A 53,165-nucleotide genomic window follows, 5' to 3' on the forward strand; every position below is an offset into this window, starting at 1 on the left:
GGCTCATTTCGGCCCTTCCCGTCATAGACCGCGGGCAAGGCTCTGTGTCCCTGCGCCAGCACTAAAATGAAGGACCCTCAAATCAAGCCTTCGTAACTGGCACGCTGCGCTTGATCTGCACCAGCAGAAGCACCAGGCTGACACCCAGCAGAATATGACCAATCCCGGCCATGCCAGAAATGGCCGCACTCATACCCGAGGAAAGTGCTGTTCCCAGCATCTGGGTCACACCCCGTACCACGAACATCACCGCCGTAAGGTTCAGGCCTATCTGATAGGCAACCAGTATCCGGCCGGTTTTGGCTCCGGTGAAGGCAAAGTTTTTTTCCAGCAACAGCAGCAGCAAGAAAAATACCATACCCAGCAGGAAGTAGTGGGTATGCACCACCCCCAGGGTGGTTCTGCCGGTAAAGCCATTGAACTTGGTGAACTCCCGATAAAATACGCCGCCAACCATGGCAAGAATGGCGTACACCAAAGCCATATTCATATAGCGCTTCATGTTTGCTCTTCTTTATCTACATTCCTTTTTCATGGCAAAGTACCCAATGAGAACCGTCCATACATAGGCGCAGGTTTTGGGGATCATCAGCATCCCAATCATGGGGATGGTATCGGCCCACAGTACTACCGGGATGTAGAAGCCAAAGCTCAGCACAATGGTCAGCCACATCCAGCGGAACGCCCGATCTTGACGCTCTTTTGCGCTGCGATAGAACAACACGATCACCAGGAGACTCAGCAGGGCAAACGGAAGATTGCGGTAGATCCCCCAGGAGAGAGGTGCTTCTGTACTGAGCCACTGGTTCTGCGGCATCATGCAAAGAGCGATCCGTATACCGGCCAGACCATACATGGCGGCAGTCAGACCGCTTTGCCCCTTGATCTGATACCGCTGCCGCCACACATAGTAGAGAAGCACATAAAAAATGGTCATGGTAACCGACGTGATCCACTTGCCCAGCCCCAGGGGGACGGTGTAGTTCTCCAGCCCGGTGGTACACAATGCCAGGGCCCTGGGAATCAGATGAAAGGAGTTGCCTGCGCCCAGCACCACGGCCATCCATCCAAACAGCCGGAACTGGCGCTCCCCCTTGCTGCCCCGAATCATCAGGACACCGATGGTAATGACGGAAATCAAATAGACTGCGTCGAACAAGGTCTCTACAATTGCTTGCATCCTTTACTCTCCTTTATGCTCCGTTTTATTTTGAACCCTGGCGTCGGCCAACACCGCTTTGCCAAAGTTACGGCCAAACAATAATCCAGCCAGCAAAAGGGATGCACCCAGGCCGGTATAAAAGACGGCGATAAACCGTTCCGGCGCCAATCCGCTCACGCGCAGACCAATCCCTCCGGACATCATGACCGCCATGATAGCGAAGGCTTTCCCATCAAAAAATTTAAGGAAAAAATGCCGTTCTTCCACATAGGAATGGATCCTGGCCGTATGCTTTTTTACCAGCTTTCCAAAGACAAATATCTGAAACACAGCAAAAACCAGGACTGACAGGATAAAATTCAGCACGGACCGATAAGGGCTTGTTTGAAAAAAGGCGGAGATTGTGCTAAAGCAACAAAATAGCGATGGAGGCAAGATACACAAAGGCTAGGAAGGAAGCATCCGACTTGTCATATCTGGTGGCGATTCTGCGAAACCACTTGATTTTCTGGAAAAAACACTCCACCAGATGGCGTTCTTTATACAGATGCCAGTCAACCGGCCAGGGATCGGAAACGTTGCTTTGCGGCGGGATCACATAGCTGGCCCCGTGCGCTGAGATATATTCCCGAATCGTCCGGGCACCATAGGCCCGGTCTGCCAGCACGGCACTCCCGCCGATTCTGACCTTTTTCAGCAGTTCAACAGCGTGAACCGAATCGTGGTCATTTCCAGCGGAGAGAAGGAACTCCACCGGGTTTCCCAGACCGTCTACGACAGCGTGGAGCTTTGTGTTCCACCCGCCTTTGGTACGGCCAACCGCCTTATCCGCCGTTTTTTTCCCCGCCATTTGCGCTTTCATGCACCTTTACGCAAGTGGAGTCCATGCTCAGGTTCTCCATATCCGCGTCCGCAGACAGTGTGTGGAATACCGCTTCCAGAGTGCCCTCATTCCGCCATTTGGCGAATCTTGCGTATATAGACTGCCAAGGACCATAGGTCGCCGGCAGCTCACGCCACTGCGCACCGCTCCGGACGATCCAGAGCATTCCGTTGAGCATGATCCCGTTATCCTTCCGGGGACGACCCCGCTTTCCCGTTTCTTCCGGTGGCAGCAGCGGCTTGATTCGTTCCCATTGTTCTTTTGTTAATTCATATCGTTTCATGCTCATAGCTTCGCATAACTTGGTTTCTTGTGCAACTTTTATTTTTCAAACAAGGCCTAATCTGCGTACATCCACTCCGTGCGACCATTTACCTTCCCAACATAAAAAGACCGCCGCGGCTATGCCGCGGCGGTCTTTTCATATTCTCATTGCCATCCAACGCCCAAGTCGGGACGCACGCTCAGGTCGATGATATCCTTGGCGTCGTAGAACTGGAGATAGCGGTCCCGGGACCAGCGCAGGGTGGTCCCATCGGGATGGAGCCGGTCACAAATCACGGCGGAGATGTCATTCTTGATATAGGAGAAGGAGTTGACACCCACACTGGCAAAGACCCGGAAGCCCATGCTCTGGAGATACTGAAACATGGGGCCGGTCTTATGCCAGTCGTCTCCGTCGGGCCGGGCGCCGTGTGGATAGAAGAGGATGTTGGTGGGTCCCACCAGGCTCCCTACCTCCTCCAGCCACCGCTCGGTGTCCGTCTTGACCGACTCCAGGGTCCGTGTCTCGCTGCCCAGGTTGATGTGGCCCCAGGTATGGGAGCCGAAGGTCCAGCCGGTCTCCTTGAGCCGCTCGATCACCGGCTTTACCGCGTCGATCTCACTCTGGCGGTAGGCCTCAAACTCCGGACGTCTGGGGTCGTCAGCGGCAATGTCCCGATCATTCTGGGTCCGGTAGCCCAGAATGCCCTGGTAGCCGGTGAGGGAATAGATGGCCTTGGCGCCGTTGAGGGAGAAGTCAGGGTGCTCCAGGACGAAGTTGTCCAGAATGGGGGTGGCGTCCAGGTCCTGGGTGAGGAAGGTCTCCTTGGTATTGGGATCGGTACACTGGGCCCAGATCTGGCCGTCCTCCCCCAGCACCAGCTTGGAGGTGAAGCCCTCTGCCAGCATATAATCGTAATAGTTCACGTCGTCGAAGGAGATGATCAGAGGCTTTTTCCCCTCCGGGAGCATGAGGGTGTTGCGGACCATGTGGGTCCCGCTATCATCGGTGACCTCGCTCCACACATCCTCCATGGCCACCAGGATATAGCCCTTGTCATAGAGGTTCTGGAGGATCTCCTTGTACTCGTCCACCGTCACCATCCAGTCGTCCAGGCCCTTCTGCCGGTCGGCGGGGACAGCGCTGGAGAAGGCGTACTGGGGATAGGCGATGATGGGGTGGAAAAAGAGGTGCTCCACCGGCTGCTCCGGTCCCCACGCCTGGGTGAGCTGGCCGGCCGACCAGTAGTTCCGCACGGCGTCATAGGGGTCGGCCGCCGGCGTAGGGGTGGGCTCCGGGGCGGCGGTCTCCGTCTGGACCGGCTCGCTGTGGTCGGGCTGCCACCCGGACGATTCCTGCTTGGGGCCGCAGGCAGCCAGGGAAAGGGTCAGGCCCAGGGCCAGCAGCAGAGCCCCGGGACGCAAAAGGTGCTTCATGTCTTGTCTCCTCCATCGTGTTCATTGGTATCTGCATCATACGACAAAACACCGGAAAAAGCACTACAAAGAGGTAACGAATCCGTTACGTTCTCTCTCCCTCTCCCCAGGGTACCCGCCGAACCAGCAGAATGGACGCCGCGCCGGTGACGGCGCCGGTCAGGATACTGGCCAGCAGGAGCGGCGCCAGGTACACCGCGATGGCCGGCGAGGCCAGCACACCCATGGCGGCCAGGATCTGGCCGGTGTTGTGGGCGGCGGCGCCGGCGATGCACACGCCGAAGAGGGAGAGCCCTCTGACGTGGAGCAGAAGCCACATGACCCCGAAGGCCAGCACGCCGCCGGTGAGGGAGAAGGCCAGGGCGGAGAGATTGCCGCCCACGATGGCCCCCAGCAGACACCGCGCCATCAGGATGCCGAAGGCCTCCCGGGCGGAGAGCCGGCACAGGGCATATGCCGTGACCAGATTTGCAAGGCCCAGGCGCAGGCCGGGGAGGGGGATGAGGATGCTCAGGGGCACCAGACCCTCGCACACGGAGATGGCGAGGGCCATGGCGGTGAGCACCGCGCAGCGGGTCAGGCGGCGGACAGAGTGCGTCATTCCATACCGCCCCCTCTCAGCCCGTCACGGCGTCGGCTTCCGCCGTGCCGCCGGTGACGGTGATGACCAGGCGATTGGGCAGGCACACGATCTGCCCGCCGGAACGGGAGACCCATCCGGTGTGGACACAGTCCTGGCTGGGGCAGTCGCTGTGGGCGACCCGGATCTGCCCCCGCTCCGCCTCCACGGTGATGGGGTATCTGGCACCCGGCACCTCGATGGTGACCGGCTCATCCTGGTCGCTGAGGGGCAGCTCCGCCACCAGCTCATTGTTTAAGACGATCCGGGCCGTGAGAAAGTTGCCGGCCTTTGGCCGAAAGGCAAATAAAATGGCTCCGGCGGCCACCAGCACCGCCAGCACCACCAGACCGTCCAGTACCGTGGGCCGGACGCGGTCAGCGGCGGACGATCTCATAGGTGTAGCCCGCCCCCTCTCCCAGGGTCTCCAGGCCCTCCTCCAGGCCCTCGGTGATATAGACATGGTTCTCCTCCGTCACCAGGATGAGGTCCATCTCCGCTACGGTGCCCTCCCCGCTCTCCCAGCGTGCCAGAGCCTCCTCAGCCCCCAGAACATAGAGCGCTGTGGACCAGGCATCCGCCAGGGCCGGGTCCTGGGCCACCACTGTCACCGAAAGGAGCCCAGACTGGGCCGGATAACCGGTTGCGGGGTCGATGATATGATGGTAGATCTGGCCGTCGGCCTCAAAATACCGCTCATATCCTCCGGAGGTGGAACAGGTCCACCCCGCCGGCAGGGACATGAGGCACAGATAGTCCTCCCCCTCTCCCTGGGGGTCCCGGACATACACCCGGAAGGGACTGCCATCCGGCTTGGTGCCCAGCGCGGTAATGTTGCCTCCCAGAGCGATGATGGCGGACTCCACCCCGTGTCCGGTAAGGGCCTCCACCACATAATCTGCGGCGGCGCCCTTGGCGATGGCCCCCAGATCCACCGCCTGACCCGCCGCTGGCAGGGCGGCGGTGTCTCCCTCCACCACGGGCAGGTCCCGGGTCAGGGGCAGGAGGGCGTCCAGCTCCCCCTGCTCCGGCACCCGATGGACCGCCGTGGTCTCGCTCTCGGTGGCGCCGAAGCCCCAGGCGTCCATGACCGGCGCCAGCACCGGGTCGAAGGCCATGCCGCTCTCACCGGCGGCGGCGTTTGCCTTCTCCAGCAGCTCGGCGGTATCCGGGTCCACCTCCACTGCACTCCCTCCGGCGGCGGCGTTAAGTCGGGCCACATCGCTGTCCGGCCGGGTCCGGGACCATAGGGCGTCCAGCCGGTTGACCTCCTGCTGAGCGGCCACCAGCGCTTCGGTAGGGTCACGGTCATACGCAGTGATGGACATGGTGGTGTCCATGGCAAAAAAAGATTGGATCACAGGCTCCTGGGTGGAGGCACAGCCCGTGAGGAGTGCCGCGGCGCACAGGAGAGGAACAATACGCTTCATAGTCCGCCTCACTGATTCAGAAAAGATAGGTCGATTGTATCATATCCCGCCCTTCCTGGCAACATAAGCAGGGATCGTCGTTTTTTCTTGTTGCAAAACGGCGGGATTTCTGGTAGAATATCATCCGTTAGACTGGCCATCTTCTGGACCAGTCGTTTTGAGCATCAAACAAGGAGATGGATCCATGGACAAAGAAAAACGCGCGGCGGAGAAGCGCGCGGCCCGTAGCCACAAGGAGGACGTGATCCTGAACCGGGTACTGATCTGGTTTGGAGCCGCCGTCGTGGTGGAGCTCGTTCTGCTTCTGCTCAACCGCTATTATATCAATATCACCACCGCGCCTGGTGAGATCGAATTTGCCGGTGCTCTGCTGAAAGCCTGGCCCGCCATCATCGGTGTCACCGCTGTCGGCACCGTTGTCTGCCTGCTCTGGGCCATCTTCTCGGCCAAGAACGGTAAGCGCGCCACTCTCCCCGGCATTCTGTTCGGTGTTTTTCTCACTGCTCTGGTGATCTCGGTGATCACCTATCGCTTCTATGGTACCGGCGTGCAGTTCCTCTGCGGAGCCGTTCCCGCCGCCGCCGTACTGGCTCTGGTGTATTACCTTTACCAGCATGAGTTTTTTGTCATCACCGTTCTCTCTGCCCTGGGCCTGCTGGGTCTGTGGCTCTTCCGCCGGGCCGGCGGGGCACATCAGCCCCTGCTGTATGCCTATTTGGTTGTGCTGGCGGTGATCCTGGTGGCTGCGGTCCTTCTTTGCCGCTCCATGTCTGCTCATGGTGGTTCCCTGACCCTGGGCGGAAAGAAGCTCCAGGTTTTTGCCCACAACGCCTCCTACGGCATGGTCTACCTCACCTGCGCTGTCGTAGCCGTGGCCGTGGTTGCCGCCCTGGTCCTGGGCACCAGCGCCGCCTACTACCTGATCTTTGCCCTGGTGGCCTGGCTCTTCATTATGGCTGTTTACTACACCGTAAAGCTGATGTGATTCTGAGTGGTACTCCTTAGGAGTACCACTCTTTTTTTGTTATGGAAAAAGGAGCGCCCTCCGCAGGAGGGCGCTCCTTTTATGACACCGGGATCTGAGTCAGATCCTCTTCCTTCTCAATGGGGCCAAAATACTGGGTCCGGTAATTGGCAAAGAGGGTATCGAAGTCGTGATCTCCTCCGGCGTGGAGGTATTTGAGATAGGCGTGGGTATCCGGCAGGTGCTGGCTGGTAGGGGTGGTCTGCCGGACGATCAGCATGGCTACGTTGGAACAGTGGTCGGAGATGCGTTCCAGATTGATGGTGAGCTCCAGGAATTGTGTGCCCAGCTCGATGGTGCAGGCACCGGTCTTGAGGCGCTCTACGTGTCGGTTCTTCAGGACTTCTTCCATGAGGTCCACCACCTCTTCCAGAGGCTCCACATGGAGTGCCAGCTCGTGGTCCCGCTTTTCATAGCACTCCAGCGTGATGTCCAGGGTGGCCTCCACCGCGGTAGTAAGGGCATCTACCTCTTTCCGGGCCACATCGGAGAAGGCGATCTCCCTCTGGTGCAAGGTGGTGGCGATCTCAGAGACGTTGACGGCATAATCGCCGATGCGCTCAAAGTTGGTCAGGGTATGGAGCAGCTCGGACACCAGGGCGCTTTCCGGATCGGTGAGGGCCCGGTCAGTTAGCTTGACCAGATAGCTGTCCAGGGTATTTTCCAGCTTGTCGATGGTGGCCTCGTTCTCGTTGAGGCGCTCCAGTTTTTTCTCCTCGTAGTCGGTCAGGAGTTCCACGGCCAGACGCAGATCTTCCCGGGCCTTTTCTCCCATGGAGATCACCGCAGACCTGGCCTGCTCCAGAGCCACAGAGGGTGAGGAGAGGAAGCGCTCGTCCAGGAGGTTGAACTCCGGAGCGCCGGTATCGCCGGGCACCAGCCGCTCCACGATCTTCACCAGCACCTTGTGGAAGGGCAGCAGCAGCAGCGTGCAGCCGATGTTAAAGCCCAGATGCAGGTTGGCGATGGAGCCCATATCCATTACGTTATCCCAGAAGGGGAACGCGAAAAAGGCGTTGCCGATATAGAGGACAGCCAGGAAGAAAGCAGTTCCGATGACATTGAACAGCAGATGGATCATAGCCGTCCGCTTGGCGTTCCGGCTGGCGCCGATGGAGGAGAGGATGGCGGTGACGCAGGTGCCGATATTCTGACCCATGATGAGGGGAATGGCGGTGTTGAAATAGACCAGCCCCGTAGAACTCACCGCCTGGAGAATGCCCATGGAGGCCGAAGAGCTCTGGAGAAGGGCGGTGACGGCAGCGCCCACCAGGATGCCCAGTAGAGGATTGGAGAAGGCTGAGAAGAGCGCCTGGAACTCTGGCAGCTCCTGGAGCCCGGAGACGGCTCCCTCCATGGTCTTCATGCCGATGAAGAGGAGACCCAGGCCCAGGATGATCTGGCCGATGATGCGCTTCTTCCCGCCACGGATGAACATATAGAACACCACGCCGATGGCCGCCAGGAGGGGTCCAAGGACGGAGGGGTTCAGCATGGCCAGAAAGAGGTTGTCCGAGGAGAGGTCGCCCAGCCGGAGGAGCTGAGCGGTCACTGTGGTACCGATATTGGCGCCCATGATGATGCCCACGGTCTGCTCCAGACGCATGATGCCGGCGTTGACAAAGCCCACGCACATCACCGTGGTGGCCGCTGAACTCTGAATGAGTCCCGTTACCAGGGCGCCCAGCAGTACGCCCTTGACCACGTTGCTGGTCAGCCGCTCCAGGATGCTTTCCAACCGTCCGCTGGAGAGCTTCTCCAGACCGTCTGTCATGGTGGACATGCCGAAAAGGAAGGTCGCAATGGCTCCGACCAGGGTAATAATATCGGTTATATTCACCTGTAAGCCTCCATATCCCGGGCCCTCACCCGTGGATTAACATCATTGCGGCACAGCGTCTTTGCTGTGCCTGTCATATAAATTATACCGGTCTTTTTCCCTATCGTAAATGGCAGGTAAAGTGTTTTACACAAGTTTTACGTTTCGGCTAAATCCGACCGTCCGATTTCGTAAAATCGGTCAAAACGCCGGGGCGCCCGGGGCTTGCCTTTTCCCGGGAAACAGGGTACGATAGCATAGGGGGAGCGATTCTCCCACATACACCGCCCGTCGGACAGGAGGAAGAAACATGGCCCATCTGGAACAGTTACAGAAGTGGATCGACGAGAGCGACAACATCGTATTTTTTGGCGGTGCCGGAGTGAGCACCGAGTCAGGCATCCCCGATTTCCGTAGTGTGGACGGCCTCTATCACCAGCAGTTCGCCTATCCCCCAGAGGTCATGCTGAGCCACACCTTCTACGAGCAGCACCCCGAGGAATTCTTCGACTTCTACCGTAAGAAGCTTCTGGTCTCCGGCGCCCAGCCCAATGCCGCCCATCGGAAGCTGGCCGAACTGGAACAGGCGGGCAAGCTCCGGGCCGTCATCACCCAGAACATCGACGGTCTCCACCAGCTGGCGGGTAGTAAAGAGGTTCTGGAGCTCCATGGCTCCACCCTGCGCAACTACTGTGACCACTGCGGGAAGTTCTGGGAAACCTCTGTGGTGGCTCAGAGCGCCGGTGTCCCCCACTGTGACTGCGGCGGCACCATTAAGCCCGATGTGGTCCTCTATGAGGAGGCCCTGGACGGAAACGTCATGTACCGGGCGGTGGATTACATCCGCAAGGCAGACGTTCTCATCATCGGCGGCACCTCCCTGGTGGTCTACCCCGCCGCCGGCCTCATCGACTACTATGAGGGCAGCAAGCTGATCCTCATCAACAAGAGCCCCACCGCCATGGACGCCCGGGCTGACCTGATCCTCTCCGGCCCCATCGGCGAGATCCTGGGCGCTATCCAGGTGCGCTGAACGATAATGACTCGCAAAACGGGTAAGGCGTCCCGGACCTGAGTCCGGGACGCCTTACCCGTTTGTCAAAGAAAGAGAGGAGGAAAAGTGAGGTGTGAGAGAATATATATGAACACATTTCTGTGTTGCTGTTTGTCTGCCCCACAGCAAAAGAGGCAGTGATTTGTGCTGGGGTCTTGCTGTGCTTATAAGATACCACAGCCGCAGGGGAAAAGGTTGGCAGAACTTTAAACAACTTTTTAAGATTATGTGAACTGTCCTATCCATCCTCATAGAGACAGCGGTTCAGCTCCGCTCATTCAGTCTATCTGCATAAAAATACTGGATATACGGTTTGTCTTTTTCACACAAAAGCGTATAATACTTCTTATACAAAGACAATTGGGAGGGACCTCCATTGCGAGCCTGCCGCACCTGCAAAAAACTGGCCAACACCTTTCAAGCCCGTCTGATCTCCGCCCTCCCCACCATTGTTTTTTACATCATCCAATTTTTAGTTGTCTTCTTTGTTTTTGGAAGCCAGTTCGCCATGGTGGTCACAGGCTCCACTACCCTGTTCCAGCTCCGTCATAAGCAGCGCAACGATACCAGAGCGTATATCACGCTCTTTTTTGTCCCCCTTGTACTCTGCCTCCTGGCTTTTCTCGCCACCCGCAACGTGGTCCTGTGTATCCTGCCGAACTTCGGCGTCCTCTTCTTCCTGGTCATCTGGAAGAGCAGCCAGTTTGAGCCCAAAGGCCATCTGGGCTTTGCCATGACCTTTGTCTTCCTGGAGCTGCGCCCGCCGGAGCCGGAGGAGCTGTGGCTCCAGCTGAGTGCAGTGGCCTTCTGCCAGGTACTGCTTCTGCTGGCACTGGCGCTGTGTGCCCGTCGGTACCGTCCCGCCGATCCAAGTCTCCAAATTCCCGCCGGACTCCACCGGCTCTCCGAGCTTATGGAGCAGATGGCCTGTGAGGGGAGCAGCGAAGCCGTAGACCAGGAGTTCTATGACACCGCCCAAAAGCTCCACCATCTGGGCTACGCCCGGCGGCGGCTCCTCCGCACCCCCGATCCCCAACGAAATCGCTATCACTTTCTAGCCCTTCTTTACCAGCGCACCGCCTATCTGGTCGCTGACGAGAGCTGGAAGGACAGCGCAACCCCCACGGTCTTTTCCCAGACCCTCCACTCACTGGCCCAGGCGGTGGACGCCTGTGAGCGAGCCCACACCGCAGAGGAACGGGCCGCTCTGCTGGCACAGCTCACCGGTCAGCTGGAACACCCCGATCTGCCCCAGGGTCGTCTGCGTATTTTCTACCGGAATGTGCTCCACATCGTCTGCCTTTTCTGTCAGGAGCCCACCGTTTCCTCCGCCGACTTTCCCTGGAAATGCATCCCATGGCGGGCGGTACTGCTGGATTTCCGGCAGCGGTGTTCCGTGGACCGCTTCGAGTTCCGCTTTGCCCTTCAGCTGGGCCTGGTCATGACCATCAGCTCCACGGTGAGCTACCTCTGGAACTTTGAGCACACCTACTGGTTCCCACTCCACGCCTTTCTGTTGCTCCAGCCCAGCTATGAGGACAGCGCCCACCGTATGGTCACCCGTCCCATCGGCACCGCCATCGGCTGCGTCCTCGTTCACCTGGTCTACCCCTACCTCCCGGGCATGGCAGGCGTCTTCCTTTTCTCCCTGGTGATGATCTCCGTCATGTATTGCTGCACGCCTGGCACCTGGGTGCAGCCCATCTTCTCCACCTCCTATTACAATAGATTTACGGTTAGGCCTTGTTTGAAAAATAAAAGTTGCACAAGAAACCAAGTTATGCGAAACTATGAGCATGAAACGATATGAATTAACAAAAGAACAATGGGAACGAATCAAGCCGCTGCTGCCACCGGAAGAAACGGGAAAGCGGGGTCATCCCCGGAAGGATAACCGGATCATGCTCAACGGAATGCTCTGGATCGTCCGGAGCGGTGCGCAGTGGCGTGAGCTGCCGGAGACCTATGGTCCTTGGCAGTCTATATACGCAAGATTCGCCAAATGGCGGAATGAGGGCACTCTGGAAGCGGTATTCCACACACTGTCTGCGGACGCGGATATGAGAACCTGAGCATGGACTCCACTTGCGTAAAGGTGCATGAAAGCGCAAATGGCGGGGAAAAAAACGGCGGATAAGGCGGTTGGCCGTACCAAAGGCGGGTGGAACACAAAGCTCCACGCTGTCGTAGACGGTCTAGGAAACCCGGTGGAGTTCCTTCTCTCCGCTGGAAATGACCACGATTCGGTTCACGCTGTTGAACTGCTGAAAAAGGTCAGAATCGGCGGGAGTGCCGTGCTGGCAGACCGGGCCTATGGTGCCCGGACGATTCGGGAATATATCTCAGCGCACGGGGCCAGCTATGTAATCCCGCCGCAAAGCAACGTTTCCGATCCCTGGCCGGTTGACTGGCATCTGTATAAAGAACGCCATCTGGTGGAGTGTTTTTTCCAGAAAATCAAGTGGTTTCGCAGAATCGCCACCAGATATGACAAGTCGGATGCTTCCTTCCTAGCCTTTGTGTATCTTGCCTCCATCGCTATTTTGTTGCTTTAGCACAATCTCCGCCTTTTTTCAAACAAGCCCTAAGGACACGGCAGCCAGCCGTGTCTTTTTCCGCATCGTTGCCAAAGCTGTTAGAATGAGAGCGTCTTGGCCTGATGTACACCTCCAAGGACCATTGCGTCCGTAGCGAAGTCTGTCAGCCAGCCTCTCATTCGCAGCGTTCGATTTATGCAGGTTGAGCCACCTCCTTGGTGCGCCCGTGTCATCAAATAGATTGGATCGGCAATGGTGGAATGGCTGGTCGCCAAAAGAAATCCATGATGAGGAGCGATCAATATGAACAATGTGGCAGGGATCGATGTTTCCAAAGGAAAGAGCATGGTATCTGTCCTCCGTCCTTTTGGAGAAGTGGTGGCAAAACCATTTTCTGTTGGTCACACCGGCAGTGAACTCAAGGAGCTGGCAGGTTACCTGAAAAGTCTGGACGGTGAGACACGGGTAGTCATGGAGCACACCGGACGGTACTATGAGCCGGTAGCCCGTTTTCTTCATGAGGAGGGCGTCTTTGTCAGCGCAGTCAATCCGAAGCTTATCAAAGACTACGGGAACAACACCCTGCGAAAAGTGAAAACAGACAGGGCAGATGCCCGGAAGATCGCCCGCTACGGGCTTGACAACTGGGCAGAATTGCGCCAACATACACCCATGGATACGATTCGAATGCAACTGAAAACGCTGAACCGGCAGCAGAGTCTATACGCTAAGACTAAGACGATGATGAAAAACAACCTCATCGCCCTTCTTGACCAGACCTATCCCGGCGTCAACGCCCTATTTGATAGCCCTGTCCGTGAGGACGGCAGCCAGAAGTGGGTGGACTTTGCCACGGCCTTTTGGCATATGGACTGTGTGCGAAACATGAGCCTCACTGCCTTTGCCGAGCATTACCGCAAGTGGTGTAAACGGCATGGCTACAACTTCAGCCAGAGCAAAGCCGTTGAGGTCCACACCGGAGCACAGGACCTGATTGCCATGCTCCCCAAGGACGCCCTGACCAAAACCATGGTTCGGCAGGCCATTGATGCGCTGAACGCCGTCTCTGCCTCTCTGGAACGGCTCAAAGCCGAAATGCAGGCTCTGGCAGTGCAGCTCCCGGAATATCCCGTCGTCATGGCCATGCACGGCGTAGGCGATTCTCTCGGCCCTCAACTCATAGCTGAACTTGGGGATGTGACCCGGTTTACCCACCGAAACGCCATTACCGCGTTCGCGGGCGTTGACCCTGGCGCTGACCAGTCCGGCACTCACGAGGCCAAAAGTACAAGGGTTTCCAAAAGCGGGCCACCGGAACTGCGCCGCGCCTTGTTTCTGGTCATGGACTGCCTGCTGAAAACACAGCCCCAGGATGACCCGGTGTACCGTTTCATGGACAAGAAACGAGCCGAGGGCAAACCCTATCTGGTTTACATGACAGCCGGCGCCAACAAGTTTCTGCGCATCTATTATGGCAGAGTAAAAGAATATCTGGAATCTCTGGAGGAAAATTAAGGAAGTATCCTTCCTTGTAGCAGAACCATATTGCCCATACGCTAAAAGCATCTTATGACAGAAAGAGAGCGATTAAGATGTTTTTAGACAATTTATCCACCTCCGTCCTCAAATTATGTGATACTCAAAAGCTCAGCTATGAAGCTGCCTCGGAACGATGTGACCTCAGTTCCAGGTACTTTGGCGACATTGCCAGAGGCAAGACTGCGCCCACGATCCTGACGCTGGAAAAACTCTGCGTTGGCTTTGAACTGACACCAAATGACCTGTTGATTCCCTCAGAGCTCTGGAGAGAGATGGCCTTCCGCGAACCGATGCCAGTTACACACATCCGCTGCTTTCGATACCTCTCTGGCGTGACGGGTTTTCCTGTTTGCCCGCAATGTAGAAGGACTATGGAACGGGAATACCAGTCCTATTGTGACCGCTGTGGGCAGTGCCTTGACTGGAACAACTTCTCTAAAGCAACGATTGCAACGGTGTACAAAGGGAACATAATAAAAAACTTAATAATGGACTGCCAATCTTACACAAAGTACCGCCCAAACGAGACTACGGGCGGTATTTTTGTATCTTGGCGGAGAAAGGAGGAACTTCCCACGGGGGCTTGACTGAAAAGTTGATAAGGTAGAATAAGGGACCTGTTGACAAAAGTCCCAAACACCCCATTCCCATGGTATAATTAAAATAAGGGAGGGATGGAGCATGATGGGACGGCAAAGCGGTCAGAAGAGTATGGTGATTCTGGATATAGCAGAATTAATTCCACGCGATCACTTACTTCGGAAAATCAATCAGATGGTTTCATTTGACTTTATCTACGATCTTGTAGCGCCATATTACCCTGCAAATGGCCGCCCATCTGTTGACCCTGTTAGTATGTTTAAAATGCTGCTGGTGGGATACCTTTATGGCATCAAGTCAGAACGCCGGCTTGTCCAGGAAATTCAGCTAAACATTGCTTATCGTTGGTTTTGTGGCTTTGAGCTTGGAGAAAAGATACCGNAGCCGAGAATATAATTTCTCAGCCCATATTTCGTCTTTGTCAACAGGTCCTTTATTGTACCTTATCAATCGCGAAAATTAAGCAAAACAGTATTGAAAATAGCTTTGGCATTATATATCCATCCATTGGTGGTTCTACCTGGGATCGTTCACCTGTAGTCACACCAACATATTTATTTTCCGACTACATCTTGGCATCCTATATTAAAAGTGCAACCAACCAAGGCGTTACAACAAAGGTTGATATAAAGNTTTTCTGGAAATTGTCCGATGCTGCATGGAACAGAAATTGATAGACGGCAAAGAGATGGCCTCCGATGGCAGCTACATCCCAGCCGAAGTTTCAAGGAACAGCTGGATGGATATAGAAGTTGAAGTCGAGCAGAGCATGTTGAGCTATCTTGATAATCTGGACCAGGAGCTTGCATCACAGCCGGNTAAGTGATTAATAATCACCCGCCTATCATCTCACCGTCAGAAATGAGATAATAGTTCAAAACTTGAAAAACTCACGGTGAGTTTTTCAGGACAATTAGCAAGGCGGTGATACAATGGCAGACGTACTGGCGGTGCGTAACGAGTATCGGGTAGAAAATTGGTCAGCGCTGATCCAGGAGTGTAATGCAAGCGGACTCAGCAATCGTGAATTCTGTCGGCAACACGGAATTTCAGAAAAGAGTTTCTACTACTGGCTGCGAAAACTGCGGCACCAGGCGGCGGAAGCGGCAGAGACCCATCTCATAAAGTTGGATTCAACTCCAACGGTCGAAGATATGCTTCATATCCGGTATCATGGAGCAGAACTCCGGCTTCCCTCTGGAGTGGATATGGATGTGGTGGCAGCCTTACTGCGCTCGATTCAATCGCTATGATCGACCTGAGCAAAGTCCAAAACTACTACGTGGCATGCGGATACACGGATCTTCGCCGCGGGATAGACGGACTGGCGGCTATCGTAAGTCAGCAGTACGGCGGTTGTCTGAGTGAAGAAAGCCTGTTTCTGTTCTTCGGGCGCCGGACAGACCGAATCAAAGCACTCTACTGGTCCGGAGATGGATATAGACAATCGCATTGGTATCTTTCTTATTCAGCGCATAGCTGCTTTTTCTGTTGAACATACTCTGTCCTCCGTTTCGTTTTGGGTGGGTGGTGAACCGAACCCAAAACGGCGGAGAACGACAGCCGACAGAAAAGTTGTATAAACGACAAAAAGCGCCCGACAGGTCAAAGACCAATCGGGCGCACGGTGGTGCAAAACCACAGGATGCTACACAGTATAGTACATACTCAATGCCGGACTTACCCGGAGGGGGAGCTGCGCTTTTTTAGCTGGTGCAGCTCATGGGTATTGTGTAGAAAACAAAAAATAAGCACGGCGGCATCCTCCTATGTGCCGCCGTGCCTTTACATGATGTTAGGGTCGTCGTTCATTTTAGATAGACGAAAGGAAACGGCGGCTCTGATTTTGATATGCTCCCTTTAAAGTAGACAGCGGAAAAACAAAACTGTCGAAACGGAGGGAGCAATTATCATGAGTTTAAAAGGCAAAATACCGCCGGAGGTAAAGATTCAGGCTGTGGAGGACTACCTAGCGATCCGTAAGGGTTCCACACAGATCCGGGAAGAGTTAGGCATACGATTGAGCACTTTCCAGGCATGGCTGCGGAAATATCAGACGGAGGAGCCTGCGGGCTGCATCCGAAAAAGGGTTTTACCAGTTACCCGTCGTCGCTCAAGCTGGCGGCCGTGGAGGACTATTTAAGCGGAGAAGGGTCGCTGGACGCCATGTGCCGCAAATACGGGATATCCTCCCATGCGGTTTTGCAGCAATGGATTACGTTGTATAATCAAGGCCATAGGGACTTCAAAACGCGCAGAGCGCAGGAGGAAAGCGGTATGGCCGAAAAGAAGAAATTATCGTACGAAGAAAAATTGCAGGCAGTGTTATATTGCATCGGGCACCGGTTGGATTACCGGCAGGCCAGCGAGCAGTACAAAATCACCTACCAGCAGATCTATAACTGGGTCAAAAAATATCAGGAGCAGGGAGAAACCGGGTTGCTTGACCGCCGGGGGAAACGCCGCCCTCCTGCCGAATACAGCGAGGAGGAAAAAGCTGCGGCAAAGCTGCGGAAGCTGGAAGCGGAAAACAGAAGGCTTCAAATGGAGAACGATTTCTTAAAAAAATTGAACGAACTCGAGGGGAGGCGGTAAACAGGCTCACACGCCGCAGAAAGGTCTATGAGGCGATCCATACGCTTCATCAGGAAAAAGGATATGAGATCGCATCGTTATGCACGTTATCCGGGATTCCCCGCTGTTCTTACTACAAATGGATTCACCGGAAGGAAAGCACCTCAGAAAAAGAAAATACCCGCTTGCTGGAAGAGATCATCCGTTTGTACAGCGAAGTAAAAGGCATCTACGGTTATTTACGGGCATCTGCAATATGCCACGAAAAAACAATCCGCCGCAGCCATTGAGCAGGACATTGTGGCGCCCATGCTACAAAACCTATCGGCGGTTTCTCCATGAAAAGGAAAGAGGTCTACCAGCATTTCGCTGGCAGACCTCATGGCGGAGATGGAGAGATTCGAACTCTCGCGCCGGTTGTGAGCCGACCTACCGCATTTCGAGTGCGGACCCTTCAACCGCTTGGGTACATCTCCAAATTTATGTTATATCCCTGGTCCCGACCCGCCGACCAATTCAGCCGGTGGAAATCGGGAAGAACAACAGGATAGAACAAGCAACATTATTCAATTTGAACTCGGCTGGAACCCGCATGGTTCCATGGGTTTCAGCCGTTTGGCACTCCGCATAGGAAACCTGATTTCGAGTCAGCCCCGTTATGACCACTTCGATACCGCTGCATATGAAATGGTACGCACACAGCGCACTTTATAAAAGATACCCTATTTTTTTCGCTTTGTCAATGCCACGTCTTGAAGTCCCGGAGGCTTTCCGTTATAATATGGACCAATAGATCATCCGCCGGGTACTGCAGATCCCGGCGTCAGAACACATTGGGAAACGAGGCTTTGACATGCATACGCTCCGCATCCTGGCATCCACCTCCAAGGGACAGTGGGTCAGTTACCAGCAGGCCCTTCGGGGCGCTGGTGCCCTTCCCGTGGGCGGCTACTGTCCGGCGCCGGATCTTACCTGTGATGGGCTCCTGCTGGCCGGCGGCGACGATATGGACCCCTCCTTCTTCAACCAGCCCAATCTGGGTTCCAAAGACATCGATCTGGACCGGGACCGGGCCGAGCTGGCCCTAGCCAAGGCCTATGCCGATGCTGGAAAGCCTATCTTGGGCATCTGCCGCGGCCATCAGGTCCTGAACGTAGCCTTCGGCGGCACCCTCATCCAGGACCTGGGCCCTGTGGGCAATCTCTTCCATCGTCACTCTCCAGGCTGCCACTGGGATAAGATCCACCCCATCCGCACCCTGCCCGGCTCCATTTTGGACAGTCTCTATGGCCCTACCCTGGTCACCAACAGTTCCCACCACCAGGCGGTGGACCGCCTTGGTGAGGGCTTCAAGGCCACTGCCTGGAGCGAATCCGGCGTCATAGAGGCTATGGAACACACATCGCTCCCCATCCTGGCCGTTCAGTTTCACCCGGAGCGCATGTCCTATGCGCTCCGGCGGCCGGACACCGCTGACGGCGCCAAGCTCTTTGAATGGTTCCTGACCCGCTGCCGGGAACAGGCAAACTGACCTAACCGATTTTGACGCGTTCACATGAGGACGGAGGAACAAAAAGTAAGATGGAAGAACTGAAAAAACGCATTCTCAAAGACGCCGAGGTGGGAAACGGCGACATCATCCGCGTGGATATGTTCCTCAACCACTGCATGGACGTGGAACTTCTGGACCGGGTAGGCAAGGCCCTGGCCAAGCGCTTCAAGGGTGATCGGATCACCAAGGTCCTCACTGTGGAGTCCTCCGGCATCGCTGTGGCCTGCTTTACCGCCCTTTACCTGGGTGTGCCCGCGATTTACGCCAAGAAATTCCAGACCGGCTACATCGATCCCGAGGTGTACACCGCCGAGGTCCACTCCTTCTCCATGGAGAAATCCTACACCATCCGGGTATCCAAGCGTTATCTGGACGAGGACGACCGGGTACTGCTGGTGGACGATATTCTGGCCAGCGGTCAGGCCACTCTGGGCCTGCTGGAGATCGTCTCCAAGGCTGGGGCTGAAGTGGCCGGCGTGGGCGTGGCCATCGAAAAGGCCACCAAGGACGGCGGCTCTGTGCTCCGCCGCATGGGCATCCGTGTAGAGTCCCTGGAGGTAGTCTCCCATGTGGAGGACGGACGCATCATCCTAGCCGGGGAGGACTGAACCCCATGGACCTGGATGAGCTGAAAGACTATACCAATCAGAAAAACGCCTACATGATCCACAGCGGCATCACCGTACTCACCGTAGCGCCGGACCGGGTCACCGCTCAGGCCGTCATCGGTCCCAACAGTCTGAACGCCGGCGGCGGGCTCCACGGCGGTGTCTACTTCACCCTGGCTGACGCTGCCTCTGGTGTTCTGTGCCGGGCCGATGGCCGGAAATACGTTACCGAGTGCGCCGATATCCGCTTCCTCAAGGGAGTGAGTGAGGGCGTCATCACCGCCAACGCCGTGTTGATCCGCCGGGGCCGTCGGAGCTGCGTGGTCCAGGTGAACATCACCGATGAGGGCGGCTCCCTGCTGGCCCTGTTTACGGCCAACTTTGCCTGTATTGGCGACGATTACCACAAGTGAAGCAAACAGCCCGTCGATCCTCTGGACCGACGGGCTGTTTTTTACAAAAGAACCGGCAGACTCATTTCTCCTCCGGCACATATTCCAGAATATCCCCTGGCTGACAGTCCAGGGCCTGACAGATGGCCTCTAGGGTGGTGAAGCGCACCGCCTTGGCGTGGTTGTTCTTCAAAATGGAGAGGTTAGCCAGGGTGATGTCCACCTTCTGAGCCAGCTCCCCCAGGCTCATCTTCCGCTTGGCCATCATCACATCCAGATTCACCACAATGGGCATGTGTCCCCCTCCTCAAATGGTCAGATCGTTCTCCGCCTTCAGCTCCGCCGCCTGGCGGAAGAGGGCGGACATGACCAGACACAGCAGCCCGCCCATGAAAAAGACGGGCACAAAGAGAGCGTTGTAGGTCAGGAGGGGCAGAATGGATGCGTAATACCAGAACCCCCACAGCAGCCGGACCAGTGCGGCGGCCGAGATGAGAAAACAGCACACCGCCGCCCGGCGGAGACTGATTCCGTTGCCATTCTGGAAGGGAACCCCCGCCAGAATGGTGTCCAGCACCCGGCGGGCCTGCCACAGGATCACCGCTGTACAGACGCCGCAGAAAAGCATAAAGATGGTGAGCACAACATCATAGGCCCCAGAGGTCCACACCCACTTCCAGCCCAGGAGGAAAGCGATCAAAACACGGGCCGGCACCTCCCAGCTCCGTTCATAGGGCGTCAGCTCCAGCAGAGGCTGGAAACCCTTCATCATGGCCAGTCCCGGCACCAGCATCAAGGCAATGAGGTTGCACACAAGGGTAATGGTGACCAGAACCTTCAGCACCTTAGCCAGCTTCTGCACACTTGTCGCGGGCATGGACAGCCCTCCCTTCGTGGACAGGATACCATCGGTGCTGTTATCTGTCAATGATGCTTATTGAAAAACGATAAAACTCATTGCTGTACTTTTCCAAATTCTGTGCGTCTGCGCCATAGCGCCGGCACCTTGGCCTTGCATTTTTCGTAAAAAACACATATAATAAAGTTTAGCTTTACCCCCTTTCCAGCAGAACAGGAGGCGGGCACTGTGAAAGAGCTGCTTATCGTGGTAGATTACCAAAAGGATTTCGTGGATGGCGCCCTGGGATTTGCCGGGGCGGAGGCGCTGGACGGCCCCATCGCCCAGCGGATCGCTCAGGTCCGCGCCAGCGGCGGCGACGTCATCTTCACCATGGACACCCACGGCGCCGACTACGCCGATACCATGGAGGGGAAAAAGCTGCCGGTGGCCCACTGCCTGAAGGACACCCCCGGCTGGCAGTTCTACGGACAGGTGGGGGCCTCCCTCCTGCCCGGCGACCCGGTCTTTGAGAAGGAGACCTTCCCCTCTCTGGACCTGGCCGACTGGCTCCGGGAGCGGGACTATGATACGGTGGAGCTGTGCGGACTGGTCTCCCACATCTGTGTACTCTCCAACGCCGTCATGGTAAAGGCGGCCCTTCCCAACGCCGCCATCACCGTAGACGCCCGGCTCACCGCCTCCTATGACCCCGACCTCCATCAGAAGGCCCTGGACGTGCTGGAGGGCATCCACATCACGGTAACTGACCGATAACACCGCCCCGGCTGGACCGGCAGGCGAAAGGACGGACGGAACATGAAGCATACCGACAATTACACTCTTTTGTGCGATTTTTATGAGCTCACCATGGGCAACGGCTATTTCCAGACCGGCATCGACAAGCAGATCTGCTACTTTGATGTCTTTTTCCGGGATGTGCCCGACGGCGGCGGTTTCGCCATCGCCGCCGGCCTGGAGCAGATCATCGACTATATTCAGGACCTGCACTTCACCCCTGAGGACATCGACTTCCTGCGGGGCAAGGGGGTTTTCTCTGAGGAATTCCTCCAGTACCTGCTGAACTTACGCTTCACCGGCGACATCTGGGCCGTGCCCGAGGGCACTCCCATCTTCCCCGGCGAGCCCATCCTCACCGTCCGGGCCCCCGCTATCGAGGCCCAGTTCATCGAGACCTATGTCCTCCTCATCCTCAACCACCAGTCCCTCATCGCCACCAAGTCCAACCGCATCGTCCGGGCGGCCCAGGGCCGGCCGGTGAGCGAGTTCGGTTCCCGCCGGGCCCAGGGTCCCGACGCCGCCGTGCTGGGCGCCCGGGCCTCCTACATTGCCGGCTGCGCCGGTACTGCCTGCACCCTGGCCGACCGGGTGTACGGCTCCCCCGCCGGCGGCACCATGGCCCACTCCTGGGTGCAGATGTTCCCCGACGAGTACACCGCCTTCAAAACCTACTGCGAGCTCTATCCCCACTCCGCCACCCTGCTGGTGGACACCTACAACGTCCTCAAGTCCGGCGTCCCCAACGCCATCCGGGCATTCAAAGAGATCCTCCTGCCCCAGGGCATCACCAACTGCGCCATTCGTCTGGACTCCGGCGACCTCACCTACCTCTCCAAAAAGGCCCGGAAAATGCTGGACGATGCTGGCCTCCCCCAGTGCAAGATCGTGGCCTCCAACTCTTTGGACGAATACATTATTCGGGATCTCCTCCAGCAGGGCGCCTGCATCGACTCCTTCGGCGTGGGCGAGCGGCTCATCACCTCCAAGTCGGAGCCGGTGTTCGGCGGCGTCTACAAACTCTCCGCCGTGGAGCGGCCTGACGGCTCCATCCTGCCCAAGATCAAGATCAGCGAGAACCCGGCCAAGATCACCAACCCCCACTTCAAAAAGGTTTACCGCCTCTTTGAAAACGACACGGGAAAGGCCATCGCCGACCTCATCTGTGTCCACGACGAGGTCATCGACCCCAGTCAGCCCCTGGAGCTCTTTGACCCGGAGGCCACCTGGAAACGCAAGACCATTACCAACTTTACCGTCCGGGAACTGCTGGTCCCCATCTTCCAGAGCGGTAAGCTGGTGTATGAAAAGCCCTCCATCGAGGAGATGCGCACCTGGTGCGCCGGGCAGATCGACACTCTGTGGGACGAGGTCAAGCGTTTTGAGAACCCCCACAACTACTACGTGGACCTCTCCCAGAAGCTCTGGGACATCAAGCAGCAGCTCCTCAAGCAGCGGGGCTGAGCATGCTCATACAATTAAGGTGGGGCGGCGCCAACAGCGCCGCCCCACCTTTTTCTGTTTGATTAGCCCACGCTTTGGCTCCGGTCACCCAGAGCATCCAGGATGGGCAGCAGCGCCGCCCCATGCTCGGTGACGTCATACTCCACCCGCACCGGCACCTCCAGGTACTCCCGACGAACCACCAGCCCGTCTCGCTCCAACTCCCGGAGGGCGGAGGCCAGCACGGTATTGGATACCCCGTCCAGGGACCGCTTCAGCCGGTTGTAGCGCAGGGCGCCGTTGTTGGAAAGGGCGCAGAGGATCTGCATCTTCCACTTCCCGCCGATGAGGGCCATGGCCCGGTTGAGGGGACAGGTCTCCATACAGGGACAGTTCTCATGGTTCTGTTCCATGGTAAGCTTCTCCTGACCTGGTCAGTCTATTCTGCGTTCTTGCTCTTTTCTCCCGGTGTGGTATGATATACATACCAAGTGAGCAAAACATCTCACCGGTTACAGACACCATGATACCAGCTTTCCCCCAAAATGCAAGCAGGAAAGGAGCCTTCCCATGCCCGCCTATTTTCAGGGCCTGGCCATCGGTCTGGCCTACGTGGCCCCCATCGGGATGCAGAACCTCTTCGTCATCAACACCGCCCTCACCCAGCCCCGGCGCCGCGCTCTCCTCACTGCCCTCATCGTCATCTTTTTCGACATCACCCTGGCCCTCTTCTGCTTCTTCGGCATCGGCACGGTGGTGGAGCGCTTCACCCTGCTCCAGCTTCTCCTGCTGCTGTGCGGCGGCATCATCGTCACCCGCATCGGCGTGGGCCTCATCCAGGAGGAGCCCACCCTGGACCAGTCCGTGGAGGTGGACCTGCCCCTGAAGGACGTGGCGGTGAAGGCCTGCGTGGTCACCTGGTTCAACCCCCAGGCCATCCTGGACGGTACCATGATCTTCGGCGGCTTCCGGGCCGGCGGCGTGGCTCCGGGCGAGAGCCTCCAGCTCATCCTGGGCTCTTCCAGCGCCTCCTTCCTGTGGTTTTTCGGCATCACCCTGATCATTTCCCTCTTCCGCACCCATATCGGTACCAAGCTGCTGAAGATCATCAATGTGGTCTGCGGCGTGGTCCTCATCTACTACGGCATGGGCCTCTTTCTGGACGGTGTGGGCCGGGTGCAGCAGATGCTCTCGGCGCTGTTCTGAACCCCCTTGACGGATGTCTTTCCCTGTGATATTGTGAAATCAGAAAAAGTGGTCTTTCCTGTCACGTTTTCCGCCCCTGCATCGATATAGAGGTAGAAGCAGCCGCACACGGGAAAGGAGCGACCTATGTTCTGGTATGCTATACAGTCCCGCTTGAACATGACCCTTCAGCCCTGGGAGGGAATGGGCCGTGAGGAAAAGGCCGCCCTCAGGCGGGCGGAGGAGGCAGAGCGGGCCTTCCGGGCCTCCAAGGGCTATGAGCCCGATACCTTCTGGTACCGACTGAAAAAGAAACTGCGGAAGTGAAAACTCACTTCCGCAGTTTTTTATTTCTCGTAGACCAGCTTATCCACCGTCCAGTCGGCCAGAATGGGAATCATCTTTTTGGCCGCCGCCCGGGCGCTCTCCAGGTCCTGCTCCCGATAGTTGCCGCACTCGGCCTCGGTGGCCCCGGGGATGGGTCCCTCATATCCGGCGATGAAGTCCATGGTCTCCCGGACCAGGTCGATGGCCGCCGCCGGGTCCATGTCCCGCACCAGGAAGTAAAAGCCGGTGCGGCAGCCCATGGGGCCGGCGTAGATCACCTTGTCCGACTGGGGACCGCTGCGGACATAGGTGGCAAAGAGGTGCTCAAAGCTGTGGATGGCACCGTAGCCCAGGTAGGTGCCACAGTTGGGCCGCACCATGCGGATATCGTAGGTCACCACATCACCGTCCACGCGGGAGGTGTACATGCCTTCGGTGAGCTTCCGGTGGTCCACCTGGAAGCTGGCGATTTGTTTGAGTTCCATTGTGCTCACGCTCCTTCTTGTCCCTTAGCATACCACATCTCACGGCCGTTGACAAACCCCCTTCTTCCCCCCATAATGGGGACAGAGAAAGGAGGGGGACGCCTGTGTACCTCCTGGAAAACAACTGCACTGACCCAGCCTGGAACCTGGCCCTGGACGAATACCTGCTCACCCGCTTCCCCGGGGAGGTCCTCACCCTCTGGCGGAACGGCCCCTCGGTCATCATCGGCAAGAACCAGAACGCCCTGGAGGAGATCGACCTGGATTTTGTCCGCGCCCACCAGATTCCGGTGGTCCGGCGGCTCACCGGCGGCGGGGCGGTTTTCCACGACCTGGGGAACATCAACTACACCCTGGTCCAACCCTGCGGGGCAGGGGATTTCAATAACTATTCCAAATTCACCAGGCCCATCGTGGACTTTCTGGCCACTCTAGGGGTGCGGGCGGAGCTCTCCGGCCGGAACGACCTGCTTGTGGACGGCCAAAAATTCTCCGGCAACGCCCAGGCCGTTCGGGACGGTCGCATCCTCCACCACGGCACCCTCCTCTTCTCCGCCGATCTGTCCCGGCTCGCCGGCGCGCTCCGGCCCCGGGACATCAAGCTGGAGAGCAAGGGGGTCAAGTCGGTGTCCAGCCGGGTGACCAACCTGGCCGCCCACCTCCCTACTCCCATGGCAGTGGAGGAGTTTCTGGACCGGCTCCGGGCCTATTTTCTCAAAACGGTGCCCGACCTGACACCTTACACCCTGACAGAGGCCGACCGGGCTGCTGTGGACACTCTGCGGGAAGAGAAGTACGGCACCTGGGAGTGGAACTTCGGCTCTGCCCCCAGGTACACCTGGAGTCGGGCCATGAAATTCCCCTTCGGCCTGGTGGACGCCCGGCTGGATGTGGACCGTGGCGTTATCCGTTCCGCCGCCCTCTATGGGGACTATTTCGGGCAGCTGGACAGCGCCGGTCTGGCCCAACATCTGGTGGGACTCCCCCACCGGCGGGAGGCCCTCCTCCCCGTCCTCCAAGACCTCCCCCTGGGGGACTACATCACCGGCATCACGACAGAAGAACTCCTCCAACTGCTCTGTCCATAAAAAATGGCTCCGCGCCTAAGGCGCGGAGCCATTTTCAGTTCAAGAGAGCAGAATGCGGTCGTTGTCCAGGGCCTTGCCTGCCCCGGCCCGGAACCGGGCCAGTAGGTCGTCCACGGTGAGGCCTTTCCGCTCCTCCCCGCCGATGTCCAGCACGATCCTGCCGTTGTCCATCATCAGGGTGCGGTTACCCAGCTCCAGGGCATTTTTCATGTTGTGGGTGATCATCAGGCAGGTAATGCCCTCACTCTCCACAATTTCCCGGGTGAGCTTGAGGACCTTATCCGCCGTGCCCGGGTCCAGGGCAGCGGTATGCTCGTCCAGGAGGAGCAGCTTGGGGGGTACCATGGTGGACATCAGCAGGGTGAGTGCCTGGCGCTGTCCACCTGAGAGGAGTCCCACCGGCTGGCGCATCCGGTCCTCCAGACCCATGTCCAGCCTGGCCAGCTGGTCCCGGAAAAAGTCCTTGTCCTTCTTCCCTACCCGGCTGAAAAAGGCTCTCTGGTGCTTGGCGGTGCGGAGATAGGCCAGGGCCAGGTTCTCCTCGATGGTCATGTGGGGCGCGGTCCCCCGCATGGGGTCCTGGAAGAGCCGGCCGATGCGGCGGCTGCGACGGTAAGCGGGCAGGTAGGTGAGGTCGTCCCCCGCCAGGAAAATACTGCCCTCGTCTGTATAGAAGTCTCCCGCAATGGCGTTGAAGAGGGTGGACTTGCCCGCGCCGTTGGAGCCCACGATGGTGGCGAAGTCCCCGTCGGCCAGGGTGAGGCTCAGGCCGCTGAGGGCGGTCTTCTCATTGACCGTACCGGGGTTAAAGGTTTTGGAAATGTTCTTGATCTCCAGCATCTCAATGCTCCCCCTTTCGGGCCGCCAGGGCCTTGCGCTTCTTGGCCTGGAAGGCCGCCCAGCTCTTCAGGGTGGGGGCGGCGATGGCCAGGGCCACCACGATGGCGGTGACCAGCTTCAGACAGTCGATGGGGATGGGAGAGCGGAGCACCAGGGCGTAGACCACCCGGTAGAGGATGCTGCCCACCACTACGGCAATCACACCCCGGAGCATGGAGCCCTTACCCACAATGGTCTCGCCGACGATGAGGCAGGCCAGACCGATGACCACGATGCCGGTGCCGGCATTGATGTCGGCGGTCTTCTGGGCCTGGCCCACCACCGCGCCGGAGAGGGCGGTCATGGCGTTGGCCAGGCACAGACCCACAGTGATAGTGAAGGTGGGGTTGATGGAGGAGGCCCGGACCATGTCCCGGTTGTCGCCAGTAGCCCGGATGGAGAGTCCCAGCCGGGTGCCCAGGAAGGCCACCAGGATGGCGCCCATCACCACTGTGATGGCGCCGGAGAGAAGGATGGCATACCAGTCCCCGCCAATGCCGGTGGCACGGAAGAGGGTAAAGATGGTGTCCTGCCGCAGCAGGGACTGATTGGCCTTCCAGCCCATGGCCATCAGGTTGACGGTGTAGAGACCGGTGTTGGTGACGATGCCCGCCAGGATGGAGGGCACCCCCAGCTTGGTCTGGAGAAAAGCGGTGACAAAGCCGGCACAGGCACCACAGACCATGGCGGCTGGGATGGCCAGGAGGGGATGGCCGGCAGCGGCGCAGGTCACCGATACGGCGCAGCCCAGGATGAAGCAGCCATCGGTGGTCATATCGGCGATATCCAGGATGCGATAGCTGAGGAAAAGGGCCATGGCCACCAGGGCATACTGGAACCCCAGCTCCAGGGCAGTCTGGACGATATAGAGCACGGCGGAACGCTCCTTTCAAGCCAACGCCCCCGGCATGAGCCGGGGGGCGGCGCTGTAATCAGATGATAGGGTTTACTCCAGGGTGGTGGTGACGGGAACCACTTCGCCCATGCTTTCAAAGACGCTGTAGTCCAGGCCCAGGGCCTCGGCGGTCTCGCTGTTGACGGTGATGATGCCGCCGGAGACCTGGTAGAAATCCTCCATGTCGCTCATGCCGGAGGTCACCGCCTGATAGGCCAGCTCGGCGGTCTGGGCGCCCAGGTCGGTGTAGTTCACGCCGCAGGTGGCGTAGGCGCCGTTGCGGACAAAGGAGTCGGCGCCGGTGAAGTGGGGGAGGCCCGCCTCGATGAGGTCCTCATAGATGGCCAGCTCGGCGGACATGATGATGTTGTCAGTGGGGGTGAAGATGGCGTCCACCCCGTCAGCGATGAGTGAGCTGGCGGCGGCGATGACCTCGTCATTGGTGTTGGCGGTAACCTCCACATAGCTCACACCCTTGGCGTCCAGATAGGTCTTGGCGTCGGCAATGGGGGTGACGGAGTTGGGCTCGGACAGGGAGTAGAGCAGGCCGATCTTGGCGGCGTCGGGGTTCTGGGCGAAGATCATGTCCATGATGAGGTTGGTGTCCAGAGCGTCGCTGGTGCCGGTCACGTAGTCAAAGCCGGTGAGGTCGGCGGCGGCGGGGTCGGAGATGGCGGCAAAGACCACCGGGGTCTGGGTCTCCTCTGCGCACACCGTCATGACCTGGGCGGCGGTGGTGGCGATGGGGATGAGTACATCTACGCCGTCAGCGATGGCCTGGTCGCCCAGCTGCCGGAGCACGGTCTGGTCGTTCTGGCCGCTGTATACCTCGTACTCGATGGTCACACCCTCCTCGGCAGCGATCTCGTCCAGCCGGGCGGTGATAGCGTTTGCGATCTCGTCCAGAGATGCATGGTCCATTTGCTTGATCACGGCCACGGTGTAGGTCTTACCCTCCGTGCTGACGGAGGAGGTATTCTCCACGGCGTCAGTGCCGGTGGGGGCGGGGGTGGAGGCAGTCCCGCCGCCGCAGGCAGCGAGAGACAGGGTCAGGGCGGAGGCGGCAGCCAGAGCAGTCAGCTTCTTCATCGTGTTTTTCATTGTAATTTCTCCTTTTTTGAGTATTGGGCGGCAGATGGAGCCAGCAGATGTAAAAAAACGCTTTTGTCCCACACATGGGACAAAAGCGTTTCAAACACTTCTGCGATACCACCCAAATTGACGCTCGCGCGTCCACTCGCTTCACGCACCATCATGCGTGCCCGATGGATAACGGGTGGGGACCCGTCGGCACCTACTAAGCGCTCCCGCGCCGTTCAAGCCGCCCTCCGGAGGCCATTCACCGGTTTCCTCGCGCCCCGATCACACCACCCGGGACTCTCTTTGGCTTGGAAGGGACCGGCTACTTCTCTCCGTCACTGGTTTTGGATGATTTACTTGTGTGTCATTATACGCAGACGGCGGGCAAATGTCAACCTTTTTTTCTCAGGAAGGAAAATTTGGTCTCCGAGCACACCACAGCGATGAAAATGAGGGCAAAGCCCACGAACATGAGGGGGGTGGGCCGCTCGTCGGCGAAGAGGATGGAGAAGAACACACCGAAGGGGGCCTCCAGAGAGAGAAGGACGGCGGCGGTGGAGGGGGCGGTGTACTTTTGCCCGATGTTCTGGAAGAGGAGGGCGCCGCAGGAGGCAAAGATCACCAGGTAGGCCAGACCGAAGATAAGGCTGCTGTCAAAGGCAGCGGGGTCGGGGGCAGGGCTGGCAAAAAGGGCGCCGATCCAGGAGAAGATGGCAAAGGAGGCAAACTGGAGGGTGGTGAGGAGGAAGATATCCCGGCCCTCGGAGTACTTGGACACCGCCACGATATGGCAGGCGAAGAAGAAGCCGCCGATAAGGGTGAGCACGTCGCCCATATTGAAGGCAGTGGCGTTCTCGCCGGTGACCGACACCAGGGCGATACCTGCGATGCACAAAAATGCAGCCAGGACGTTGTACCGGTCGGGCCGGCGGCGGGCGATGGCCCAGTAGAGGAAGGGGACGATGACGCAGTAAACGGCGGTGAAGAAGGCGTTCTTGCCGGAGGTTGTCTGCTCCAGGCCGAAGGTCTGGAAGGCATAGGCCACAAAGAGACAGAGGCCCATGACGGTGCCGCCGACAAGATACTGCCGGTCCAGCAGCTTCCACCGCTTCCAGAACACCACCGCAAGCACGATGGCCGCAAAGCTGAACCGGATGGCCAACAGCCAGAAGGTGGGCAGCACGTTCACGCTGCTCTTCATCACCACAAAGGAACTGCCCCAGATGATGGTGGCCAGGACGATCAGGGGGCTTGCAAATCTGGCCAGAACGCTGTTTTCCGTTTTCTCACTCATATTGTACCGCTCCTTCATGTGTGATAAAATAGTGGAACACTGCCGCGCTGGAGGGATGACCCATGGAGCTATTGCCGCGGGCCTTTTATGACCGGGACACTCTGGAGGTGGCCCGGGACCTCTTGGGAAAATATCTGGTCCACCGGGTGGACGGGGCGGAGCTGGTGGTCCGCATCACAGAGACGGAGGCCTACATCGGCGCCGTGGACAAGGCCTGCCACGCCTACGGCGGCCGCCGGACCGCCCGGACCGAGACCCTATACGCCAAGCCGGGGACGGCCTACGTCTATCTCATCTACGGTATGTACCACTGCCTCAACTTCGTCACAGAGTCGGAGGGTACCTCCGCCGCCGTGCTGCTGCGCGGAGTGGAGGCGGTGGCCGGAACGGACAGTATAGCCCTCAACCGCTTCGGTCGGGGATATGATCAGCTGACGGCCTATCAGCGGAAAAACTTTCTCAACGGCCCGGGCAAGGTGTGCAAAGCCCTGGCCATCACCCGCACCCACAACGGTCTGGACCTCACCGGCGGGGGTGAACTCTTTCTCTGCGACGGCAAAGCCCCAACGGAGGAGATCCACGTGGGGAAACGCATCGGCATCGACTATGCCCAGGAAGCCGTGGACTTCCCCTGGCGGTTTTGGCTCTGACATAATTCACCCATGGAGGAAAGACAGATATGCTTTTATTCGACCTGGACGGCACCCTCATCGACTCCAACGGTATCTGGGAGGACATCGACCTGGACTTCCTGGGCCGCCACGGCCTCACTCCCACGGAGGAGTATGCCCACACCGTGGGCCACTCCATCTTCCCGGTGGCCGCCGCCTTCACCCGGGACTACTACCACCTGGATATGACGCCGGAGGCCATCATGGCCGAGTGGATGGCGGGCGCGGGGGCGGCCTATGGTCAGGTGGAGATGAAGCCCGGCGCCAGGGCCTTTCTGGAGCGGTGCCGGGACCGGGGAGAATCCATGGCCCTGGTCACCGCCTGCGTGCCCGTGCTCTGCCGCACCGCCCTTGCCCGCCACGGCCTGGAGCCCTTCTTCACCGACGTCATCTTCGCCCAGGAGCTGGGGCTGGAGAAGCGCGACCCGGAGGTCTTCCGTCTGACGGCGGAGCGACTGAACGTGGCTCCCGGGGAATGCACCCTCTACGAGGACGCACCCCACAACTGCACCGCCGCCCAGAGTGTGGGCATGAAGGCCGTCGGAGTCTACGACCGGTTCTATGCCAAATTCCAGGACCAGATGCGCCGCAGCTGTGACGGCTATATCACCAGTTTTCTGGAACTGCTTTGATTCACGCCCCGGCGTTTTACGCCGGGGCCTTTTTCTTATCCCTTGGTCATGTGCTGGGCTGCCGAGCGGAGCATGAGCCGTTTGGTGCCCACCGAGTCGAAGGCGATCTCGATGAGGGCGTCGCCCCCCATGGGCTGGACCGACAGGACCATACCCTTGCCGAAGGCCTTGTGGGTTACGGCATCCCCCTTCTGGAAGGACGGGAGACTGGTGGCGGGCCGGGCGCCGGACACGGGACGGGCCGCGCCGGTTGTCCGGCGGGTCTGGGGCGTGGAAGCAGTCCGGCCGGTACGGGTCTCCGAGGACCAGGAGGTGCCGTAGCCACCCCGGTTGAAGGTGCGGGGTGCGGGCGCGCTCTGCCACCGTCCAGCGGCGTCGTCCTCGCTCCGGCTCAGGGGGCTTCGGCCGCTCTTCTCCACAAACTCCTCCGGGATCTCCCCCGTGAACCGGGAGGGCCGGTTGGCGCTGGTGCGGCCAAAGAGCATCCGCTGGGCGGCGCAGGTCATGTAGAGCCGTTCCTTGGCCCGGGTCATGGCCACGTAGCACAGCCGCCGCTCCTCTTCCATCTCCTCGTCGTCGCCGATGGCCCGGGCGCCGGGGAAGATGCCCTCTTCCACGCCCACCACGAAGACCACCGGGAACTCCAGGCCCTTGGCCGAGTGCATGGTCATCATGACCACACAGTCCTCGTTGGGGTCGTGGTTGTCCAGGTCGGTATAGAGGGCGATCTCATCCAGGAAGCCGGAGAGGGAGGGCTCCCCCTCGGCGTTTTCCAGATAGTTGTTGATGGAGGTGAGGAGCTCCCGGACGTTCTCCAACCGGGTGCGGTCCTCCACCGTATTCTTGGCCTCCAGGGCCACGGCATAGCCCGTCCGGGCCAGGACCTCCTCGTAGAAATCGGGGAGGGACAGCTCCCCGGAGAGCTTCCGCAGGCCGTCCATCAGGTCGGTGAACTGGGCCAGCTTGGCCGCCGCTTTGCTGAGGTCGGGGTAAGCTCTGGCATGCTTCACCACATCCCACAGGCTCTTTCCCTCCTGGGCGGCAATGGCTTGGGCGGTGTCCACCGTCTTCTGGCCGATGCCCCGGGCGGGGACGTTGATGATGCGGGCCAGGCGCAGATCGTCGGCGGGGTTGTTGAGGGCGCAGAGGTAGGCCAGCATGTCCTTGACCTCCGCCCGGTCGAAAAAGCGGATGCCGCCGATGATGCGGTAGGGCACGCCGTTGCGCTTGAAGGCCTGCTCGATCTGGTTGGACTGGGCATTCATCCGGTAGAGGACGGCGTTGTCCCGCCAGGCCCGACCCTGGCTGTACCCGGCCAGGATCTGGGCGGCCACGTACTGGGCCTCGTCACTCTCGTTCATGGCGGTGTAGAGGTGGAGTTTATCCCCCTTCTCATGGCGGGTCCACAGCTCCTTGCCCTTCCGGCCCTGGTTATGGCGGATCACGGCGTTAGAGGCCTCCAGTATGTTGCCGGTGGAGCGGTAGTTCTCCTCCAGGCGGATGACCCGGGCCCCTTTGTACTGGTTCTCAAAGGACAGGATGTTCTCGATGGTGGCCCCCCGGAACCGGTAGATGGACTGGTCGTCGTCGCCCACCACGCAGATATTCTCCCACCGGCCCGCCAGCAGGGCGGAGAGCCGGTACTGGAGCTGGTTGGTATCCTGATACTCGTCGATGAGTACATAGCGGAATTTTCTCTGGTAATAATCCCGAACGTCATCATATTCCTGGAGCAGACGGACGGTATCCAGGATGAGGTCGTCGAAATCCAGGGCGTTGGCCTCCCGGAGCCGGCGCTCGTATTCCACATAAACCTTGGCCATGCGGGTGAGGCGGTAGTCCCCCTGCTTCTCGCACCGGGCCAGATAGTCGGGGCCGGAGAGCATCTCATCCTTGGCCTTGGAGATCTCGGAAAGGATGGACCGGGGCGGGAAGGACTTGTCGTCCATGTTGAAGTCCTTCAGGATGTCCTTGACCACCCGCTCGGTGTCGGCGGAGTCGTAGATGGTAAAGGACTTGTCAAAGCCCAGCCGGTCGATGTCCCGGCGGAGGATCCGCACACAGGCGGAGTGGAAGGTGGAGGCCCAGATGTCGTTGGCGTCAGGCCCCAGCATCTTCTCCAGCCGGGCCTTCAGCTCCCCGGCGGCCTTGTTGGTGAAGGTGATGGCGATGATGGACCAGGGCACGGCGGGGTCCAGGCGGCACAGCCGCTCCGCCTCCTCCCGGCCCTCGTCCACCGGGTGGGCGGCATAGGCCTCCAGGAAGAGGAGGTCATCCTCGGTAACCCACTCGGGCACCTCGTCGGAGTCGCTGCCACGGCCATACTTCATCAGGTTGGCTACCCGGTTGATGAGCACGGTGGTCTTGCCGCTGCCCGCACCGGCCAGTACCAGCAGAGGTCCCTCGGTACTCAGCACCGCCTGGCGCTGCTGGGGATTTAGGTTCTGGAATTCCCCGGCGATAACGGCCCGGCGGGCCTTGCAGAATCTCAGTTGTTGCGCATTATCCAGCATAGGTTCACCCATTTTCTCGTTACAGTAATATTGTATCTGATTTCCAGCTCCAGGTCACACGCAGAAATCGCATGGCTGCCCTTCCAAAATGGAATATCCTCCGGCACAAATACGCCGCGCCATAAGGCGCGGCGTATGTGCTGTTATACCGTTTCTGTGAGGAAGGTGTCCCGGTAGGTCTGCTTCAGTTCCTCCCAGGCGCTCCGGGCCCGGTCCGGGTCATCGAAGAGGCCGAAGACGGTGGGGCCGGTACCGCTCATATTGGCGCCCAAGGCGCCGTGCTGCACCAGCACCGACCGGATGTTCCGGACCTCGGCCTGCTGCCGTGGGGGCAGTACGTCCTCAAAGACATTGTACATCCGCCGGGCCACGCCCCCCAGGTCGCCTGCCGCCAGGGCAGTGAGGACCCCGTCGGTATCGGGGCGGCATTTGAGCCGCACCCCGTCCACCGCCCGAAAGAGCTCCGGGGTGGAGATGGAGAAGGCGGGCTTACAGATGACCACATGGCACCGGGGCAGAGCGGGCAGCGGGGTGAGGACCTCTCCCCTGCCCTCGGCCAGGGCGGTGCCGCCCAGGACGCAGTAGGGCACGTCGGAGCCCACCGCCTCCCCGATTTTTGCCAGTGCCAGGGGCTCACAGCCCGCCCCCAGCATCCCGTTCAGAGCCCGCAGCACGGCGGCGGCATCGGAGGAGCCGCCACCCATACCGGCGCAGACGGGGATGTGCTTTTCGATGGCGATGGCTACGCCCCCCAAGTCCCGGCCCGTCTGGGCCTGGAAGGCCAAAGCGGCAGAGGCGGCCAGATTTTTCTCGTTGTTGGGCAGAAAGCTCAGGTCGGTGCGGACCTTCAGGTCCTCCCCCGTGCCCGTCTCCACCGTGAGGGTGTCCGAGAGGGCCACCGACTGCATGACCATCTTCAGATCGTGGTAGCCGTCGGGCCGCTTACCCAGCACGTCCAGGGTCAGATTCAGTTTGGCCCGGGCCAGCACCGTCTCCTTTGGCATGGCCGGTCACGTCCTTTCTCCGGCCCTTGCCGGGCCTTTATCGGATCTTCCGCCCCTCCAGGTAGAAGCGCTTGTCCTGGGCCTCCCCCATGGAGAAGGTCTTGCGGGGCAGGGCGCCGTCGTGGAGGACGGTGGGGAAGAGCTCCTCCTTGCCCATGGCGGGCAGCAGGAAGGCCAGGTTCCCCGGCTGGTCGGCCAGGGAGCGGGCCACGTCGGCGCCATGTATGTAGTCGATGCGCCCCTTGTGGATGGAGAGCCACCGGTCCAGGAAGGTCTGGAGGGTGGCCACCGGCAGGGCGGTGTCCGGGTGGGGCACGGTGATGGCGCCCGCCCCCTGTTCCCAGACGTAGCGGAGGACATGTCCCTCCTCCCCCACGCCCTCATAGGCGCCGGGATGGGCGTTCTTCAGGTCCTCCAGCAGCTCGGCGGCATTCACGCCGAAGAGGACCCGGTGTATGGGCTCAAACTCCAGGGTGGGGTCGTGGAGGTTGACCAGCTCCACCAGGGCGTACCGGGCGGGCAGGTCCGCCCACTGCTCCGGGGAGAGCCGGGCCTTCTGCCGCTCGTAGCAGGCCTTGGCAGTGGCCAGAGAGTGGTTGCCGTCCCCCACGGCAAAGAGGAGGACGTCTCCGGCGCCGTACCGGTCATGGAAAGCGGCAGGGTCGGCCAAAGCCTTCAGGGCCTGGGCCACCCGCCCCTTCTCCTCCTCGTCCAGCAGCCAGCCCCGCAGGTGGCCGGAGTGCTCCATGAGCTCGAAGTCATAGCACTTCTCCATCCGGTCCTTGGCGGAGGTGAGGGGTTCAATGACGGTGGCCTGCGGGTCGTCGGTGAGGAGCATCACGTGGGGCAGCTCCACCGAGGCGTTCTTCCGCACCGCCACCCGGGGCGGGATGCGGCTGAGGATGGTACCCTCGGTGCAGCGGATAGAGGTGGTGGCTCCCGCCTCATAGTCGTATTCCTCCAGGTCCACCATACCCACCAGGCCCTTGCGGACCTTTCCCGACTCCAGGGTGCGCTCCACGTAGATGAGGGCGTTGGGGCAGGTGCGGAAGATCCCCTCCCGGAGATAGCGGCTCATGGTGTTGGTCACATCCATGATATCGGTCTCCACATTGGGGCCATCCAGAGAGCTCTCCGGCAGGATGAGGTGGAGGGCAGAGGGGGCGTTGCCCACGAACCGCTCCACCCGCTGCCAGTACTCCGGCTGGGACGTATATTGGTCGCAGGCCACCACCGCCCAGCGGGTGAGGTCGCAGTTCTTGGGCAGCAGGATATCAGCCGGCCCGAAGGGCAGGCCCTGGAATCGCTCGTCCATGGCGGATCGCCTCTCTTTTTTGATTTCCGGGTCTTCGCCCGTCAAAGGGCGGCCTTGATGGCGCGCAGCAGGTCGCCGAACTCCTCGTAGGCGGGCAGTTCGGGGTGGTCGGCCTTGATCTGCTCCGTGCTCTTGAAGAGGAAGCCGGCCTTGCTGGCCTGGATCATCCCCAGGTCGTTGAAGCTGTCCCCGGAGGCGATGGTCTCGAAGCCGATGGACTGGAGGGCCTTTACCGTGGTGAGCTTGGACTTCTCGCAGCGCATGCGGAAGCCGGTGATGGTGCCGTCGGGCGCCACCTCCAGGCTGTTGCAGAAGAGGGTGGGCCACCCCAGCTTCTTCATTAGGGGCTGGGCAAACTGCTCAAAGGTATCGCTGAGGATGATGACCTGGGTGACGGAGCGCAGCTCGTCCAGGAACTCCTTCGCTCCGGGCAGAGGGTCGATCTTGGCGATGACCGCCTGGATCTCCTTCAGACCCAGACCGTGCTCCTTCAGGATGTTCAGGCGGAAGTCCATCAGCTTGTTGTAGTCGGGTTCGTCCCGGGTGGTGCGCTTGAGCTCCGGGATGCCGCTGGCCTCCGCAAAGGCGATCCAGATCTCCGGGACCAGGACCCCTTCCATGTCCAGACAGACGATGTTCATAAAGCACCTCCTCTTCGTGTGACGGGCAGGTCAGCCCTGCTCCCGATCCTGCTTCTTCTTCAGGTTGGTGAGGAAATTGTCCATACGGGTGAGGGCTTCGGCAATGTCCTTCATGCTGGTAGCATAGCAGCAGCGGACGAAGCCCTCGCCGCCGGGACCAAAGGCGTTGCCGGCGATGACGGCCACCTTCTCCTCCATGAGGAACCGCTCACAGAACTCCTCGGAGGAAAGGCCGCTGCTCCGGATATCGGGGAAAACATAAAAGGCGCCTCTGGGCTCGAAGCAGGGCAGGCCGATGCGGCGCAGGCCCTCCACCAGATACCGGCGGCGGCCATCGTACTCGTCCCGCATCTTCTCGATGTCGGCGTCACCATTGCGCATGGCCTCGATGGCGGCGTACTGGCTGGTGGTGGGGGCAGACATGATGCCGAACTGGTGGAGCTTGAGCATCTGCTGGACGAGGGGGGCGGGCCCGCACAGGTAACCCATGCGCCAGCCCGTCATGGCGTGGCTCTTGGAGAAGCCGTTGACCACGATGGTCCGCTCGTACATGTCGGGAATATTGGCGATGGAGACATGGTGCTGGCCGTAGGTGAGCTCAGCGTAGATCTCGTCGGAGACCACCATGATGTCGGTACCCCGCAGGACCTCGGCAATGGCCTCCAGATCCTCCCGGCCCATAACACCGCCGGTGGGGTTGTTGGGGAAGGGCAGCACCAGGACCTTAGTCTTGGGGGTGATAGCCGCCTGGAGCTCCTCAGGGGTGAGGCAGAACTCGTTCTCCGCCTTGGTCTCCACATAGACCGGGGTTCCACCGGCCATATTGGCCAGGGGGCCATAGCAGACGAAGGAGGGCACGGGCACGATGACCTCGTCCCCGGGATTCACCATGCACCGGAGGGCCAGGTCGATGGCCTCGCTGCCGCCCACGGTGACGATGATCTGGCTGGCAAAGTCGTACTTGAGCTGGAAGCGGCGCTCCAGGTAGGAAGCGATCTCCCGGCGCAGCTCGGCCATGCCGGCGTTGGAGGTGTACTTGGTAAAGCCCTTCTCCAGGGAGTAGATACCGGCGTCCCGGATGTGCCAGGGGGTGACAAAGTCAGGCTCACCAATGCCCAGGGAGATGGCATCCTTCATCTCCTCCAGGATGTCGAAGAACTTCCGGATACCGGAGGGCTGCACGTTCTTGATCCGGTCGGACAGGATGGTATCGTAATTCATGTGAAGATCAGCTCCCTCTCCTGCTCTTCACGCTTTTCGAAGATCAGGTGTTTTTCCTTGTACTTCTTGAGGATGAAGTGGGTGGCGGTGCCGGTGACATCCTCCAGGGTGGCCAGACGCTGTCCCACGAATTCGGCCACCTCCCGCAGGGTGCGGCCGGAGATGATAACGGTCAGGTCGAAGGCGCCCGACATCAGATAGACGCTCTCCACCTCATCATACTGGTAGATCCGCTCGGCCACCCGGTCGAAGCCCTCACCCCGCTGGGGGGTCACCTTGACCTCGATGAGGGCGGTGACGCTCTCCCGGTCGGTGCGGTCCCAGTCCACAATGGCCTTGTAGCCCAGGACGATCTTCTTCTCCTCGTACTCCTTGATGGCGGCGTTGACTTCTTCCACGGTCATATCGGCCATAGAGGCCAGCTGCTCCCGGGTCAGGGTGCAGTCGTTCTCCAGAAGGCGCAGCAGCTTTGTATCCACGCTCATTCCTCCTTTGAGATTCTTTTTGGATAATTAAATGTATTATAGCACGCTTCAAAACCAAAGGGCAACCCTGGTTTTGTTCCCGCCCTTGACTTTCACAAAATTAAAGTTTATAATCAATATAATTAAAAATAAAATTTTAAAAGGAGTGAATGATATTGATCTCGGTAGTACCTGAGTGGATGGCGGAGCTGGAGGAGGAGGACATGGCCTTCATCCGGCGCTTCCTCCTGGCCTCCGGTTCCCTCAAAGAGGTGGCCGGAGAGTACGGGGTGAGCTACCCCACCGTCCGGCTGCGGCTGGACCGGCTCATTCAGAAGATCCGTCTGACCGATGACCGGGCAGCCGACCCCTATGTGGCCCTCATCAAACGTCTGGCCGTCAATGAGAAGATCGACTTTGATGCTGCCAAGCTCCTCATCAGCGAATATCGAAAGACAAAGGAGGGTGCCCAATGGTCCCAATGAGTACGATGAACGCCGCAAACATGCTGAACACCCTGCTCATGTTCCTTCCCATACTCTGTCTCTCCTACGCCATCCCAACCGCCCTTCTGTGCGTTTTAGAGTACTTTCTGGCCAAGCTGGAAACTCCCTGGCCCGGACGGGTACTGCCCATTCTGTCGGTGGTCAACTCTATATGCTGGGTGCTGGTCGTGCTGATCAACATGGTGGGTCCAGCCTCTCCCGCCCTTTTCCTGATCCCCCTGGCCGTGCTGGTGGTCTTCAATATCCCTAATATGGCGCTACAAGATCGTAGATAAAGTCAAATGAAACCATCTGATTGATTTTCCGAAGTAAGTGATCGCGTGGAATTAATTCTGCTATATCCAGAATCACCATACTCTTCTGACCGCTTTGCCGTCCCATCATGCTCCATCCCTCCCTTATTTTAATTATACCATGGGAATGGGGTGTTTGGGACTTTTGTCAACAGGTCCATAAACCGCCATAAATTAACGATCCCGTTCTCTTCCGAAGAACAGTTAAGGGCCAGATACACCGCATCTGGCCCTTAATCAGGTCTAAGTTAATGCCATTGCCCACCCGGATCAGGTTTTTATTTTTGATGGCGTTGATCTCCACCAGCGCGTCCACAGTGGTTTTGTGTTCGCTGGCAATTTTGGAAAGGGTGTCGCCGGCTTTTACAGTGTGGATGGTCTGGCTTCCCGTTGTAGTTCCGCCGGACGCTCCGCCCATTTTCTTGGCAATAGCAGCAAAGTCCGGGCAGATAAACCCGCGAATATACTTCCCGTTGATCGCCATGGTGCGCTTGCCTACTTGATGAACCGCGTCCCGCCCCGCATGGGCGGGAGGTTGTCCACATATTTCTGAACAAGTGTGTATAACTTTGTTTTGTTTGCCATCAGCCGCAACATTTACAGGACCTCCTCCCGATACCAGGCCAGGATCTTCTTTTCGTACTTCTTGCGGGTCCTCTTTTTCTTGGTGTGCCGGTATCGGTTGAACGCTGGCCGGTAATAGCACGACGCCCAGCGCAGGGCGGTTTCCAGTTCGTGCTTTTCCTCAATCTGCGCTACCACTGAACGGATCCACTTTCCGAAAGCCTCCGTCACAATATCAGCCACCCGGCACACGCTTTCCCATACCGCTTGAATGTCTGCTGTTGCTTTTTTAATCTGCTCCAGGCCTATCACGATTTCCGGGCCAATAGCGGCTTCCGCCGCTATTGGTTCCCCATCCACATAGGCCGTTATTGTCTCCACGCCTTTTTCGTCAGGTCCCATCCGGCCAACCCTCCCCACGTTCAAACCCCAGGAGAATGTTGTGGGCCAGTCCGTCCATTTCCTGCTGCAATGCCGTCAGGTGCAGCAACGTCCGGTAGGAAATTCCCGCTTTTTCCAGTTCCTCCTGGAATCGCTTGGCCTCCTCGATAGACCGACGGATCGCCGTCCGCTCCTTGGCTGCGTCCTCCGCCGCAAATTTGGCCCGCATGGTTTCCAGGTCCACCTCGCCGGCGGCAATCTGCTGGCAAAACTCCACGGCCTCCTCCCAGGTAAAGGTCATGTGTCCCGCCGTGTTTATCGTTCTTCCCGTTTTCTTCGTGTCATGGCAGCTCACGGTATAGCCTTGCTCCGGTGCGTCCCACTTTCGATAGATCCTAAAAATAATCCCGTCTTGGCGCCCGGTCATTGTCCCGCGGAATTTATGCCGCCACTTAATTTCCTTTCGTTTCATGGCATATCCTTTCCGACGGCTCACTGTTTCGCCGTCTGTTCGCTGGCGGTGGGCTTACGGGCTTTTCTGCCCCGACGCTCCAGGGATTGCTGGACCCGGCGCTGGGCCAGTTCCGCACTATACCGCAGGCGCTGATCCGGCAACCGCGTCCCGTCCCGGCCTCGTGAAAGTTCCGTGTAGACCACAGCCAGGGACTTTCCGGTGTCCTCTGCAATTTTTTTCGGGGATAACCCTTTTCCCACATTTTTTGAATCTCCACGCGGTCCCCAATGGTCCTAAAAGCATAGTCGGCCATGTCCTCACCTCCAAACGGATAAAAAATTAGGTTACACTTGGTCGATTGACCTTGTGTAACCTAATGGTAATGCGTGCCCACCCAGCACCTGACATTGACACGGGTGGACCCGTGGGGTATCATGGGGGCGAACACGTGAAAGGAGATGGCCCATGAAAAAGGGAAAGCTGGCAGCGCCCATTGTGGTGACGGTGCTTTTGTGCCTGTGGTTTGGGACCTGGCTGGTCATGGCCTGGTCGGCGCCGGGGCTGACGCTGTGGGCCAAGCTGCTGGGGACAGTGATCCCCCTGGCCCTCATCGGCGTGTCCCTGTACGTACTGGCCGAACGGATCAAAGAGATAAGGAGCGGTGACGAAGATGATCTTGACCACTACTGAGACCATTTCCGGCAAGGAGCTGAAGACCCTGGGCCTGGTCCGGGGCAGCACCATCCAGTCCAAAAACATCGGCAAGGACATCACTCAGGGCTTCAAGACCCTGGTGGGCGGCGAGCTGAAGGCCTACACCGAGATGATGAACGAGGCCCGGGCCCTGGCCACCAAGCGCATGGTGGAGGATGCGGAGCAGATGGGCGCCGACGCGGTGGTGTGCATGCGCTACGCCTCGGCCGCTGTGATGCAGGGTGCGGCGGAGGTCATCGCCTATGGTACCGCCGTGAAGTTTAAATAAGACAGAACAGAAAAACAGCCTCGGCGTCCATCGGACGCCGGGGCTCAGGTTGTCGAAAAAGGGCATATACGTCAGATTTTGTGCAAGAGCCTCGCAGAGTTCCGTCGTCCGCAGACGACGGAATCAAGTACAGTCTGTTTTTTCCGGGGACATGTGCCTCGGAAAAAACACTGCTCAGGCCGCAAACGTGCGAGCGAAGCGAGTGCGATGCAGCGGCCTGCATCTTTTCGAAAAAATGCCTGCATTTTTGAGAGAGCCTGTCGACTTTGTCGACAGGCTCAGCCTCGGCGTCCATCGGACGCCGGGGCTGTCAGCGTTGTTGGGATAGATCCGTGGGGCAACGGGCTTACAGGAGGATGACGCCGGCCTCCTGGCAGACCCGGAGGGTCTCATCGTCCCACACGCTGGCCTGGACCTCACCGATGTGGGCCTTGCCCAGGAGCTGGACGCACAGCCGGGACTGGCCGATGCCGCCGCCGATGGTGAGGGGGAGCTCACCGGCCAGCAGGGCCTTGTGGAAGGGGAGTGTCCGGCGGTCATCGCAGCCGGCGATGGTGAGCTGACGGTCCATGGCGGCGGGGTCCACACGGATGCCCATGGAGGAGAGCTCCAGGGCCTTGCCCATGACGGAATTCCACACCAGAATGTCGCCGTTGAGGGTCCAGTCGTCGTAGTCGGGTGCACGGCCGTCGTGGGGCTTGCCCGACTTGAGGGCGCCGCCGATCTGCATGAGGAAGGTGGTGGGGTGCTCCTTCACCCAGGCGTTCTCCCGCTCCTTGGGAGAGAGCTCAGGCCAGCGGTCCTCCAGCTCCTGAGTGGTGACGAAGCTCACGTCCCGGCTCACCTCGGGGAGAGACATGAGCTGGGGGAACATGGAACGGATGGTGGCCTGGGTCTGGCAGACCGCCTCCACGATGGTGGTCACGGTGTGCTTGAGGTAGTCCACATTTCGGTCCCGGGGGGCGATGACCTTCTCCCAGTCCCACTGGTCCACGTAGATGGAGTGGAGGTTGTCGGGCTGCTCATCCCGGCGGATGGCGTTCATGTCGGTGTAGAGGCCCTCGCCCACGGAGAACTGGTAGCGGTGGAGGGCCATGCGCTTCCACTTGGCCAGGGAGTGGACCACCTGGGCATCCCGGCCGGCGGCGGGAATGTCGAAGGTGACGGCCCGCTCCACACCGTTGAGGTCGTCGTTGAGGCCGGTGCTGGCCTCAACGAAGAGGGGAGCGGAGACCCGGCGCAGATTGAGGGCACCGCCCAGGGTGTCCTCGAAAAGGCGCTTGAGAAGGCCAATGGCCTTCTGGGTATCATAGAGGTTGAGCCGGGGGGCGTAGCCCTCGGGGATGTAGGACTGGTCCATAGGATGGTGGCTCCTTTATGTCAAAGTATCGGAGCTATTATAATATGGTGTGGAAGGAATTGCAAGGAAAAAGGCAGTGGTTACAGTCAGGTGCTGGGTGAAAAAAGCACTTGACAAACACCTATTATAGTGATAGAATGCTTACCGCAAAACAAAGCAGGAGCGGTACCCCCGTCCTCACCTCCAGCCACCGGCAAAGAGGTCAACATGGAAAAAATTCCGCCGCCTTCGCGGCGTGGTTTTGACTTGTCGATTGCGGGTACCCTTCTAGGGTGTCCGCGTTTTATTTTGATTAGGAGGTGCTTTCGTATCAGCAACATGAGTCATCAGATCAACGACGAGATCCGGGATCGTGAAGTCCGCCTGATCTCCGACACCGGAGAGCAGCTGGGCATCATGTCGGCCCGGGAGGCCCTGGCCAAGGCCGAGGAGGCCAACCTGGACCTGGTGAAGATCTCTCCTACCGCCAATCCTCCCGTGTGCAAGCTTATGGACTACGGCAAGTTCAAGTTCGAGCAGGCCAAGCGGGAGAAGGAGGCCAGGAAGAACCAGCGCGTCGTGGAGATCAAAGAAGTGCGCATGTCTCCCGGCATCGATGTCAACGACTTCAACGTCAAGCTCCGCAATGCTCAGAAGTTTCTGGCCGAGGGCAACCGTGTGAAGGCCACCGTCCGCTTCCGCGGCCGTGAGATGGCCCACACCGATATCGGCAAGAAGCTCCTGCTGAAGTTCGCGGAGGACTGCGGCGAGGTCGCCGTCATGGACAAGGAGCCCAAGCTGGAAGGCCGCCACATGAACATGTTCCTGTCTCCGAAGGTCTCTAAGGACGCCAAGGAAGCCACAAAGTAAAAAAAAGGAGTCAACTGATATGGCTAAGATCAAGCTGAAAACCCACAGCGGCGCGAAGAAGAGATTCAGCCTCACCAAGACCGGCAAGGTCAAGCGCGCCCACGCCTTCAAGTCCCACCTCCTCAACGGCCACGGCAAGGATACCAAGCGCAAGAGAGGCCTCCGCGCCGGCGCTTATGCGGACAAGACCAACGAGCCCGCCATCAAGCGCATGATCCCCTATAAATAAGAACTTTTTTACCATAACATAGGAGGCTAATCGACAATGGCTAGAGTCAAAGGCGCAATGATGACGCGCAAGAGAAGAAATAAGATCCTGAAGCTGGCTAAGGGCTACTGGGGCGCTAAGAGCAAGCACTTCAAGATGGCCAACGAGCAGGTCATGAAGTCCCTGAAGTACGCCTACATCGGCCGCCGGCTGAAGAAGCGTGACATCCGCTCCCTGTGGATCACCCGCATCTCCGCTGCCTGCAAGATGAACGGCATGAACTACTCCACCTTCATGAACGGCCTGAAGAAGGCCGGCGTGACCATCAACCGCAAGATGCTCGCCGAGATGGCTGTCAACGACAAGGCCGCCTTCACCCAGCTCACCGAGCTGGCCAAGTCCAAGCTGGCCTGAGTCCTTTGAGGCATGAATTCCCCAGTCCAACGGGCTGGGGAATTTTTTTGCCCATTTTTCCCTCTCTCTTGCCAGATTCCAACAAAAGGATTAAAATAGTTTTGATCGAAGACATTGAGTGGGAGGAACCTTTCCGTGAATCAGAACGATCCCCGTTACGCGGCCTATCTCCGCATTCTGGCCGAGGAGCTGGTGCCCGCCATGGGCTGTACTGAGCCCATCTCCATCTCCTTCTGCGCCGCCAAGGCCCGGGGGCTGCTGGACACGCTCCCCGAAGCCATCACGGTGGCGGCCAGCGGCAATATCATCAAGAACGTAAAGAGCGTGGTAGTCCCCAACACCGGCGGTCGGAAGGGCATCGAGACTGCCGCCGCCGTGGGCGTGGTGGCTGGCGACCCCAACCGGGAGCTGGAGGTCATCGCCTCTGTCACCCCAGAACAAAGGGAAGCCTTGGGCCACTATCTGGAGACCACTCCCATCCAGGTCCTCCCTGCCGACACCGACCTGGTGCTGGATGTCACCGTCACCGTCCAGGGTGGCGATCACACCGCCTCGGTCCGGGTGGCCAACCAGCACACCAACATCGTGTCCATGGTGAAGGATGGCGAGACACTTTTTGAGGCTCCCGCCGTGGGCTGCGGCACCACCCCCGCCGCCTCCCCCGACCGGGCCCTCATGGACTTTGACGACATCTACGACTTTGCAGACACGGTGGACATCGAGGATGTGAAGCCTCTGCTGGACCGCCAGATCGCCTACAACACCGCCATTTCCCAGGAGGGGCTCCATGGCAACTGGGGCGCCAATATCGGCTCCACCCTCCTGAAGATCTACGGAGACGATGTGAAAATCCGTGCCCGTGCGGCGGCTGCCGCCGGCTCCGACGCCCGGATGAGCGGCTGTGAGCTGCCCGTGGTCATCAACTCCGGCAGCGGCAACCAGGGTATGACGGTCTCCCTGCCTGTCATTGAGTATGCCAAGGAGCTGAACAGCCCCCCGGAGCGGCTCTACCGGGCTCTCACCCTCTCCAACCTCACCGCCATTTATCAGAAGGAGGGCATCGGCCGCCTGTCCGCCTACTGTGGTGCCGTCAGCGCCGGAGCCAGTGCCGGAGCCGGCATCGCCTACCTGCTGGGCGGTGGGCGGGCGGAGGCCGCCCACACCATCGTCAACGCTCTGGCCATCACCTCCGGCATCATCTGCGACGGCGCCAAGGCATCCTGCGCCGGCAAGATCGCCGCCGCCGTAGATGCCGGTATTCTGGGCTACTACATGTATCTGAATGGTCAGGAGTTCCACGGCGGGGACGGCATCATCTCAAAGGGCATCGAGTCCACCCTCCGCAACGTGACCCGTTTGGGCAAGGAGGGCATGAAGGAGACCGACGAAGAGATCATCCGCATCATGACCGGCTGCTGAACATGCTCAGAATATAGAAAAAGACCTCCCGCCGATGGCGGGAGGTCTTTTTTGCAGTTGATAGGGCCGGAGCCTTACTCCTTGGTCTCCGCCTTGGGGGCCTCGGCGGCCTCAGCGGCGGGAGCAGCAGCCTTGGGGGCGTCAGGAGCGGCAGCGGGCTTGGGAGCCGCGGGCTTGACCTCAGGCACCTTGCCATCCACGGTGATCAGCTTGCGGGGGCACTTCTGAGCGCAGATGCCGCAGCCGATGCACTTGTCGTAGTCGATGACGGCCAGATTGTTGACCATGGTGATGGCTTCCTTGGGGCAGGACTTGGCGCACAGAGAGCAGCCGATACAGCCGTTGGAGCAGACCTTGGTGACGGCAGGACCCTTGTCCTTGGAGGAGCAGGGGATGGTGACGTGCTTCTTGGTCTTGTAGGGCTCCAGGGCGATGATGTGACGGGGGCAGATGTCCACGCACTGGTTGCAGGCCTTACACTTGTCCACGTCCACCTTGGCCACACCGTCAATGACGTGAATGGCATCAAAGGGGCAGGCCTTTTCACAGGACCCCATGCCCAGGCAGCCATAGTCGCAACTCAGGGGACCGCCGCCGGGGAGGCGGGCAGCCGCCACGCAGTCATGGACGCCGATGTACTCGTACTTCTGGTGGGCGGCGCCACAGCCGGAGCAGTGGACGGTGGCCACCATCTTGACGCTCTCGCCAGCGGCCACGCCCATGATCTCACCGATCTGAGCAGCCACAGCAGCACCGCCGGCAGCACACTTGTTGACGGGCGCCTCGCCCTTCACCACGGCTGCAGCGTAACCGCCGCAGCCGGCATAGCCGCAGCCGCCGCAGTTGGCGCCGGGCAGGCAGCCGATGATGGCCTCTTCACGGGGGTCCACCTCAACGGCGAACACACGGGAAGCGAAGGCCAGCACGGCGCCGAAGACCAGACCCAGTCCACCCAGGACCAGGAACGCAAATAAAACCAGATTCATTTCAGCCCCTCCTTAAAACACGCTCAGGCCGCTGAAGCCCATGAAGGCCAGAGCGATGAGGCCGGCGGTGACCAGAGCGATGGGGAAGCCCTCAAAAGCCTTGGGGCAGTCCATGGTGGCGTCCAGGCGCTCACGGACACTGGCGAAGAGGAAGATGGCCAGCAGGAAGCCCAGGCCGCCGGTGATGCCGTAGACAACGCTCTCGATGAAGTTGTAGTTGTTCTGCACGTTCAGCAGCACCACGCCCAGCACGGCGCAGTTGGTGGTGATGAGGGGCAGATAGATACCGAGAGCCTGATACAGGGAGGGGACGTTCTTCTTCAGGAACATCTCCACGAACTGCACCAGAGAGGCGATGACCAGGATGAAGGCGATGGTCTGCATGAAGGCCAGGTTGGGGCCGTCGCCGAAGATGGCGGGGTTCACCAGCAGATACTCGTTGATGATCCAGCACACGGCGGAGGCCAGACCCATGACGAAGGTCACGGCCAGGCCCATGCCCAGAGCAGTGTCGACCTTTTTGGACACGCCCATGAAGGGGCAGATGCCCAGGAACTGGGAGAAGATAAAGTTATTGACCAGGATAGCGCCCAGGGCGATGGAAAAGAGCTGTGTCACGTCCATTACTGAGCCACCTCCTCAGTTTTTTTCTTCTCGGAGCGAGCCAGAGCCCACTGCATGAAGGCGATGAGGCAGGCCAGCACCAGGAAGCCGCCCACGGGGAGGGAGATGCCCAGAGCGCCCACGCCCTCGGGCAGGATGCGGATGCCGTTGCTGTCGTTGATGAAGCTCAGGCCGCCCAGGATGGTGCCGTTGCCCAGCAGCTCACGGACCAGGCACATGACCACCAGCACCCAGGTATAACCGATGCCCTGGAAGATGCCGTCCACAGCGGAGGCAGCCACGCCGTTCTTGTAGCAGAAGCCCTCGGCACGGCCCAGGATGATGCAGTTAACCACGATCAGGGGGATAAACACGCCCAAGCTGTCCGACAATGCCGGTACGAAGGCTTTGAGCAGCAGATCCACGATGGTCACGAAGGTGGCGATGACCACGATGAAGCAGGCGATACGGATGGAGTTGGGGATGACCTTCCGCAGAGCGGAAATAACGATGTTGGAGCAGGTCAGGATGATGAGCACAGACAGGCCCATGCCCACGCCGTTGAAGAACACAGTGGTGATGGCCATGGTGGAGCACATGCCCAGCAGCTGCACCAGCACGGGGTTCTGGGTGACCAGACCTTCCTTGAATTGTTTCTTAATGTCCATGGTCTAACCTCCTTAACCCAGAGTGCCCACGGCGGCGATGGCAGCGTTGACGCCGCTGCAGACCGCGCGGGAGGTGATGGTGGCGCCGGTGAGGGCGGCGATGTCGCCGCCGTCCTTGGTGACGGCCACATTGGACTTGCCCACGAACTGGCTCCGGAAGTCCTCCTTGGTTGCGTTAGCGCCCAGGCCGGAGGTCTCGGAGTGGCTGATGATGGACACACCGGAGCAGGTGCCGTCGGTGTTCACGCCCACCATGACGTCCAGGACGCCGCCGAAGCCGGAGGGCGCGACCTGAACCACATAGCCGGCGTCGCCGGCCTTGTAGACAGCGGTGACCAGGGGATCGCCGCCGGTGTACTCCACCTCTTCATAGGCATCAGCGGGGAGCACGGCCTCCATGGCGGCCTCGGTCTTGGCCTGAGTGGCCACTTCGATGGGTCCCATGGTGATGTTGTTCACCAGGCCCAGCAGCACAGCGCAGATGGCGCTGATGGCGAACAGGGTGACGACGAGCTGGACCGGGCCCGCCTCCTTTTTCTTCATAACAACGGAATCGCTCATTTGGCGGCGCCCTCCTTTGCAGCTTTCTTGGCAGCCTTAGCCTTCTCCTTCATCTCTTTGGTGAAGCCGAAGCGGGCGGGCTTGGTCGCCTGATCGATGAACCACACGCACACGTTCATGATGAGGATGGCGTAGCTGACGCCCTCGGGATAGCCGCCGAAGTAGCGGATGAATACGGTGAGCAGGCCGCAGCCGATGCCGAAGACAATCTCACCCTTGGGGCTGGTGGGGCTGGTCACATAGTCGGTGGCCATGAAGAAGGCGCCCAGGAACAGGCCGCCGCCCAGCAGCTCATAGAGCATCCACTCCAGGTTGCCGTTGCCGCCCTTGGGGAAGAGGAAGGTGAGTACAGCCACGGTGGCGATGAAGGCCACGGGGATGTTGGGACGGATGACGCCCCGGGCGATGAGGTAGATACCGCCGGCCAGGAGCATCACAGCGGAGACCTCGCCGATGCAGCCGCCCACATTGCCCACGAACATGTCCATGATGCTGGCATCAGGCAGAACGCCGGAGTGCATGAAGTCCACGGACAGGGGGGTGGCGCCGGTGACGGCGTCAGCGGCGGAGATGAGGCCGGACCACTTGCCGGGCACAGCCCAGGTGGTCATGGCCACAGGGTAGCTGAGCATCAGGAAGGCACGGCCGCCCAGAGCGGGGTTAATGAAGTTCTTGCCCAGGCCGCCGAAGAGCTGCTTGACCACCACGATGGCGAAGAAGTCGCCGATGATCAGCATCCAGTAGGGCAGGGTCACGGGGCAGACAAAGGCCAGCAGCACGCCGGTAACGGCGGCAGACAGGTCGCCGCTGGTCTGGGTCTTGTGGAGGAGCTTGCGGTAACCGATCTCGAAGATCTCACAGGCCACCACAGAGATGATGGTGGCGATAAGGGCCCGGGGGCCGAAGAAGTACACTGCCGCACACAGGGCGGGCACCAGGGCGATCAGCACATCCAGCATCAGGGAGCGGGTGCCGATGGGAGAGGAGACGTGGGGGGAGGAAGCTACCCCCAGCAGCTTATTCTCGTTGCTCATGCTTTGGCCGCCTCCTTCGCTTTCGCTTTCTGCTGGAGACCACGGATCTCAAACTTGGCCATACGGAAGGTCTGAACCAGGTGGATCCGGGCGGGGCAGATGTAGTTGCAGGAACCGCACTCCATGCAGTCCATGACGTTATACTCCTGGACCTTGTCCCAGTCCCGCTTCATGCTGTACATGCGCATGTAGAGGGGCATGAGGTGCATGGGGCAGGCGTTGACACACTTGCCGCAGCGGATGCAGGTCTGCTCGGTGTCCTGCACGGCAGCCTCGGCGTCGGTGAGGGCCAGGATACAGTTGGTGCCCTTCATCATGGGGGCGGTGAGATCATACTGGGGGTTACCCATCATGGGGCCGCCCATCAGCAGGCGCTGGGGCTGGGTCTGGAACCCGCCGGCCATCTTGATGAGGTGCTCAATGGGGGTGCCGATGGGGGCATTGACGTTCATGGGACGGGCCATGGCGCCGCCGGTCAGGGTAACATTGCGGTGGGTGAGGGGCTTGCCCTCGGTGACCGCGTCGTAAATGGCGGAGGCGGTGGCAACGTTGAACACGGTGCAGCCCACGTCGGCGGGCAGGCCTCCGGGGGGCACCTCACGGCCGGTGATCCGCTGGATGAGCTGCTTCTCAGCGCCCTGGGGGTAGCGGGTCTTCAGGGTCTCGATATGGATGCCGCTGTCGGCGGGGAGCAGGCTCTTCAGGTGCTCCACGGCGTCGAGCTTGTTGCCCTCGATGCCGATGGTGGCCTCCTTCAGGCCCAGAGCCTTCATGATGAAGCTCACGCCGCCCAGGACGGCTTCGCCGCGCTCGAGCATGAGCCGGTGGTCGGCAGTGATGTAGGGCTCACACTCGGCGCCGTTGATGAGGATGGCGTCGACCTTGCCCACTGCACCGGAGAGCTTGACGTGGGTGGGGAAGCCCGCGCCGCCCATACCGGTGATACCGGCTTCCTTGACGATGTCGATGATCTCCTGGGGAGTGAGGGCATCCACATTGTCACGGTGCTTGATGGTCTCACAGGGAGTGTCCTGGAAATCGTTCTCGATGACCACGGACATCATTTTGCCTCCGCCGGGATGGGGCCGGGGCTCCACGGCCACGACCTTGCCGGAGACGCTGGCGTGAATGGGAGCACCCAGACCGGCGATCTCGCCGATCTTCTGGCCCACCTTCACCTCGTCCCCCACAGCCACGATGGGCTTGCAGGGAGCACCCACGTGCATGGACATGGGAATCACCACCTGAGCCGGAGCTTCCTCCAGCGGGACAACAGGCTTGCGCTCCGTTGCCTCCTTGTGCTCGGCGGGGTGGACGCCGCCATAAAACTTATGACTCATAGCATCACCTCTGTCATTACTTCAAACCTCTGCTTCCGAATTTAGGCCGCTGAACAAGTGGCTGTCAGTATGCTCAGTCATTTGTTCAGCGGTCCTTCCCGATGGGCAGTCCGTTCTCACCGGCCTGCCTTCTCCCCAATGATCCGACCCCCTGCATAGGGCATGCTCGAATCTTTATTATAATAGTACTACCAATCAAAAATGTCCAGCATTTCCAGCGAAAAAAGCGCCGAAATTAGGGAAAATAAATTTACCTTTTCCCCGCCGTCCTCCTTCGTTTTCAAGCAGGTACCCGGAATTCTCCGCTCCGCTTGTTCGGAATACGAATTTTTTGTTTTTTCTAAAAATCTACCGTTGACAAATGGACCCTGCAGTTGTATCATGATGCTTAATATCACATTTTTATATGGTGAAAACAGCAATGACCGGGTAAGTAAATCGGTCTCGCAAGCCCAGAGAGGGAGCGGCAGGTGTAAGCTCTCGTGAGGGGCCGGGAGAAAGTCGCTCGTGAGCTGCGCCCTTGAAATTCAGTAGGGGGCGACGGTTCCCCCCCCGTTACCGGGGATGAGAGCGCGCGGGCGTCTGCCTGCGAATTTAGGTGGTACCACGGAGTAAGACTTCGTCCTAGAGAGGACGAAGTCTTTTTGCATATTTGTCTCTTTTCAGCGCAACCCCGCTTCCGGACACCGGGAGCTTTCCTGATTTGAAACTCGAGGAGGAATGCTGCATGATCAACGGAGCCCAGGCCCTGATGGAAAGTCTCAAGCGCGAGGGAGTGGAGCGGGTATTTGGCTACGCCGGCGCCACCATCTGCCCCGCCGTAGATGCCCTGGCCGCTACCGGCATCGCCTACACCCTGGTCCGTACGGAACAGAACGCCGGCCACATGGCCTCCGGCTACGCCCGCATGATGGGCAAGCCCGGTGTGTGCATGGTGACCTCCGGCCCCGGCGCCACCAACCTCATCACCGGCATCGCCACCGCCTACATGGACTCCATCCCCATGGTGGCCATCACCGGCCAGGTCCAGAGCTATCTGCTGGGCCGGGACATCTTTCAGGAGGTGGACATCACCGGCGCCTGCGCCCCCTTTATCAAGCACAGCTACCTGGTGAAGGACGCCAACGACATCCCCCGCATCGTCAAGGAGGCCTTCCACATCGCCTCCACCGGACGGCAGGGTCCCGTGCTCATCGACATTCCCATTGATATCCAACAGCAGATGATCGACCCTGTCTACCCCGACAGCGTGGACATCCGCGGCTACAAGCCCAGCGTCAAGGGCAATGACGTCCAGATCAAGCGGGTGGCCGAGGCCATCTCCGCCGCTCAAAAGCCTCTTTTGTGCGTGGGCGGCGGTCTCTTCAGCGCCAAGGCGCAGGAGGAGCTGGTGACCCTGTGCGAGGGCGCCCGCATCCCCGTGGTCACCACCATGATGGGCCTGGGCCTGCTGCCCAGGAACCACCCCCTCAACCTGGGCATGATCGGCGCCTTCGGCACTCCCACCGCCAACCGTGCCCTCAACACCACCGACCTGCTCATCATCGCCGGCGCCCGGGCCGCTGACCGGGCGGTGACCTCTCCCAAGGAGATCGCCAGCCGTACCAAGACTGTCCACCTGGACGTGGACCCCGCCGAGATCGGCAAGAACTTCTCCACCACCGTCCCCGTGGTGGGCGATGTGAAGGTCATCCTGGGACAGCTCATCTCCCACCGGCCCAAGGCCCAGAGCGAGGCCTGGATCGCCGACCTCCAGGCCCGGCGGCAGGCCGAGACGCTGCCCGCCCCTGCTCCCGGCAACGGCAGCGTCACCCCCTCCTACCTCATGCGCACCCTGGGTGAGCAGCTCAACGACGACGCCTGTGTCTGCGTGGACGTGGGCCAGAACCAGATCTGGGCGGCCAAGCACCTGCCCATGAAGCACGGCCGCTTCCTCACCACCGGCGGCCTGGGCACCATGGGCTACTCCCTCCCCGCCTCCCTCGGCGTCAAGACCGCCGTCCCCGACCGGCAGACCGTGGTGGTCTGCGGCGACGGCAGCTTCCAGATGTTTGAAAATGAGCTGGCCACCCTGAAGGCCATGGGGACCGACGTGAAGATCGTTATGGTCCACAATGGCGTACTCGGCCTGGTCCACCAGATCCAGTATTCCAGCTACAGCGGCCCCTTCGGCGTGGACCTCACCGGCTCCCCCGACTTTGAAAAGCTGGCGGAGGCCTACGGCATCTCCAGCAGGCGCATCTCTGACGACGGAGAGGTGGACAGCGCTATCCGCG

63 protein-coding genes, 1 tRNA gene, 1 pseudogene and 2 other annotated features (1 of these 67 cut by a window edge) are annotated in these 53,165 nt (G+C 59.5%); of the genes and pseudogenes, 30 read left to right on the forward strand and 35 right to left on the reverse strand.

What is annotated here, in order from left to right:
* Positions 1-82: 82 nt before the first annotated feature.
* From E0E29_RS14335 to E0E29_RS14370, 8 genes and pseudogenes are all read right to left on the reverse strand, one after another.
* Entirely contained in the window at positions 83-502 is a 420-nt protein-coding gene (locus E0E29_RS14335) for a DUF2871 domain-containing protein (RefSeq protein WP_130850418.1), read from the reverse strand.
* A gap of 12 nt (positions 503-514) precedes the next feature.
* Positions 515-1,180 (reverse strand): hypothetical protein, encoded by a 666-nt coding sequence (locus E0E29_RS14340; RefSeq protein WP_130850419.1) that lies wholly within the window; start codon positions 1,178-1,180, stop codon positions 515-517.
* 3 nt (positions 1,181-1,183) lie between these two features.
* The gene (locus tag E0E29_RS14345) at positions 1,184-1,429 is read right to left on the reverse strand and encodes a hypothetical protein (protein ID WP_341273114.1); all 246 of its coding nucleotides are present in this window, start codon (positions 1,427-1,429) and stop codon (positions 1,184-1,186) included.
* A 139-nt stretch (positions 1,430-1,568) separates the two neighbouring features.
* A pseudogene (locus E0E29_RS14350) lies at positions 1,569-2,334 on the reverse strand (IS5 family transposase).
* Positions 2,335-2,474: 140 nt separating this feature from the next.
* A complete protein-coding gene (locus tag E0E29_RS14355) occupies positions 2,475-3,746 on the reverse strand; it encodes a polysaccharide deacetylase family protein (RefSeq protein ID WP_130850420.1) in 1,272 nt (423 codons plus the stop codon).
* An 85-nt stretch (positions 3,747-3,831) separates the two neighbouring features.
* A complete protein-coding gene (locus E0E29_RS14360) occupies positions 3,832-4,347 on the reverse strand; it encodes a Gx transporter family protein (RefSeq protein ID WP_130850421.1) in 516 nt (171 codons plus the stop codon).
* A 16-nt stretch (positions 4,348-4,363) separates the two neighbouring features.
* Positions 4,364-4,762: a NusG domain II-containing protein gene (locus E0E29_RS14365; protein WP_130850422.1), complete on the reverse strand. Its 399-nt coding sequence runs from the start codon at positions 4,760-4,762 to the stop codon at positions 4,364-4,366.
* Complete coding sequence (locus E0E29_RS14370; protein WP_130850423.1) at positions 4,743-5,795, reverse strand: FAD:protein FMN transferase; 1,053 nt, start codon at positions 5,793-5,795, stop codon at positions 4,743-4,745. The genes E0E29_RS14365 and E0E29_RS14370 overlap by 20 nt, the downstream gene beginning before the upstream one ends.
* A 184-nt stretch (positions 5,796-5,979) precedes the next feature.
* Here E0E29_RS14370 and E0E29_RS14375 point away from each other — a divergent pair, with 184 nt between their 5' ends.
* Positions 5,980-6,780 carry a hypothetical protein gene (locus tag E0E29_RS14375; RefSeq protein WP_130850424.1) on the forward strand — a complete coding sequence of 267 codons (801 nt, stop codon included), beginning with the start codon at positions 5,980-5,982 and terminating at the stop codon, positions 6,778-6,780.
* A gap of 79 nt (positions 6,781-6,859) precedes the next feature.
* Here E0E29_RS14375 and E0E29_RS14380 read toward each other — a convergent pair whose 3' ends face one another.
* Complete coding sequence (locus E0E29_RS14380) at positions 6,860-8,659, reverse strand: Na/Pi cotransporter family protein (protein WP_207303612.1); 1,800 nt, start codon at positions 8,657-8,659, stop codon at positions 6,860-6,862.
* 289 nt (positions 8,660-8,948) lie between these two features.
* Here E0E29_RS14380 and E0E29_RS14385 point away from each other — a divergent pair, with 289 nt between their 5' ends.
* The 10 genes from E0E29_RS14385 to E0E29_RS14430 all read left to right on the forward strand — a co-directional run bounded on the left by E0E29_RS14385 (position 8,949) and on the right by E0E29_RS14430 (position 16,963).
* Positions 8,949-9,671 carry an NAD-dependent protein deacylase gene (locus tag E0E29_RS14385; protein WP_130850425.1) on the forward strand — a complete coding sequence of 241 codons (723 nt, stop codon included), beginning with the start codon at positions 8,949-8,951 and terminating at the stop codon, positions 9,669-9,671.
* A 397-nt stretch (positions 9,672-10,068) separates the two neighbouring features.
* The gene (locus E0E29_RS14390) at positions 10,069-11,502 is read left to right on the forward strand and encodes an FUSC family protein (RefSeq protein ID WP_130850426.1); all 1,434 of its coding nucleotides are present in this window, start codon (positions 10,069-10,071) and stop codon (positions 11,500-11,502) included.
* A complete protein-coding gene (locus E0E29_RS19040) occupies positions 11,483-11,764 on the forward strand; it encodes a transposase (RefSeq protein WP_278045149.1) in 282 nt (93 codons plus the stop codon). The genes E0E29_RS14390 and E0E29_RS19040 overlap by 20 nt, the downstream gene beginning before the upstream one ends.
* 27 nt (positions 11,765-11,791) lie before the next feature.
* A complete protein-coding gene (locus tag E0E29_RS19045) occupies positions 11,792-12,247 on the forward strand; it encodes an IS5 family transposase (RefSeq protein ID WP_278045148.1) in 456 nt (151 codons plus the stop codon).
* 285 nt (positions 12,248-12,532) lie between these two features.
* Positions 12,533-13,744, forward strand: coding sequence for an IS110 family RNA-guided transposase (locus tag E0E29_RS14400; RefSeq protein WP_130850427.1), 1,212 nt, complete (start codon positions 12,533-12,535; stop codon positions 13,742-13,744).
* Between the two features lie 77 nt (positions 13,745-13,821).
* A complete protein-coding gene (locus tag E0E29_RS14405; protein WP_242622516.1) occupies positions 13,822-14,355 on the forward strand; it encodes a helix-turn-helix domain-containing protein in 534 nt (177 codons plus the stop codon).
* 124 nt (positions 14,356-14,479) lie between these two features.
* On the forward strand, positions 14,480-14,764 hold the full coding sequence (locus tag E0E29_RS14415) for a transposase (protein WP_479723857.1): 285 nt from the start codon (positions 14,480-14,482) through the stop codon (positions 14,762-14,764).
* Between the two features lie 536 nt (positions 14,765-15,300).
* Entirely contained in the window at positions 15,301-15,621 is a 321-nt protein-coding gene (tnpA, locus tag E0E29_RS14420) for an IS66 family insertion sequence element accessory protein TnpA (protein WP_130850429.1), read from the forward strand.
* The gene (gene tnpB / locus E0E29_RS19310; RefSeq protein WP_130850430.1) at positions 15,618-15,863 is read left to right on the forward strand and encodes an IS66 family insertion sequence element accessory protein TnpB; all 246 of its coding nucleotides are present in this window, start codon (positions 15,618-15,620) and stop codon (positions 15,861-15,863) included. The genes tnpA and tnpB overlap by 4 nt, the downstream gene beginning before the upstream one ends.
* Before the next feature lie 542 nt (positions 15,864-16,405).
* Positions 16,406-16,963: a helix-turn-helix domain-containing protein gene (locus E0E29_RS14430; RefSeq protein WP_130850431.1), complete on the forward strand. Its 558-nt coding sequence runs from the start codon at positions 16,406-16,408 to the stop codon at positions 16,961-16,963.
* A 361-nt stretch (positions 16,964-17,324) separates the two neighbouring features.
* Here E0E29_RS14430 and E0E29_RS14435 read toward each other — a convergent pair.
* Positions 17,325-17,418 (reverse strand) — tRNA-Ser (locus tag E0E29_RS14435).
* Positions 17,419-17,795: 377 nt separating this feature from the next.
* On the opposite strand from E0E29_RS14435, the gene E0E29_RS14440 reads away from it, so the two are divergent.
* From E0E29_RS14440 to E0E29_RS14450, 3 genes are read left to right on the forward strand one after another with little or no spacing between them, the layout of a single operon-like run.
* Positions 17,796-18,473: a gamma-glutamyl-gamma-aminobutyrate hydrolase family protein gene (locus tag E0E29_RS14440; RefSeq protein WP_130850432.1), complete on the forward strand. Its 678-nt coding sequence runs from the start codon at positions 17,796-17,798 to the stop codon at positions 18,471-18,473.
* A 50-nt stretch (positions 18,474-18,523) separates the two neighbouring features.
* Positions 18,524-19,102: a xanthine phosphoribosyltransferase gene (locus E0E29_RS14445; RefSeq protein ID WP_130850433.1), complete on the forward strand. Its 579-nt coding sequence runs from the start codon at positions 18,524-18,526 to the stop codon at positions 19,100-19,102.
* Positions 19,103-19,107: 5 nt separating this feature from the next.
* Complete coding sequence (locus E0E29_RS14450; protein ID WP_130850434.1) at positions 19,108-19,515, forward strand: PaaI family thioesterase; 408 nt, start codon at positions 19,108-19,110, stop codon at positions 19,513-19,515.
* 61 nt (positions 19,516-19,576) lie between these two features.
* Here the strand turns inward: E0E29_RS14450 and E0E29_RS14455 are convergent, their stop codons facing one another.
* Both E0E29_RS14455 and E0E29_RS14460 read right to left on the reverse strand, forming a co-directional pair.
* Positions 19,577-19,789, reverse strand: a complete 213-nt coding sequence (locus tag E0E29_RS14455; protein WP_130850435.1) for a helix-turn-helix domain-containing protein — start codon at positions 19,787-19,789, stop codon at positions 19,577-19,579.
* A 12-nt stretch (positions 19,790-19,801) separates the two neighbouring features.
* Positions 19,802-20,371 carry a DUF2975 domain-containing protein gene (locus tag E0E29_RS14460; protein WP_130850436.1) on the reverse strand — a complete coding sequence of 190 codons (570 nt, stop codon included), beginning with the start codon at positions 20,369-20,371 and terminating at the stop codon, positions 19,802-19,804.
* A 210-nt stretch (positions 20,372-20,581) separates the two neighbouring features.
* Between E0E29_RS14460 and E0E29_RS14465 the strand changes: the two genes are divergently transcribed.
* A complete protein-coding gene (locus E0E29_RS14465; RefSeq protein WP_130850437.1) occupies positions 20,582-21,109 on the forward strand; it encodes a cysteine hydrolase family protein in 528 nt (175 codons plus the stop codon).
* A 42-nt stretch (positions 21,110-21,151) separates the two neighbouring features.
* Positions 21,152-22,594, forward strand: a complete 1,443-nt coding sequence (locus tag E0E29_RS14470) for a nicotinate phosphoribosyltransferase (RefSeq protein WP_130850438.1) — start codon at positions 21,152-21,154, stop codon at positions 22,592-22,594.
* A gap of 62 nt (positions 22,595-22,656) precedes the next feature.
* Here the strand turns inward: E0E29_RS14470 and E0E29_RS14475 are convergent, their stop codons facing one another.
* A complete protein-coding gene (locus E0E29_RS14475; protein ID WP_130850439.1) occupies positions 22,657-22,986 on the reverse strand; it encodes a winged helix-turn-helix transcriptional regulator in 330 nt (109 codons plus the stop codon).
* A gap of 157 nt (positions 22,987-23,143) precedes the next feature.
* On the opposite strand from E0E29_RS14475, the gene E0E29_RS14480 reads away from it, so the two are divergent.
* On the forward strand, positions 23,144-23,779 hold the full coding sequence (locus tag E0E29_RS14480; protein WP_130850440.1) for a LysE/ArgO family amino acid transporter: 636 nt from the start codon (positions 23,144-23,146) through the stop codon (positions 23,777-23,779).
* 126 nt (positions 23,780-23,905) lie between these two features.
* Positions 23,906-24,085, forward strand: coding sequence for a hypothetical protein (locus tag E0E29_RS14485; RefSeq protein WP_130850441.1), 180 nt, complete (start codon positions 23,906-23,908; stop codon positions 24,083-24,085).
* Positions 24,086-24,105: 20 nt separating this feature from the next.
* On the opposite strand, the gene E0E29_RS14490 is transcribed toward E0E29_RS14485, so the two are convergent.
* Positions 24,106-24,570, reverse strand: a complete 465-nt coding sequence (locus E0E29_RS14490) for an S-ribosylhomocysteine lyase (RefSeq protein WP_130850442.1) — start codon at positions 24,568-24,570, stop codon at positions 24,106-24,108.
* 104 nt (positions 24,571-24,674) lie between these two features.
* Here E0E29_RS14490 and lplA point away from each other — a divergent pair, with 104 nt between their 5' ends.
* Complete coding sequence (gene lplA, locus E0E29_RS14495) at positions 24,675-25,658, forward strand: lipoate--protein ligase (RefSeq protein WP_165449919.1); 984 nt, start codon at positions 24,675-24,677, stop codon at positions 25,656-25,658.
* 39 nt (positions 25,659-25,697) lie between these two features.
* Here the strand turns inward: lplA and E0E29_RS14500 are convergent, their stop codons facing one another.
* The 4 genes from E0E29_RS14500 to E0E29_RS14515 all read right to left on the reverse strand — a co-directional run bounded on the left by E0E29_RS14500 (position 25,698) and on the right by E0E29_RS14515 (position 29,806).
* Entirely contained in the window at positions 25,698-26,498 is an 801-nt protein-coding gene (locus E0E29_RS14500) for an ABC transporter ATP-binding protein (RefSeq protein ID WP_130850444.1), read from the reverse strand.
* Between the two features lies 1 nt (position 26,499).
* Positions 26,500-27,411, reverse strand: a complete 912-nt coding sequence (locus tag E0E29_RS14505) for an ABC transporter permease (RefSeq protein WP_130850445.1) — start codon at positions 27,409-27,411, stop codon at positions 26,500-26,502.
* A gap of 72 nt (positions 27,412-27,483) precedes the next feature.
* Positions 27,484-28,533, reverse strand: coding sequence for an ABC transporter substrate-binding protein (locus tag E0E29_RS14510; protein ID WP_242622517.1), 1,050 nt, complete (start codon positions 28,531-28,533; stop codon positions 27,484-27,486).
* Positions 28,534-28,605: 72 nt separating this feature from the next.
* Positions 28,606-28,860 (reverse strand) — a binding site (T-box leader).
* A 43-nt stretch (positions 28,861-28,903) separates the two neighbouring features.
* Positions 28,904-29,806: a DMT family transporter gene (locus E0E29_RS14515; RefSeq protein WP_130850446.1), complete on the reverse strand. Its 903-nt coding sequence runs from the start codon at positions 29,804-29,806 to the stop codon at positions 28,904-28,906.
* 62 nt (positions 29,807-29,868) lie between these two features.
* On the opposite strand from E0E29_RS14515, the gene E0E29_RS14520 reads away from it, so the two are divergent.
* Together E0E29_RS14520 and E0E29_RS14525 are read left to right on the forward strand one after the other, a co-directional pair.
* On the forward strand, positions 29,869-30,456 hold the full coding sequence (locus E0E29_RS14520; RefSeq protein ID WP_130850447.1) for a DNA-3-methyladenine glycosylase: 588 nt from the start codon (positions 29,869-29,871) through the stop codon (positions 30,454-30,456).
* Between the two features lie 29 nt (positions 30,457-30,485).
* Positions 30,486-31,109, forward strand: coding sequence for an HAD family hydrolase (locus E0E29_RS14525; RefSeq protein WP_130850448.1), 624 nt, complete (start codon positions 30,486-30,488; stop codon positions 31,107-31,109).
* A 35-nt stretch (positions 31,110-31,144) separates the two neighbouring features.
* Here E0E29_RS14525 and E0E29_RS14530 read toward each other — a convergent pair whose 3' ends face one another.
* The 6 genes from E0E29_RS14530 to E0E29_RS14555 all read right to left on the reverse strand — a co-directional run bounded on the left by E0E29_RS14530 (position 31,145) and on the right by E0E29_RS14555 (position 38,288).
* Positions 31,145-33,622, reverse strand: a complete 2,478-nt coding sequence (locus tag E0E29_RS14530) for an ATP-dependent helicase (protein WP_130850449.1) — start codon at positions 33,620-33,622, stop codon at positions 31,145-31,147.
* A gap of 143 nt (positions 33,623-33,765) precedes the next feature.
* On the reverse strand, positions 33,766-34,626 hold the full coding sequence (gene ispE, locus E0E29_RS14535; protein WP_130850450.1) for a 4-(cytidine 5'-diphospho)-2-C-methyl-D-erythritol kinase: 861 nt from the start codon (positions 34,624-34,626) through the stop codon (positions 33,766-33,768).
* A gap of 37 nt (positions 34,627-34,663) precedes the next feature.
* On the reverse strand, positions 34,664-35,941 hold the full coding sequence (locus E0E29_RS14540) for a DUF1015 domain-containing protein (protein ID WP_130850451.1): 1,278 nt from the start codon (positions 35,939-35,941) through the stop codon (positions 34,664-34,666).
* A 41-nt stretch (positions 35,942-35,982) separates the two neighbouring features.
* A complete protein-coding gene (gene thrH, locus E0E29_RS14545) occupies positions 35,983-36,582 on the reverse strand; it encodes a bifunctional phosphoserine phosphatase/homoserine phosphotransferase ThrH (protein ID WP_130850452.1) in 600 nt (199 codons plus the stop codon).
* 30 nt (positions 36,583-36,612) lie between these two features.
* Positions 36,613-37,803 (reverse strand): aminotransferase class I/II-fold pyridoxal phosphate-dependent enzyme, encoded by a 1,191-nt coding sequence (locus E0E29_RS14550; RefSeq protein WP_130850453.1) that lies wholly within the window; start codon positions 37,801-37,803, stop codon positions 36,613-36,615.
* A complete protein-coding gene (locus E0E29_RS14555; RefSeq protein WP_130850454.1) occupies positions 37,800-38,288 on the reverse strand; it encodes an Lrp/AsnC family transcriptional regulator in 489 nt (162 codons plus the stop codon). The genes E0E29_RS14550 and E0E29_RS14555 overlap by 4 nt, the downstream gene beginning before the upstream one ends.
* A gap of 152 nt (positions 38,289-38,440) precedes the next feature.
* Between E0E29_RS14555 and E0E29_RS14560 the strand changes: the two genes are divergently transcribed.
* A complete protein-coding gene (locus tag E0E29_RS14560) occupies positions 38,441-38,752 on the forward strand; it encodes a DUF2089 family protein (RefSeq protein ID WP_130850896.1) in 312 nt (103 codons plus the stop codon).
* Positions 38,740-39,048, forward strand: coding sequence for a hypothetical protein (locus E0E29_RS14565; RefSeq protein ID WP_130850455.1), 309 nt, complete (start codon positions 38,740-38,742; stop codon positions 39,046-39,048). Before E0E29_RS14560 ends, E0E29_RS14565 begins: the two co-directional genes overlap by 13 nt.
* A gap of 166 nt (positions 39,049-39,214) precedes the next feature.
* Here E0E29_RS14565 and E0E29_RS14570 read toward each other — a convergent pair whose 3' ends face one another.
* The 4 genes from E0E29_RS14570 to E0E29_RS14585 all read right to left on the reverse strand — a co-directional run bounded on the left by E0E29_RS14570 (position 39,215) and on the right by E0E29_RS14585 (position 40,725).
* On the reverse strand, positions 39,215-39,550 hold the full coding sequence (locus E0E29_RS14570) for a LysM peptidoglycan-binding domain-containing protein (protein WP_130850456.1): 336 nt from the start codon (positions 39,548-39,550) through the stop codon (positions 39,215-39,217).
* 113 nt (positions 39,551-39,663) lie between these two features.
* Positions 39,664-40,032, reverse strand: coding sequence for a hypothetical protein (locus tag E0E29_RS14575; protein WP_130850457.1), 369 nt, complete (start codon positions 40,030-40,032; stop codon positions 39,664-39,666).
* Positions 40,022-40,312, reverse strand: coding sequence for a hypothetical protein (locus tag E0E29_RS14580; protein WP_130850458.1), 291 nt, complete (start codon positions 40,310-40,312; stop codon positions 40,022-40,024). The genes E0E29_RS14575 and E0E29_RS14580 overlap by 11 nt, the downstream gene beginning before the upstream one ends.
* Positions 40,313-40,503: 191 nt before the next feature.
* Complete coding sequence (locus E0E29_RS14585; protein WP_130850459.1) at positions 40,504-40,725, reverse strand: hypothetical protein; 222 nt, start codon at positions 40,723-40,725, stop codon at positions 40,504-40,506.
* 205 nt (positions 40,726-40,930) lie between these two features.
* On the opposite strand from E0E29_RS14585, the gene E0E29_RS14590 reads away from it, so the two are divergent.
* Together E0E29_RS14590 and E0E29_RS14595 are read left to right on the forward strand one after the other, a co-directional pair.
* Positions 40,931-41,155, forward strand: coding sequence for a hypothetical protein (locus E0E29_RS14590; protein ID WP_130850460.1), 225 nt, complete (start codon positions 40,931-40,933; stop codon positions 41,153-41,155).
* Complete coding sequence (locus tag E0E29_RS14595) at positions 41,136-41,447, forward strand: YbjQ family protein (RefSeq protein ID WP_130850461.1); 312 nt, start codon at positions 41,136-41,138, stop codon at positions 41,445-41,447. Before E0E29_RS14590 ends, E0E29_RS14595 begins: the two co-directional genes overlap by 20 nt.
* 346 nt (positions 41,448-41,793) lie before the next feature.
* On the opposite strand, the gene asnA is transcribed toward E0E29_RS14595, so the two are convergent.
* A complete protein-coding gene (gene asnA, locus E0E29_RS14600) occupies positions 41,794-42,807 on the reverse strand; it encodes an aspartate--ammonia ligase (protein WP_130850462.1) in 1,014 nt (337 codons plus the stop codon).
* Positions 42,808-43,125: 318 nt separating this feature from the next.
* Between asnA and infC the strand changes: the two genes are divergently transcribed.
* From infC to E0E29_RS14620, 4 genes are all read left to right on the forward strand, one after another.
* Complete coding sequence (gene infC, locus E0E29_RS14605) at positions 43,126-43,656, forward strand: translation initiation factor IF-3 (protein ID WP_130850463.1); 531 nt, start codon at positions 43,126-43,128, stop codon at positions 43,654-43,656.
* Positions 43,657-43,675: 19 nt separating this feature from the next.
* Positions 43,676-43,885 carry a 50S ribosomal protein L35 gene (gene rpmI / locus E0E29_RS14610; protein ID WP_130850464.1) on the forward strand — a complete coding sequence of 70 codons (210 nt, stop codon included), beginning with the start codon at positions 43,676-43,678 and terminating at the stop codon, positions 43,883-43,885.
* 36 nt (positions 43,886-43,921) lie between these two features.
* The gene (rplT, locus tag E0E29_RS14615) at positions 43,922-44,278 is read left to right on the forward strand and encodes a 50S ribosomal protein L20 (protein WP_130850465.1); all 357 of its coding nucleotides are present in this window, start codon (positions 43,922-43,924) and stop codon (positions 44,276-44,278) included.
* Positions 44,279-44,413: 135 nt separating this feature from the next.
* Positions 44,414-45,697, forward strand: a complete 1,284-nt coding sequence (locus tag E0E29_RS14620) for an L-cysteine desulfidase family protein (protein WP_165449920.1) — start codon at positions 44,414-44,416, stop codon at positions 45,695-45,697.
* 74 nt (positions 45,698-45,771) lie between these two features.
* On the opposite strand, the gene rnfB is transcribed toward E0E29_RS14620, so the two are convergent.
* The 6 genes from rnfB to rsxC are packed head-to-tail and all read right to left on the reverse strand — an operon-like array spanning position 45,772 to position 50,889.
* Positions 45,772-46,683 (reverse strand): RnfABCDGE type electron transport complex subunit B, encoded by a 912-nt coding sequence (rnfB, locus tag E0E29_RS14625; protein ID WP_130850466.1) that lies wholly within the window; start codon positions 46,681-46,683, stop codon positions 45,772-45,774.
* Positions 46,684-46,695: 12 nt separating this feature from the next.
* Positions 46,696-47,307 carry an electron transport complex subunit RsxA gene (gene rsxA / locus E0E29_RS14630; RefSeq protein WP_130850467.1) on the reverse strand — a complete coding sequence of 204 codons (612 nt, stop codon included), beginning with the start codon at positions 47,305-47,307 and terminating at the stop codon, positions 46,696-46,698.
* The gene (gene rsxE / locus E0E29_RS14635) at positions 47,307-47,954 is read right to left on the reverse strand and encodes an electron transport complex subunit RsxE (RefSeq protein ID WP_130850468.1); all 648 of its coding nucleotides are present in this window, start codon (positions 47,952-47,954) and stop codon (positions 47,307-47,309) included. Before rsxE ends, rsxA begins: the two co-directional genes overlap by 1 nt.
* A 12-nt stretch (positions 47,955-47,966) precedes the next feature.
* A complete protein-coding gene (locus E0E29_RS14640) occupies positions 47,967-48,515 on the reverse strand; it encodes an RnfABCDGE type electron transport complex subunit G (protein ID WP_130850469.1) in 549 nt (182 codons plus the stop codon).
* The gene (locus E0E29_RS14645; RefSeq protein ID WP_130850470.1) at positions 48,512-49,549 is read right to left on the reverse strand and encodes an RnfABCDGE type electron transport complex subunit D; all 1,038 of its coding nucleotides are present in this window, start codon (positions 49,547-49,549) and stop codon (positions 48,512-48,514) included. Before E0E29_RS14645 ends, E0E29_RS14640 begins: the two co-directional genes overlap by 4 nt.
* Entirely contained in the window at positions 49,546-50,889 is a 1,344-nt protein-coding gene (gene rsxC, locus E0E29_RS14650; RefSeq protein WP_130850471.1) for an electron transport complex subunit RsxC, read from the reverse strand. The genes E0E29_RS14645 and rsxC overlap by 4 nt, the downstream gene beginning before the upstream one ends.
* Positions 50,890-51,301: 412 nt before the next feature.
* Positions 51,302-51,519, forward strand: a binding site (T-box leader).
* A gap of 97 nt (positions 51,520-51,616) precedes the next feature.
* Between rsxC and ilvB the strand changes: the two genes are divergently transcribed.
* A protein-coding gene (gene ilvB / locus E0E29_RS14655; protein WP_130850472.1) for a biosynthetic-type acetolactate synthase large subunit crosses the window boundary here: on the forward strand, positions 51,617-53,165 show its 5' portion. 74 nt of this gene lie beyond the right edge of the window; the window shows 1,549 of its 1,623 coding nt (coding positions 1-1,549); the start codon lies at positions 51,617-51,619; its stop codon lies beyond the right edge, outside the window.

The organism is Intestinimonas timonensis (assembly GCF_900626145.1).
GTDB lineage: Bacteria > Bacillota > Clostridia > Oscillospirales > Oscillospiraceae > Intestinimonas > Intestinimonas aquisgranensis.

What these genes read in the sequence shown, in the direction of transcription:
- E0E29_RS14335 (WP_130850418.1), bottom strand. Translation starts at nt 502, where the DNA reads ATGAAGCGCTATATGAATATGGCTTTGGTGTACGCCATTCTTGCCATG.
- E0E29_RS14340 (WP_130850419.1), bottom strand. Translation starts at nt 1,180, where the DNA reads ATGCAAGCAATTGTAGAGACCTTGTTCGACGCAGTCTATTTGATTTCC.
- E0E29_RS14355 (WP_130850420.1), bottom strand. Translation starts at nt 3,746, where the DNA reads ATGAAGCACCTTTTGCGTCCCGGGGCTCTGCTGCTGGCCCTGGGCCTG.
- E0E29_RS14360 (WP_130850421.1), bottom strand. Translation starts at nt 4,347, where the DNA reads ATGACGCACTCTGTCCGCCGCCTGACCCGCTGCGCGGTGCTCACCGCC.
- E0E29_RS14365 (WP_130850422.1), bottom strand. Translation starts at nt 4,762, where the DNA reads ATGAGATCGTCCGCCGCTGACCGCGTCCGGCCCACGGTACTGGACGGT.
- E0E29_RS14370 (WP_130850423.1), bottom strand. Translation starts at nt 5,795, where the DNA reads ATGAAGCGTATTGTTCCTCTCCTGTGCGCCGCGGCACTCCTCACGGGC.
- E0E29_RS14375 (WP_130850424.1), top strand. Translation starts at nt 5,980, where the DNA reads ATGGACAAAGAAAAACGCGCGGCGGAGAAGCGCGCGGCCCGTAGCCAC.
- E0E29_RS14385 (WP_130850425.1), top strand. Translation starts at nt 8,949, where the DNA reads ATGGCCCATCTGGAACAGTTACAGAAGTGGATCGACGAGAGCGACAAC.
- E0E29_RS19040 (WP_278045149.1), top strand. Translation starts at nt 11,483, where the DNA reads ATGAGCATGAAACGATATGAATTAACAAAAGAACAATGGGAACGAATC.
- E0E29_RS19045 (WP_278045148.1), top strand. Translation starts at nt 11,792, where the DNA reads ATGAAAGCGCAAATGGCGGGGAAAAAAACGGCGGATAAGGCGGTTGGC.
- E0E29_RS14400 (WP_130850427.1), top strand. Translation starts at nt 12,533, where the DNA reads ATGAACAATGTGGCAGGGATCGATGTTTCCAAAGGAAAGAGCATGGTA.
- E0E29_RS14405 (WP_242622516.1), top strand. Translation starts at nt 13,822, where the DNA reads ATGTTTTTAGACAATTTATCCACCTCCGTCCTCAAATTATGTGATACT.
- tnpA (WP_130850429.1), top strand. Translation starts at nt 15,301, where the DNA reads ATGGCAGACGTACTGGCGGTGCGTAACGAGTATCGGGTAGAAAATTGG.
- tnpB (WP_130850430.1), top strand. Translation starts at nt 15,618, where the DNA reads ATGATCGACCTGAGCAAAGTCCAAAACTACTACGTGGCATGCGGATAC.
- E0E29_RS14430 (WP_130850431.1), top strand. Translation starts at nt 16,406, where the DNA reads ATGGCTGCGGAAATATCAGACGGAGGAGCCTGCGGGCTGCATCCGAAA.
- E0E29_RS14440 (WP_130850432.1), top strand. Translation starts at nt 17,796, where the DNA reads ATGCATACGCTCCGCATCCTGGCATCCACCTCCAAGGGACAGTGGGTC.
- E0E29_RS14445 (WP_130850433.1), top strand. Translation starts at nt 18,524, where the DNA reads ATGGAAGAACTGAAAAAACGCATTCTCAAAGACGCCGAGGTGGGAAAC.
- E0E29_RS14450 (WP_130850434.1), top strand. Translation starts at nt 19,108, where the DNA reads ATGGACCTGGATGAGCTGAAAGACTATACCAATCAGAAAAACGCCTAC.
- E0E29_RS14455 (WP_130850435.1), bottom strand. Translation starts at nt 19,789, where the DNA reads ATGCCCATTGTGGTGAATCTGGATGTGATGATGGCCAAGCGGAAGATG.
- E0E29_RS14460 (WP_130850436.1), bottom strand. Translation starts at nt 20,371, where the DNA reads ATGCCCGCGACAAGTGTGCAGAAGCTGGCTAAGGTGCTGAAGGTTCTG.
- E0E29_RS14470 (WP_130850438.1), top strand. Translation starts at nt 21,152, where the DNA reads ATGAAGCATACCGACAATTACACTCTTTTGTGCGATTTTTATGAGCTC.
- E0E29_RS14475 (WP_130850439.1), bottom strand. Translation starts at nt 22,986, where the DNA reads ATGGAACAGAACCATGAGAACTGTCCCTGTATGGAGACCTGTCCCCTC.
- E0E29_RS14480 (WP_130850440.1), top strand. Translation starts at nt 23,144, where the DNA reads ATGCCCGCCTATTTTCAGGGCCTGGCCATCGGTCTGGCCTACGTGGCC.
- E0E29_RS14485 (WP_130850441.1), top strand. Translation starts at nt 23,906, where the DNA reads ATGTTCTGGTATGCTATACAGTCCCGCTTGAACATGACCCTTCAGCCC.
- E0E29_RS14490 (WP_130850442.1), bottom strand. Translation starts at nt 24,570, where the DNA reads ATGGAACTCAAACAAATCGCCAGCTTCCAGGTGGACCACCGGAAGCTC.
- E0E29_RS14500 (WP_130850444.1), bottom strand. Translation starts at nt 26,498, where the DNA reads ATGCTGGAGATCAAGAACATTTCCAAAACCTTTAACCCCGGTACGGTC.
- E0E29_RS14510 (WP_242622517.1), bottom strand. Translation starts at nt 28,533, where the DNA reads ATGAAAAACACGATGAAGAAGCTGACTGCTCTGGCTGCCGCCTCCGCC.
- E0E29_RS14515 (WP_130850446.1), bottom strand. Translation starts at nt 29,806, where the DNA reads ATGAGTGAGAAAACGGAAAACAGCGTTCTGGCCAGATTTGCAAGCCCC.
- E0E29_RS14520 (WP_130850447.1), top strand. Translation starts at nt 29,869, where the DNA reads ATGGAGCTATTGCCGCGGGCCTTTTATGACCGGGACACTCTGGAGGTG.
- E0E29_RS14525 (WP_130850448.1), top strand. Translation starts at nt 30,486, where the DNA reads ATGCTTTTATTCGACCTGGACGGCACCCTCATCGACTCCAACGGTATC.
- E0E29_RS14530 (WP_130850449.1), bottom strand. Translation starts at nt 33,622, where the DNA reads ATGCTGGATAATGCGCAACAACTGAGATTCTGCAAGGCCCGCCGGGCC.
- ispE (WP_130850450.1), bottom strand. Translation starts at nt 34,626, where the DNA reads ATGCCAAAGGAGACGGTGCTGGCCCGGGCCAAACTGAATCTGACCCTG.
- E0E29_RS14540 (WP_130850451.1), bottom strand. Translation starts at nt 35,941, where the DNA reads ATGGACGAGCGATTCCAGGGCCTGCCCTTCGGGCCGGCTGATATCCTG.
- thrH (WP_130850452.1), bottom strand. Translation starts at nt 36,582, where the DNA reads ATGAACATCGTCTGTCTGGACATGGAAGGGGTCCTGGTCCCGGAGATC.
- E0E29_RS14550 (WP_130850453.1), bottom strand. Translation starts at nt 37,803, where the DNA reads ATGAATTACGATACCATCCTGTCCGACCGGATCAAGAACGTGCAGCCC.
- E0E29_RS14555 (WP_130850454.1), bottom strand. Translation starts at nt 38,288, where the DNA reads ATGAGCGTGGATACAAAGCTGCTGCGCCTTCTGGAGAACGACTGCACC.
- E0E29_RS14565 (WP_130850455.1), top strand. Translation starts at nt 38,740, where the DNA reads ATGGTCCCAATGAGTACGATGAACGCCGCAAACATGCTGAACACCCTG.
- E0E29_RS14570 (WP_130850456.1), bottom strand. Translation starts at nt 39,550, where the DNA reads ATGGCGATCAACGGGAAGTATATTCGCGGGTTTATCTGCCCGGACTTT.
- E0E29_RS14575 (WP_130850457.1), bottom strand. Translation starts at nt 40,032, where the DNA reads ATGGGACCTGACGAAAAAGGCGTGGAGACAATAACGGCCTATGTGGAT.
- E0E29_RS14580 (WP_130850458.1), bottom strand. Translation starts at nt 40,312, where the DNA reads ATGACCTTTACCTGGGAGGAGGCCGTGGAGTTTTGCCAGCAGATTGCC.
- E0E29_RS14590 (WP_130850460.1), top strand. Translation starts at nt 40,931, where the DNA reads ATGAAAAAGGGAAAGCTGGCAGCGCCCATTGTGGTGACGGTGCTTTTG.
- E0E29_RS14595 (WP_130850461.1), top strand. Translation starts at nt 41,136, where the DNA reads ATGATCTTGACCACTACTGAGACCATTTCCGGCAAGGAGCTGAAGACC.
- asnA (WP_130850462.1), bottom strand. Translation starts at nt 42,807, where the DNA reads ATGGACCAGTCCTACATCCCCGAGGGCTACGCCCCCCGGCTCAACCTC.
- infC (WP_130850463.1), top strand. Translation starts at nt 43,126, where the DNA reads ATGAGTCATCAGATCAACGACGAGATCCGGGATCGTGAAGTCCGCCTG.
- rpmI (WP_130850464.1), top strand. Translation starts at nt 43,676, where the DNA reads ATGGCTAAGATCAAGCTGAAAACCCACAGCGGCGCGAAGAAGAGATTC.
- rplT (WP_130850465.1), top strand. Translation starts at nt 43,922, where the DNA reads ATGGCTAGAGTCAAAGGCGCAATGATGACGCGCAAGAGAAGAAATAAG.
- rnfB (WP_130850466.1), bottom strand. Translation starts at nt 46,683, where the DNA reads ATGAATCTGGTTTTATTTGCGTTCCTGGTCCTGGGTGGACTGGGTCTG.
- rsxA (WP_130850467.1), bottom strand. Translation starts at nt 47,307, where the DNA reads ATGGACGTGACACAGCTCTTTTCCATCGCCCTGGGCGCTATCCTGGTC.
- rsxE (WP_130850468.1), bottom strand. Translation starts at nt 47,954, where the DNA reads ATGGACATTAAGAAACAATTCAAGGAAGGTCTGGTCACCCAGAACCCC.
- E0E29_RS14640 (WP_130850469.1), bottom strand. Translation starts at nt 48,515, where the DNA reads ATGAGCGATTCCGTTGTTATGAAGAAAAAGGAGGCGGGCCCGGTCCAG.
- E0E29_RS14645 (WP_130850470.1), bottom strand. Translation starts at nt 49,549, where the DNA reads ATGAGCAACGAGAATAAGCTGCTGGGGGTAGCTTCCTCCCCCCACGTC.
- rsxC (WP_130850471.1), bottom strand. Translation starts at nt 50,889, where the DNA reads ATGAGTCATAAGTTTTATGGCGGCGTCCACCCCGCCGAGCACAAGGAG.